Annotated in this window: 60 protein-coding genes and 6 pseudogenes (2 of these 66 only partly in view); 32 read left to right on the top strand and 34 right to left on the bottom strand. The window is 59.9% G+C overall.

The window, feature by feature from the left end:
* From BS630_RS00995 to BS630_RS00975, 5 genes are all read right to left on the bottom strand, one after another.
* Nucleotides 1-381, bottom strand: the 5' portion of a protein-coding gene (locus BS630_RS00995; protein ID WP_077975883.1) for a helix-turn-helix domain-containing protein. Its footprint begins 27 nt before the window's first position; 381 of the gene's 408 nt are visible here — the first part of the coding sequence; it begins with the start codon at nucleotides 379-381; its stop codon lies beyond the left edge, outside the window.
* A 4-nt stretch (nucleotides 382-385) separates the two neighbouring features.
* Nucleotides 386-673, bottom strand: coding sequence for a type II toxin-antitoxin system HigB family toxin (locus tag BS630_RS00990; protein WP_077975882.1), 288 nt, complete (start codon nucleotides 671-673; stop codon nucleotides 386-388).
* 109 nt (nucleotides 674-782) lie between these two features.
* A complete protein-coding gene (locus tag BS630_RS00985; protein WP_077975881.1) occupies nucleotides 783-1,256 on the bottom strand; it encodes a DUF6644 family protein in 474 nt (157 codons plus the stop codon).
* 22 nt (nucleotides 1,257-1,278) lie between these two features.
* Nucleotides 1,279-1,665 carry a DUF6152 family protein gene (locus BS630_RS00980; RefSeq protein WP_077975880.1) on the bottom strand — a complete coding sequence of 129 codons (387 nt, stop codon included), beginning with the start codon at nucleotides 1,663-1,665 and terminating at the stop codon, nucleotides 1,279-1,281.
* Nucleotides 1,666-1,796: 131 nt separating this feature from the next.
* Nucleotides 1,797-2,672 (bottom strand): LysR family transcriptional regulator, encoded by an 876-nt coding sequence (locus BS630_RS00975; RefSeq protein WP_260692841.1) that lies wholly within the window; start codon nucleotides 2,670-2,672, stop codon nucleotides 1,797-1,799.
* 119 nt (nucleotides 2,673-2,791) lie between these two features.
* Between BS630_RS00975 and BS630_RS00970 the strand changes: the two genes are divergently transcribed.
* A complete protein-coding gene (locus BS630_RS00970; RefSeq protein WP_077975878.1) occupies nucleotides 2,792-3,553 on the top strand; it encodes an SDR family NAD(P)-dependent oxidoreductase in 762 nt (253 codons plus the stop codon).
* 43 nt (nucleotides 3,554-3,596) lie between these two features.
* Here the strand turns inward: BS630_RS00970 and BS630_RS00965 are convergent, their stop codons facing one another.
* Entirely contained in the window at nucleotides 3,597-4,043 is a 447-nt protein-coding gene (locus BS630_RS00965; RefSeq protein WP_077975876.1) for an RrF2 family transcriptional regulator, read from the bottom strand.
* A gap of 420 nt (nucleotides 4,044-4,463) precedes the next feature.
* Between BS630_RS00965 and BS630_RS00960 the strand changes: the two genes are divergently transcribed.
* From BS630_RS00960 to cysN, 3 genes are all read left to right on the top strand, one after another.
* Nucleotides 4,464-5,222 (top strand): phosphoadenylyl-sulfate reductase, encoded by a 759-nt coding sequence (locus BS630_RS00960; RefSeq protein WP_018068798.1) that lies wholly within the window; start codon nucleotides 4,464-4,466, stop codon nucleotides 5,220-5,222.
* Between the two features lie 113 nt (nucleotides 5,223-5,335).
* Nucleotides 5,336-6,289 (top strand): sulfate adenylyltransferase subunit CysD, encoded by a 954-nt coding sequence (gene cysD, locus BS630_RS00955; protein ID WP_003546395.1) that lies wholly within the window; start codon nucleotides 5,336-5,338, stop codon nucleotides 6,287-6,289.
* Nucleotide 6,290: 1 nt separating this feature from the next.
* Nucleotides 6,291-7,787: a sulfate adenylyltransferase subunit CysN gene (cysN, locus tag BS630_RS00950; protein WP_077975874.1), complete on the top strand. Its 1,497-nt coding sequence runs from the start codon at nucleotides 6,291-6,293 to the stop codon at nucleotides 7,785-7,787.
* 230 nt (nucleotides 7,788-8,017) lie between these two features.
* On the opposite strand, the gene BS630_RS00945 is transcribed toward cysN, so the two are convergent.
* Nucleotides 8,018-8,356: a hypothetical protein gene (locus BS630_RS00945; RefSeq protein ID WP_077976274.1), complete on the bottom strand. Its 339-nt coding sequence runs from the start codon at nucleotides 8,354-8,356 to the stop codon at nucleotides 8,018-8,020.
* Nucleotides 8,357-8,880: 524 nt separating this feature from the next.
* Here BS630_RS00945 and BS630_RS00940 point away from each other — a divergent pair.
* From BS630_RS00940 to BS630_RS36250, 3 genes and pseudogenes are all read left to right on the top strand, one after another.
* Nucleotides 8,881-9,522 carry a peroxiredoxin-like family protein gene (locus BS630_RS00940; protein ID WP_077975872.1) on the top strand — a complete coding sequence of 214 codons (642 nt, stop codon included), beginning with the start codon at nucleotides 8,881-8,883 and terminating at the stop codon, nucleotides 9,520-9,522.
* A gap of 184 nt (nucleotides 9,523-9,706) precedes the next feature.
* A complete protein-coding gene (locus BS630_RS00935; protein WP_077975870.1) occupies nucleotides 9,707-11,992 on the top strand; it encodes a PBP1A family penicillin-binding protein in 2,286 nt (761 codons plus the stop codon).
* 46 nt (nucleotides 11,993-12,038) lie between these two features.
* Nucleotides 12,039-12,140, top strand: a pseudogene (locus tag BS630_RS36250) (quinone oxidoreductase); the annotation flags it as partial.
* Between the two features lie 14 nt (nucleotides 12,141-12,154).
* Here the strand turns inward: BS630_RS36250 and BS630_RS00930 are convergent.
* From BS630_RS00930 to BS630_RS36965, 11 genes are all read right to left on the bottom strand, one after another.
* Entirely contained in the window at nucleotides 12,155-12,655 is a 501-nt protein-coding gene (locus BS630_RS00930; protein ID WP_077975868.1) for a hypothetical protein, read from the bottom strand.
* Between the two features lie 456 nt (nucleotides 12,656-13,111).
* Nucleotides 13,112-14,296 carry a glycoside hydrolase 5 family protein gene (locus tag BS630_RS00925; RefSeq protein ID WP_077975866.1) on the bottom strand — a complete coding sequence of 395 codons (1,185 nt, stop codon included), beginning with the start codon at nucleotides 14,294-14,296 and terminating at the stop codon, nucleotides 13,112-13,114.
* A 16-nt stretch (nucleotides 14,297-14,312) separates the two neighbouring features.
* Nucleotides 14,313-15,692 (bottom strand): polysaccharide biosynthesis protein, encoded by a 1,380-nt coding sequence (locus BS630_RS00920; protein WP_077975864.1) that lies wholly within the window; start codon nucleotides 15,690-15,692, stop codon nucleotides 14,313-14,315.
* 2 nt (nucleotides 15,693-15,694) lie between these two features.
* Nucleotides 15,695-16,696, bottom strand: coding sequence for a glycosyltransferase family 2 protein (locus BS630_RS00915; RefSeq protein ID WP_077975862.1), 1,002 nt, complete (start codon nucleotides 16,694-16,696; stop codon nucleotides 15,695-15,697).
* Complete coding sequence (locus BS630_RS00910) at nucleotides 16,689-17,516, bottom strand: hypothetical protein (RefSeq protein ID WP_077975860.1); 828 nt, start codon at nucleotides 17,514-17,516, stop codon at nucleotides 16,689-16,691. Before BS630_RS00910 ends, BS630_RS00915 begins: the two co-directional genes overlap by 8 nt.
* Entirely contained in the window at nucleotides 17,513-18,400 is an 888-nt protein-coding gene (locus BS630_RS00905; protein ID WP_077975858.1) for a DUF6492 family protein, read from the bottom strand. Before BS630_RS00905 ends, BS630_RS00910 begins: the two co-directional genes overlap by 4 nt.
* Nucleotides 18,397-20,496 carry a hypothetical protein gene (locus BS630_RS00900; protein WP_077975856.1) on the bottom strand — a complete coding sequence of 700 codons (2,100 nt, stop codon included), beginning with the start codon at nucleotides 20,494-20,496 and terminating at the stop codon, nucleotides 18,397-18,399. The genes BS630_RS00905 and BS630_RS00900 overlap by 4 nt, the downstream gene beginning before the upstream one ends.
* Nucleotides 20,483-21,643 carry a glycosyltransferase family 4 protein gene (locus BS630_RS00895; RefSeq protein WP_077975855.1) on the bottom strand — a complete coding sequence of 387 codons (1,161 nt, stop codon included), beginning with the start codon at nucleotides 21,641-21,643 and terminating at the stop codon, nucleotides 20,483-20,485. Before BS630_RS00895 ends, BS630_RS00900 begins: the two co-directional genes overlap by 14 nt.
* A 26-nt stretch (nucleotides 21,644-21,669) precedes the next feature.
* Nucleotides 21,670-22,443 carry a glycosyltransferase family 2 protein gene (locus BS630_RS00890; protein WP_077975853.1) on the bottom strand — a complete coding sequence of 258 codons (774 nt, stop codon included), beginning with the start codon at nucleotides 22,441-22,443 and terminating at the stop codon, nucleotides 21,670-21,672.
* A 117-nt stretch (nucleotides 22,444-22,560) separates the two neighbouring features.
* On the bottom strand, nucleotides 22,561-23,901 hold the full coding sequence (locus BS630_RS00885; protein ID WP_231285179.1) for a polysaccharide biosynthesis/export family protein: 1,341 nt from the start codon (nucleotides 23,899-23,901) through the stop codon (nucleotides 22,561-22,563).
* A 198-nt stretch (nucleotides 23,902-24,099) separates the two neighbouring features.
* A complete protein-coding gene (locus tag BS630_RS36965; protein WP_158081395.1) occupies nucleotides 24,100-24,255 on the bottom strand; it encodes a hypothetical protein in 156 nt (51 codons plus the stop codon).
* Nucleotides 24,256-24,496: 241 nt separating this feature from the next.
* Here BS630_RS36965 and BS630_RS00880 point away from each other — a divergent pair, with 241 nt between their 5' ends.
* Nucleotides 24,497-25,450, top strand: a complete 954-nt coding sequence (locus BS630_RS00880; RefSeq protein WP_077975849.1) for an NmrA/HSCARG family protein — start codon at nucleotides 24,497-24,499, stop codon at nucleotides 25,448-25,450.
* Nucleotides 25,451-25,503: 53 nt separating this feature from the next.
* Here the strand turns inward: BS630_RS00880 and BS630_RS00875 are convergent, their stop codons facing one another.
* Nucleotides 25,504-26,424 (bottom strand): LysR family transcriptional regulator, encoded by a 921-nt coding sequence (locus BS630_RS00875; RefSeq protein WP_077975847.1) that lies wholly within the window; start codon nucleotides 26,422-26,424, stop codon nucleotides 25,504-25,506.
* A gap of 108 nt (nucleotides 26,425-26,532) precedes the next feature.
* The gene (locus BS630_RS00870) at nucleotides 26,533-27,522 is read right to left on the bottom strand and encodes a LacI family DNA-binding transcriptional regulator (protein ID WP_077975845.1); all 990 of its coding nucleotides are present in this window, start codon (nucleotides 27,520-27,522) and stop codon (nucleotides 26,533-26,535) included.
* 600 nt (nucleotides 27,523-28,122) lie between these two features.
* Here BS630_RS00870 and BS630_RS00865 point away from each other — a divergent pair.
* Nucleotides 28,123-29,628 (top strand): DegQ family serine endoprotease, encoded by a 1,506-nt coding sequence (locus BS630_RS00865; RefSeq protein ID WP_077975844.1) that lies wholly within the window; start codon nucleotides 28,123-28,125, stop codon nucleotides 29,626-29,628.
* A 139-nt stretch (nucleotides 29,629-29,767) separates the two neighbouring features.
* Here the strand turns inward: BS630_RS00865 and BS630_RS00860 are convergent, their stop codons facing one another.
* Both BS630_RS00860 and BS630_RS00855 read right to left on the bottom strand, forming a co-directional pair.
* Nucleotides 29,768-30,133, bottom strand: a complete 366-nt coding sequence (locus tag BS630_RS00860; protein ID WP_077975837.1) for a hypothetical protein — start codon at nucleotides 30,131-30,133, stop codon at nucleotides 29,768-29,770.
* A 70-nt stretch (nucleotides 30,134-30,203) separates the two neighbouring features.
* Nucleotides 30,204-30,608 carry a hypothetical protein gene (locus BS630_RS00855; protein WP_077975836.1) on the bottom strand — a complete coding sequence of 135 codons (405 nt, stop codon included), beginning with the start codon at nucleotides 30,606-30,608 and terminating at the stop codon, nucleotides 30,204-30,206.
* A 174-nt stretch (nucleotides 30,609-30,782) separates the two neighbouring features.
* On the opposite strand from BS630_RS00855, the gene BS630_RS00850 reads away from it, so the two are divergent.
* From BS630_RS00850 to BS630_RS00820, 8 genes are all read left to right on the top strand, one after another.
* The gene (locus BS630_RS00850; protein ID WP_077975835.1) at nucleotides 30,783-31,082 is read left to right on the top strand and encodes a hypothetical protein; all 300 of its coding nucleotides are present in this window, start codon (nucleotides 30,783-30,785) and stop codon (nucleotides 31,080-31,082) included.
* Nucleotides 31,083-31,222: 140 nt separating this feature from the next.
* On the top strand, nucleotides 31,223-31,486 hold the full coding sequence (locus tag BS630_RS00845; protein ID WP_012756525.1) for a DUF1488 family protein: 264 nt from the start codon (nucleotides 31,223-31,225) through the stop codon (nucleotides 31,484-31,486).
* 78 nt (nucleotides 31,487-31,564) lie between these two features.
* Nucleotides 31,565-31,927: a hypothetical protein gene (locus BS630_RS00840; protein WP_077975834.1), complete on the top strand. Its 363-nt coding sequence runs from the start codon at nucleotides 31,565-31,567 to the stop codon at nucleotides 31,925-31,927.
* A 71-nt stretch (nucleotides 31,928-31,998) separates the two neighbouring features.
* Nucleotides 31,999-32,145 carry a hypothetical protein gene (locus BS630_RS37185; RefSeq protein ID WP_017959492.1) on the top strand — a complete coding sequence of 49 codons (147 nt, stop codon included), beginning with the start codon at nucleotides 31,999-32,001 and terminating at the stop codon, nucleotides 32,143-32,145.
* 84 nt (nucleotides 32,146-32,229) lie between these two features.
* On the top strand, nucleotides 32,230-32,673 hold the full coding sequence (locus tag BS630_RS00835; RefSeq protein WP_025393686.1) for a pyridoxamine 5'-phosphate oxidase family protein: 444 nt from the start codon (nucleotides 32,230-32,232) through the stop codon (nucleotides 32,671-32,673).
* 214 nt (nucleotides 32,674-32,887) lie between these two features.
* Complete coding sequence (locus BS630_RS00830) at nucleotides 32,888-33,124, top strand: hypothetical protein (RefSeq protein ID WP_077975833.1); 237 nt, start codon at nucleotides 32,888-32,890, stop codon at nucleotides 33,122-33,124.
* 171 nt (nucleotides 33,125-33,295) lie between these two features.
* On the top strand, nucleotides 33,296-33,478 hold the full coding sequence (locus BS630_RS00825; RefSeq protein WP_077975832.1) for a DUF3606 domain-containing protein: 183 nt from the start codon (nucleotides 33,296-33,298) through the stop codon (nucleotides 33,476-33,478).
* 314 nt (nucleotides 33,479-33,792) lie between these two features.
* Nucleotides 33,793-33,993: a hypothetical protein gene (locus BS630_RS00820; protein WP_017993327.1), complete on the top strand. Its 201-nt coding sequence runs from the start codon at nucleotides 33,793-33,795 to the stop codon at nucleotides 33,991-33,993.
* Nucleotides 33,994-34,630: 637 nt separating this feature from the next.
* On the opposite strand, the gene BS630_RS00815 is transcribed toward BS630_RS00820, so the two are convergent.
* Nucleotides 34,631-34,816 (bottom strand): hypothetical protein, encoded by a 186-nt coding sequence (locus tag BS630_RS00815; RefSeq protein WP_077976273.1) that lies wholly within the window; start codon nucleotides 34,814-34,816, stop codon nucleotides 34,631-34,633.
* A 433-nt stretch (nucleotides 34,817-35,249) separates the two neighbouring features.
* Between BS630_RS00815 and BS630_RS00810 the strand changes: the two genes are divergently transcribed.
* Nucleotides 35,250-35,486: a DUF6894 family protein gene (locus tag BS630_RS00810; RefSeq protein ID WP_025393683.1), complete on the top strand. Its 237-nt coding sequence runs from the start codon at nucleotides 35,250-35,252 to the stop codon at nucleotides 35,484-35,486.
* Between the two features lie 124 nt (nucleotides 35,487-35,610).
* Nucleotides 35,611-36,036: pseudogene (locus BS630_RS00805) on the top strand (Crp/Fnr family transcriptional regulator); the annotation flags it as partial.
* Between the two features lie 68 nt (nucleotides 36,037-36,104).
* Here the strand turns inward: BS630_RS00805 and BS630_RS00800 are convergent.
* Nucleotides 36,105-36,533, bottom strand: a complete 429-nt coding sequence (locus tag BS630_RS00800) for a DUF1515 domain-containing protein (protein ID WP_077975831.1) — start codon at nucleotides 36,531-36,533, stop codon at nucleotides 36,105-36,107.
* 120 nt (nucleotides 36,534-36,653) lie between these two features.
* On the opposite strand from BS630_RS00800, the gene BS630_RS36960 reads away from it, so the two are divergent.
* The gene (locus tag BS630_RS36960) at nucleotides 36,654-36,791 is read left to right on the top strand and encodes a hypothetical protein (protein WP_155247477.1); all 138 of its coding nucleotides are present in this window, start codon (nucleotides 36,654-36,656) and stop codon (nucleotides 36,789-36,791) included.
* 30 nt (nucleotides 36,792-36,821) lie between these two features.
* On the opposite strand, the pseudogene BS630_RS00795 reads toward BS630_RS36960, so the two are convergent.
* From BS630_RS00795 to BS630_RS00785, 4 genes and pseudogenes are all read right to left on the bottom strand, one after another.
* Nucleotides 36,822-37,447: pseudogene (locus BS630_RS00795) on the bottom strand (hypothetical protein); the annotation flags it as partial.
* 418 nt (nucleotides 37,448-37,865) lie between these two features.
* Nucleotides 37,866-39,351, bottom strand: a pseudogene (locus BS630_RS00790) (terminase); the annotation flags it as partial.
* Nucleotides 39,328-39,784: pseudogene (locus BS630_RS37175) on the bottom strand (terminase small subunit-like protein); the annotation flags it as partial. The pseudogenes BS630_RS37175 and BS630_RS00790, both read right to left, overlap by 24 nt.
* Nucleotides 39,785-39,806: 22 nt before the next feature.
* Nucleotides 39,807-40,043, bottom strand: a complete 237-nt coding sequence (locus BS630_RS00785; protein WP_077975830.1) for a spike base protein, RCAP_Rcc01079 family — start codon at nucleotides 40,041-40,043, stop codon at nucleotides 39,807-39,809.
* 480 nt (nucleotides 40,044-40,523) lie between these two features.
* On the opposite strand from BS630_RS00785, the gene BS630_RS00780 reads away from it, so the two are divergent.
* Nucleotides 40,524-41,405, top strand: coding sequence for a dienelactone hydrolase family protein (locus BS630_RS00780; RefSeq protein ID WP_077975828.1), 882 nt, complete (start codon nucleotides 40,524-40,526; stop codon nucleotides 41,403-41,405).
* Between the two features lie 105 nt (nucleotides 41,406-41,510).
* Here the strand turns inward: BS630_RS00780 and BS630_RS00775 are convergent, their stop codons facing one another.
* Entirely contained in the window at nucleotides 41,511-42,008 is a 498-nt protein-coding gene (locus BS630_RS00775) for a hypothetical protein (protein WP_077975827.1), read from the bottom strand.
* Nucleotides 42,009-42,306: 298 nt separating this feature from the next.
* Here BS630_RS00775 and BS630_RS00770 point away from each other — a divergent pair, with 298 nt between their 5' ends.
* The 4 genes from BS630_RS00770 to BS630_RS00750 all read left to right on the top strand — a co-directional run bounded on the left by BS630_RS00770 (nucleotide 42,307) and on the right by BS630_RS00750 (nucleotide 44,559).
* Entirely contained in the window at nucleotides 42,307-42,636 is a 330-nt protein-coding gene (locus BS630_RS00770) for an ArsR/SmtB family transcription factor (RefSeq protein ID WP_077975825.1), read from the top strand.
* Nucleotides 42,633-43,097 (top strand): SRPBCC family protein, encoded by a 465-nt coding sequence (locus BS630_RS00765; RefSeq protein ID WP_077975824.1) that lies wholly within the window; start codon nucleotides 42,633-42,635, stop codon nucleotides 43,095-43,097. Before BS630_RS00770 ends, BS630_RS00765 begins: the two co-directional genes overlap by 4 nt.
* 43 nt (nucleotides 43,098-43,140) lie before the next feature.
* Nucleotides 43,141-43,557, top strand: coding sequence for a GFA family protein (locus BS630_RS00760; RefSeq protein WP_077975822.1), 417 nt, complete (start codon nucleotides 43,141-43,143; stop codon nucleotides 43,555-43,557).
* A gap of 210 nt (nucleotides 43,558-43,767) precedes the next feature.
* A complete protein-coding gene (locus BS630_RS00750; RefSeq protein WP_077975820.1) occupies nucleotides 43,768-44,559 on the top strand; it encodes an aldolase in 792 nt (263 codons plus the stop codon).
* A gap of 107 nt (nucleotides 44,560-44,666) precedes the next feature.
* Here BS630_RS00750 and BS630_RS00745 read toward each other — a convergent pair whose 3' ends face one another.
* From BS630_RS00745 to BS630_RS00735, 3 genes are read right to left on the bottom strand one after another with little or no spacing between them, the layout of a single operon-like run.
* Entirely contained in the window at nucleotides 44,667-45,140 is a 474-nt protein-coding gene (locus BS630_RS00745; RefSeq protein ID WP_077975818.1) for a nucleoside deaminase, read from the bottom strand.
* Nucleotides 45,141-45,153: 13 nt separating this feature from the next.
* Complete coding sequence (locus BS630_RS00740) at nucleotides 45,154-45,573, bottom strand: nuclear transport factor 2 family protein (RefSeq protein WP_077975816.1); 420 nt, start codon at nucleotides 45,571-45,573, stop codon at nucleotides 45,154-45,156.
* Nucleotides 45,570-46,019: a VOC family protein gene (locus BS630_RS00735; protein WP_077975814.1), complete on the bottom strand. Its 450-nt coding sequence runs from the start codon at nucleotides 46,017-46,019 to the stop codon at nucleotides 45,570-45,572. Before BS630_RS00735 ends, BS630_RS00740 begins: the two co-directional genes overlap by 4 nt.
* Nucleotides 46,020-46,070: 51 nt before the next feature.
* Between BS630_RS00735 and BS630_RS00730 the strand changes: the two genes are divergently transcribed.
* Nucleotides 46,071-46,673: a TetR/AcrR family transcriptional regulator gene (locus BS630_RS00730; protein ID WP_011650957.1), complete on the top strand. Its 603-nt coding sequence runs from the start codon at nucleotides 46,071-46,073 to the stop codon at nucleotides 46,671-46,673.
* 53 nt (nucleotides 46,674-46,726) lie between these two features.
* Here the strand turns inward: BS630_RS00730 and BS630_RS37770 are convergent.
* Both BS630_RS37770 and BS630_RS00720 read right to left on the bottom strand, forming a co-directional pair.
* Nucleotides 46,727-47,047: pseudogene (locus BS630_RS37770) on the bottom strand (hypothetical protein).
* A 75-nt stretch (nucleotides 47,048-47,122) separates the two neighbouring features.
* Nucleotides 47,123-47,839 (bottom strand): SOS response-associated peptidase, encoded by a 717-nt coding sequence (locus BS630_RS00720; protein WP_077975812.1) that lies wholly within the window; start codon nucleotides 47,837-47,839, stop codon nucleotides 47,123-47,125.
* 173 nt (nucleotides 47,840-48,012) lie between these two features.
* Here BS630_RS00720 and BS630_RS00715 point away from each other — a divergent pair, with 173 nt between their 5' ends.
* From BS630_RS00715 to BS630_RS00695, 6 genes are all read left to right on the top strand, one after another.
* Nucleotides 48,013-48,603: a TetR/AcrR family transcriptional regulator gene (locus tag BS630_RS00715; RefSeq protein ID WP_077975811.1), complete on the top strand. Its 591-nt coding sequence runs from the start codon at nucleotides 48,013-48,015 to the stop codon at nucleotides 48,601-48,603.
* 71 nt (nucleotides 48,604-48,674) lie between these two features.
* Nucleotides 48,675-49,304 (top strand): hypothetical protein, encoded by a 630-nt coding sequence (locus tag BS630_RS00710; protein ID WP_077975810.1) that lies wholly within the window; start codon nucleotides 48,675-48,677, stop codon nucleotides 49,302-49,304.
* Nucleotides 49,305-49,519: 215 nt separating this feature from the next.
* The gene (locus BS630_RS00705) at nucleotides 49,520-50,098 is read left to right on the top strand and encodes a DUF308 domain-containing protein (RefSeq protein WP_131666548.1); all 579 of its coding nucleotides are present in this window, start codon (nucleotides 49,520-49,522) and stop codon (nucleotides 50,096-50,098) included.
* Nucleotides 50,099-50,539: 441 nt separating this feature from the next.
* Entirely contained in the window at nucleotides 50,540-52,462 is a 1,923-nt protein-coding gene (locus tag BS630_RS00700) for an adenylate/guanylate cyclase domain-containing protein (RefSeq protein ID WP_077975808.1), read from the top strand.
* 2 nt (nucleotides 52,463-52,464) lie between these two features.
* Nucleotides 52,465-52,593, top strand: a complete 129-nt coding sequence (locus tag BS630_RS38375; RefSeq protein WP_260685302.1) for a hypothetical protein — start codon at nucleotides 52,465-52,467, stop codon at nucleotides 52,591-52,593.
* A gap of 206 nt (nucleotides 52,594-52,799) precedes the next feature.
* Nucleotides 52,800-53,999: the 5' portion of an adenylate/guanylate cyclase domain-containing protein gene (locus BS630_RS00695; RefSeq protein ID WP_077975807.1), read on the top strand. Its footprint extends 507 nt past the window's final position; only the first 1,200 of its 1,707 coding nucleotides appear in the window; the start codon lies at nucleotides 52,800-52,802; its stop codon lies beyond the right edge, outside the window.

The raw sequence follows: 53,999 nt of genomic DNA, 5'->3' as shown, positions 1-53,999 counted from the left end.
TATCAGAAATCGCTCACTCAGCGCGCGGGCTTGTCGAACATTGATTTGTCGCTTCCCGCTCAAAATCTCAGACACGACGGACTGAGCGCCCACTTCCGGCAGCTCGGACTGGCCAAGGCTGCGCTCCTCCATGACATAACGGAGTGCATCGGCGCCAGTCACCGGAGGCATTGGGCGGTTTTGCTCGTCATAGGCCTCAACAAGGTCCGCCATGCGAGACGCAAGCAACGCCAAAGGATGATCCTCATCGTCGCCCACTTCAGCGAGAATCTCGTCAAGTTGCTTCACGAGATGATCATACTCAGCTTCGTTGGCCGGCATGGCAAGAAGAGGAGCCACATGCGTCCAGTGCTCGCTTACCAGTTTTACAAGTGCGCTCATCGGCCTAACCCTTCCATGCTCCTTTGTCGTACTCGGCATGATCCATAATCCGCTGAATATAGACCTTCCTAAATTTGTAGTGCACCATCGCGATCAAGCGCAGCTTGTTGCTGCCAATGTCGAACACGTGATGCTGCCCGACTTTGTCCGTTGCCGGAAACAGTGATTTCATGTCGGCGAAGTCTGTCGGCTCCGACGACTTCATCAGTCGATACCAAGTATCCAGGGCATTGGCTGTTTGAGGCCATCGGTCTTTCGCCTCCCAGATTTTTTTCTGCGTGACGATGTGCATAAATCCGGAATCGCGTATCGCATTTTGCTATAGCTGCAATCTAGCGCAACTATCTAATTATAGCAAGTTGCTATGGATGAGATCGAAGACCGGCAAGCGGGTCTTTGCCTTAGAGAAATCCGATCCACCGTCCGGCGATCACAGCGGCGATCCAGATCGCGGCCGACAGGGTGGCGGAGAAGCGCAGGCCGGGCCGGACGATGCCTGTCGATACCGCCGTTTTCCAGCCTCGCCCGAAATGAACGATCGACAGGTTGAGAAGGCCGATGGCGATCAGGCAAAGCTTGGCAAGGAAGGCGGGATTGGCGGCATATTCCACCGCCCGGACGCTGAAGAGGCAAAAGCCGGTGACAACGGCCGCGGCAAGGCCGACGGCGGCGGCGCGTGATAGAAACGGCGCGACAATCTCAACCGGCACCTTGCGGAAGAAGCCGGCGAGCCTCAGATCGAGCGGCAGGATGGCGCCGATGAGAAGGCCGATCGCCAGGATATGGGCGGCGTTGACCAACATGTAGAGCGTTCCGGAGCGCCGGAGCGCGAGCGCAGGCATGGTAGCCGACAGCCATTCGAGCGTGTCCATCACGACAGGTCAGTTCGCCCAGAGGTCAGTTCGTCTTGATGCGGTCGGGATAGATATCGTAGCGCTTCTCTCCGATAGTGAGACGCACCGCCTTCATTCGCTTCTCCTTTGGATCCTGCGAACGGTTTCCAAGGGCCACAACCTGGTCGCCGGGCTTGGCCACGCCTTCGACGAAGCCGGAGCGTTCCGTCTGGCGCGGATTGCCGAGTTCGATAAGCCAGACGCCGTCATCGGCGGTGGCGACATCGAGCGTCGGATGCGGTCCGCCCATGGAGATCTTCTCGATGGTGCCGCGCAGTTCGATCTGATCCGCCTCAGCCCAGGACCAGCCGTGATGAGCGGCCGCCCCTGTCGCGAGGGCCGCCGAGAATATGGCCGCAGCCACGATCCGCTGTGCTGAAATTCCAAACATGACATTCTCCCTACCAGCATGGTCAGGCAGGTGGAGCATCCCGACTGGAAGAAAAGGGATTTCACCGAATCTTGAAGTCAAGAGCGTCTCTGCCTGCAAATGATTTCAGGTCAATCGGCGGGACGATATACCTAGTCCTCAGGTTCCCTGCCGAATTCTGCAATGGCAAAGGCGATGATGCTGCGCAAGCGCGGGGTCATGCGTCGATCACGGTGGTAGATGAGCGACATGGGCCGTTCACGCAGTTTCCAATCCGGGAAGAGCCGGACGAGAAGGCCAGCCTGTATATCCGACGTCAGGAGAATGGCTGGCTGCATGATGACACCCAGCCCAGCCCGAGCAGCCATGCGGACAGCCTGACCGCTGTTGACGGTGATTGCCGTTTTAGGGACGACTTCGACCTCATCCTTGCCTTTCGACAGCTTCCATGGCGACCGTGCTGCCGGGGTAAAGCCGATGGTTTCGTGGCCGGAAAGTTCGCTTGGATGGCCGGGATTCCCGTGACGCTCGAGGTAATCGGGTGAAGCACAGATCATCATTCGATAGGGAGCGAGATGACGCGCGATGAGGCGGCTATCGGGCAACTCTCCAATGCGGATAGCAATGTCGAAACCTTCTTCGACGATATCGACGTTGCGATCCGTCAAGGTGATATCCAGCGTCACGTCAGGAGCAAGCTCCCGATAATGATGCAAAGCCGGCATTAAAACCTCTGCCCCAAAAGTCGTCGGCGCCGTGATCCTCAATAGCCCGCGCGGTTTCGTCTGTGATGCCTCTGCGTCCTGATCCGCAATTGCTACGCGCTCCAGGATGTCCCTGCACTGCTCGACATAGCTCATGCCGAAATCCGTCAAGCTCTGGCGACGCGTGGTTCTGTTCAGAAGGCGCGTACCGAGCCGCTCCTCCAGTGCGGCCACATGTTGCCCGACCATCGCCGGCGATATGCCGAGCTTTACCGATGCTGCGCTCATCGAGCCTTCCTGCACCGTCGTGACAAACACCTGCATGGAGCGAAAAAGATCCATTCGATAATTCTGCTTTCAAATGAATACGCAATTTCTCCAATTATCGTGAAATGCCGCTGGAATTACAACGGCCATGACGCAATTCATTCAAGGAGCAAGACATGACGCAAACTCGATTCATCGGCAAAACGGTCCTCATTACAGGTGCTGGAACGGGTATGGGGCGGGCCGCTGCCCTTCGCCTGGTGGCCGAAGGTGCACAGGTAGCCCTTGTCGGCCGCCGCCTGGATCCACTCCGTCAACTGCTGTCGGAGATCGAGGTATCGGGCGGTGCGGCAATCGCGATTGCTTGCGATATTGCAGACAATGAAGCCGTCGCGGCGACTGTCGAGAAGACGATCGAACGCTTCGGACGCCTGGACGCCGTCTTTGCCAATGCAGGGGTTCTCGGCGAATTCAAGCCACTGGCAGTGACCGATGCGGATGATTTCGACGCGCTGATCGCCACCAACCTTCGAGGCACCTTCTTCACGCTCAAGCACTGCCTGCCCTTTCTGAAGGGAGGCAGCATTCTCATCAACGCCTCGTGGACGGCAGGCGGCGTGATGCCGGGTGCGGGAGCCTACGCAAGCACGAAAGGGGCCTTGCTTGCCATGATGCGGACCTTCGCGGTGGAGCAAGGTCCTCGAAACATCCGGATCAATGCCATCAATCCCGGCATCATTCTGACTCCGATGGCAGATGATGTTATCGATCCGGCTTTTGCCGCACGCCTCGCCGCACACACGCCTCTTGGGCGAAACGGGACATCGGAGGATGTTGCGGGAACCGTCGCCTGGCTGCTTTCCGAAGACGCCAACTTCGTCACCGGGCAAGAGATCACCGTTGATGGCGGCTATACGATAGGAGGTCTGCGGCCGTAGGGTCGATACAACCGTCGTTCATTCCTGACGTAATGCTAAAAGCTCAAGCCAGCAGCCGGGTGACTTCGGCGTTGTGCTTTGGGGCGACGGCGTCGGCGATAGTGGTGGAGAACAGCACCTTGCGGGTGGCGTCTGCGACCTTGGCGAAGATATGGCGGATCTGGCAGTTCTGTTCGCCGTCGCAATCGTCGCACCGGCGGTAGGCGGTGATCGACAGGCACGGAAGCGGCGCGATCGGGCCGTCGATGATGCGCAGGATCTCGCCGAAGGTGATGGCGTGGGCCGGCTTCAGCAGGAGATAACCGCCCTGCTTACCGCGACGGCTGACGACGATGCCGTGATGCTTGAGGTCGAGCAGGATCTGTTCGAGGAACTTCTTCGGGATCTTCTGCTGCGCCGCGATATCGGAAATCATCACCGGTTCGTCGGTATCGGCATCAGCCAAGACCGTGAGCGCCCGCAGCGCATATTTCGCCTTTTGCGTAATCATTTTTGACCATCGACACACACAGACGGCACGAATCTTCGCACCGCTACAGAAGTTCTTTTGTCTCTATGGCACAACCAGCATGAACGGAATTTGAACGCGCCGGAGAAAGCCTTGAGAGACAAGCGTTTTGGCCTTGTTTTTCGCCCTCGGCCAAGCGCGCTTAATTTATGCCAAAACCGCGCCTTCTGCACCATTTTCGGCATCACTTCAGATTTCGGATTGACAGGCTGCGTGTAACTCTACTATTTCTATAGACATTCGAGCTGCCGATGTGGATTTTCATCCGCAGGCGGCTGCTTTTCTGCATCGCGGCAGCTTCGGAGAGATATTTGCTCCTCCGCCCGCAGCTTTCGAAATCCCTTTTTCTGTCCGATCCATGCGTGAACTGCGATACTCACGTCAACAAAGGACAGGATTCTCATGACTGCTATCAATACGATTGCGGAAGAAGGGCCGATTGCGGAAGCCGAGGCGCTGAACGACAGACTGGCAGGTCTCGACCTTGCCGGACGTCTGTCGCTGGTCTCCGGCCTTGGCGGCCGCGTGGTGTTCACGACGTCACTCGGCATCGAGGACCAGGTGATCACCGCCGAGATCGGCACGCACCGCCTGCCGATCGATATCGCGACGCTGCAGACCGGCCGGTTGTTTGCCGAGACGCTGTCGCTGATCGACGAGACCGAAAGCCAGTACGACATCCATATCCATCGCTTCGAGCCAGAAAAGGCCGATATCGATGCCTATGCGGCGCAATACGGCCTCAACGGTTTCTACGAGAGCGTCGAAGCCCGGCATGCCTGTTGCGGCGTGCGCAAGCTGAAGCCGCTTGCACGTGCCCTCGAAGGTGCTGCGATCTGGGTCACCGGCCTGCGCCGCGGCCAATCGGCCAACCGCGCCGAAACGCCCTTTGCCGAATACGACGCCGAACGTCACCTCTTGAAGGTCAATCCGCTCGCCGATTGGGACCTGGAGGCGATCAAAGCCTTCGTTTCCGCAAATGGCGTGCCAGTCAATCCGCTGCACGCCCGCGGTTATCCCTCGATCGGCTGCGAACCCTGCACGCGGGCGATCAAGCCCGGCGAGCCGGAACGCGCCGGCCGCTGGTGGTGGGAGCAGGACGAGACGCGCGAATGCGGCCTGCATGTCGCCGAAGAGGCCGCAGCGATCGCCGCACAATAATCACCCCACGGCTTTCCCAATCAGGGCGCGGCGACCGCCGCAGCCTTGGGGAAGCCAACGCCAAGGAATTGCTTTGCGGGCACCCGCAAAGGATCGACAGTCTGGAGTAACACATGCCCGATAGCCGTCCGGATACGGAACTCAGCAATCCGCAGAGCGCCAAGGCGCCGCTCGACCCGCATCTGAAAGCGCTGGAAAACGAGTCCATCCACATCTTCCGCGAGGTTGCGGCCGAATTCGAGCGTCCCGTCATGCTCTATTCGATCGGCAAGGATTCCTCGGTGCTGCTGCACCTGGCGCGCAAGGCCTTCTATCCCGGCCGCGTGCCCTTCCCGCTGCTGCATGTGAACACCGGCTGGAAATTTTCCGAGATGATCGCCTTCCGCGACGAGACCGCGAAGAAGTATGATCTCGATCTGATCGAACACATCAATCCGCGCGGCAAGGCTGAAAACATCACGCCGTTTACGCATGGATCGGCCGCCTTCACCGACATCATGAAGACCGAGGGGCTCCGCCAGGCGCTCGATGCCGGCCAGTTCGACGCGGCTTTCGGCGGTGCGCGGCGCGACGAGGAAGCAAGCCGCGCCAAGGAGCGCATCTATTCTTTCCGCACGCCCGATCATCGCTGGGATCCGCGCAACCAGCGGCCGGAACTCTGGAACATCTATAACGGCATGATCCGCAAGGGCGAGAGCGTGCGCGCCTTCCCGCTGTCGAACTGGACGGAGGTCGATATCTGGCGCTACATCCAGGCCGAGGACATTCCGCTGGTGCCGCTCTATTACGCCAAGAAGCGGCCATTCGTCGAGCGTGACGGCATGATGATCCTGGCCGAGGATCCGCGCCTGGAACTGCTACCCGGCGAAGTCCGCCAGGAAGGCATGATCCGCTTCCGCACCCTCGGCGACTTCCCGCTGACCGGCGCCATCCGCTCACAGGCCACCACCCTCGAAGAGGTGATTGCCGAACTCGAAATTGCAACGGTGTCCGAACGCCAGGGCCGCGCCATCGATCGCGACCAGTCCGGCTCCATGGAAAAGAAGAAGCGTGAAGGATATTTCTGAGATGACCGCAGCCCAAACCGCCGTCTCGGCCGCAACCGTCGTCAACCTGCCCGCCGCCGAGCCGCTCAAGGCCCAGCGCGATACCAGGCCACTGCGGCTCATCACCTGCGGCAGCGTCGATGACGGCAAGTCGACCCTGATCGGCCGCCTGCTCTGGGACACCAAGGCGGTCAAGGAAGACCAGGCCGCCACCCTGCAGCGCGATTCCACCGGCAAGCAGAACGACCTCGGCCTGCCCGACTTCGCTCTGCTGCTCGACGGCCTGCAGGCCGAGCGCGAACAGGGCATCACCATCGATGTCGCCTATCGCTATTTCTCGACCGACAAGCGCTCCTTCATCGTCGCCGACACGCCCGGCCATGAGCAATATACCCGTAACATGGCAACCGGCGCCTCGACTGCCGATCTCGCCATCCTGCTCGTCGATGCGCGCCTCGGCATTCTGGAACAAACGCGCCGCCACGCCACGATCGCCTCGCTGCTCGGGATCAAGCAGTTCGTGCTCGCCGTCAACAAGATCGATCTGACGGGCTACGACCGCGCCGGCTTCGACAAGATCAGCCATGAATTCCGCGAGTTTGCCCTGTCGCTCGGCGTCACGCAGATCACCGCCATTCCGATGTCGGCGCTGAAGGGCGAAAACGTCGTCTATTCCGGCCAGGCCGCCATGCCCTGGTACACCGGCCCGTCGCTGGTGGAGACGCTGGAGCTTGCCACCGTGCGCTCGTCGCAGACGGTCGGCTTCCGCCTTTCCGTCCAGCGCGTCTCGCGTCCGGGCGAAAGCTTCCGCGGCTATCAGGGCACGGTTGCCGGCGGCTCGGTCAAGCCGGGCGACAGCGTCATGATCCTGCCGTCGGGCATGGTCGCCAATGTCTCCAAGATCGTTACCTTCGATCTCGTCCGCAACGCCGCCGTTGCCGGCGACGCGATCACCCTGGTGCTCGACCGCCAGGTGGACGTGGCGCGCGGCGACATGATCGTCTCGATCGACGCCCAGCCGCAGGTCGGCCTTGCCTTCGACGCGCAGATCGTAGCACTGCAGCCCGAGGGCATCGAGCCCGGCAAACGCTACTGGCTGAAGAGCGGCAGCCGCCGTCAGCGCGTGCAGGTGCAGCCGCTCAGCCAGCTGGAGCTGAAAACCGGCGCCTGGAACGCCGCCCAGCGGCTCTACATGAACGCCATCGGCAAAGTCCGGCTCGTCTTCGACGAAGCGGCGATCTTCGACCCCTATGAGCAGAACCGGCTTTCCGGCTCCTTCATCCTGATCGATCCGGAGACCAACAACACGGTCGCCGGCGGCATGGTGACCGGCAAGCGCACCGAACTTGGCGGCCTGCACAACGGCGAAGCCCGCGTCATCCTCTCGCTTCCGGCCGACCTTGCCGAGCAGATCATGGCAAGCGAACTCTTCGCCAGCCGCAGCCATGAGGCCGAGGTACGGCGCATGACGGCAGCCGAAGCGGCCGACCTCTGGTCGAGCGCTGCAAGCGATATCTGAAATAGGTAAGGGGCCAGCAAGGCTGGCCCCTTATGCAGGGCCGGATCCGCTTGCTGCGCCCGGCGGAGTCTTCGCGAACGGCGCTGTCGCAAATTTCAGCGATGAAATTGATCAGATCCTCGGACGGTGCGGCAAGCTCTTCACGCCGGTTATTGGCCCTTAGCGGACTTCCGCCGCCTCCAACAGGCAGGTGAGAGAAGCGGAAGTCGGTGATGTTCGCCAGACCGTCTTCAAGTCAGAAACGGCATGATATCTACACCGTCACCAGGAAACACATTGAAGTGCGGATGGTCCCGGAATAGGCGAGCGGCGGCATCAGCGGTTTCCGCCTCCACGACCAGGTAGCCACAGAACTGGTTCTCAGCTTTTTGCACCCCGTCCTTCGTCACGCGTGTCGTTTTGCCCACCATGCCACCGCGATCAAGAATGCATGCAGCATTATGTTCCTCCCAGGCTGACCACTGGGGTATGCCGGCAGCATCGACGGCATCCTGCTCGGCTTTAGGCAAGCTTCGGAACGACGCGAGGGCTTCTGGTTTCATGGTGTAGACCGCAAGAAATCTGGGCACCGGCGTTACCTCCATCGGTTTCATCGTCATCAGCTAACATGCCGCGCGTGGTAAATCACTTCTTACAGTACAACTGGTGGTGCGGCGTAGGATGGCGACTGGCACGAATCCGCCGAAAACTGGACGTGCTGTGACTCGCAGGGCGAGAAACTCAAAGCGACTGGCCAAACCGCCGCAGTGATCAACAGCAATGACTTTCCCTTATCGATGTGATCGAGCCGCTCTGTGTGCCACTTCCGCTACGCGGCCCCACGCTGCTTGAACGCAAAATTGGCAGGTCCCCCGCTCAATTTTGTGTGTCGGCGTCTACGGCCGCTAAAAAATCAGAGTTTGCAGAAAACGGACTTTTTCAATTCACGATTCGCCGTTTTCCGCTTGCCCGCGGGCCGATGTGGGGCCATTCTTAGGTCGGATCCTGGCGGTGCGGTAAAACGAGAGGTCAGGCCTTGCAACGCTCAATCTCGACCTCGAAGCACTTAACGTGGCGCCTTTTCTCGACTGATCCCCGAGCGAGGAGGTTGTCCATGTCCACGCTCTATGTCGACCATCCGCTACAACCGGGCGACCGGGTCCCGAACGTTGTGTTTGATGCGATCTCGCGCGAGGGGAAGATCGCACTTGATGATTTTCGTGGCCGCAGCCCATTGTTGATAGGTTTGTTTCGGGGCCTGCATTGTCCGTTCTGCCGGCGCCATGTCGCGGCCATGGCATATCTCAACCCGATGCTGCGCGAGAAAGGCGTTCAATCCCTGGCGGTGGTAAACACCCCAGTCGAACGCGCGCGGCTCTATTTCCGTTACCATCCGATGCCCGATCTTCTTGCTGCTTCCGACCCGGTACGGGCTTCGCACCAAGCCTTCGGCTTACGCGAGGTCGGGATCGACACCGTCATGGCGATACGGTTCGATCTTCCGGGCGAGTTGCCCAAGCCTGTGGGCGTGATGGCGATGAATGAATTTCTCAACAAGAAGGAAGGATATCAGATTACCGAAGCCGATAGGCAGATGATGACTGCCGACCACGGGCAGCTTGTCGGTCAGTTCCTAATCGACCGGGAGGGCATTGTACGCTGGAGCTTCACAGAAGTTCTGGAGGCTGGGCTTCAGACATTCAAAGCACCGAATTCCCAGGAATTGATGTCGGTCGCTTCCCAAGTCGCACATTAACAAACAAAAACTCGCCCGACGCCCAGCCGAAAGTCGGCCTTCCTTCGACGCGCAGATCGTTGCCTTGCAGCCCGAGGGCATCGAGCCCGGAAATTCCTTGGAACCGTTGGGGCCTTTTGCGGTGGAACACTCTGCATCACCCGGCTATAAAGGACATTGTGCGTTGGCTTTGTCGCGGTAATCGATGCCCAATTCTCCCGAATCCTCAGATGAAAGCGTTAGCAGCTCGAGCTCGGGTCGCAATCAGACACCAAATTCGCCAGCGCAAGTGGCTGCCTCGGATTTAGCAGGAAACATCCAAGCCGACGACCCGCAACTTCCACACGGATCGTTCGGCCAAACTCGACGGGCCGCCTGGACTCTGTTGCGTGCGCTGCGCCAAGATTTGCAGGCAAGTTCTGCTTTGGCAAAGATCAAGACGGCCGCATTGTTTTGGAGGACGAAACTGAGGTCGACGCGACCCGGAATCGCGTCAGCTTCCCACAAGTGGATGACGAGTGCTTTGGTGAAAGTGGGACGCGGTCAGCAATCAAAGCCGCGTGAGAGTCGACGAAGCGCTCCGTTCATTGCGGGCTGGCGCAAATTCGCTATCGGGTCGGCCCTGCTTGTCTGCCTCCTTGTAGGAAGCGTCCTGGTGTGGGCACTGAAAGACGTGCCCTGGAGCGAAATCCGGGATGGAACGTTAAAGCCGGTGGTCGTGCTGGAAACCGCTGACGGTGCGCCGCTGGTAAGACAGGGACCTTATCAAGGGCCATATGCTCGATACGACCAGTTTCCAACCCATCTGATCGCCGCCGTCCTTTCGATCGAGGATCGCCGGTTCATGGATCATTTCGGCGTCGACCCCAGGGGCATCGGGAGGGCGCTTCTGCGCAACTTGGAGGCTGGCTCGGTGGTGGAGGGTGGCAGCACGATTACCCAGCAACTTATCAAGCTGCAATACCTCGACAGCGACCGAACCATAAAACGAAAGATACAGGAAGTCGTCATCGCATTTTGGCTGGAGTGGAAGCTCGGCAAGGCGGAAATCCTGACGCGCTATCTCAACAGCGTCTATCTTGGCGCGGGCGCCACCGGCATGCCTGCCGCTGCGCGCATCTATTTCAACAAGGACATCGGCGCCCTCAACCTGCCGGAGTCGGCGATGCTGGCGGGGTTGCTGCGGGCGCCGAGCCAATGGAATCCCATCGACAATTTCGAACGTGCCCGGCAGCGCACCTTGGTCGTTCTCGACGCGATGGCAGCCAATGGCAAGATCACCGAGCCACAGGCGGCGGAAGCCAAGACCAGCTTTGCCAGGCTGCACCCAACGACGCCCACGCCGCGCTCCGGAAGCTGGTTTGCCGACTGGATTTCGCCGCAAGCAAGCGAAATCGCCGGTTCCTCGCCAGGTTCGACGACGGTGCGCACCACGTTGGTGCCGCGGTTGCAGCAGATCGCCGAAAGGCTCGTGAATAGAGCCCTGGACAGTGAAGGAAAGACCGTCGTTGCGTCGCAAGCCGCCTTGGTCGCGATGACGCCCGACGGCGCGGTCGTAGCGATGGTTGGAGGGCGCGACTACAAGGCAAGCCAGTTCAACCGCGCCGTCACTGCGATGCGCCAGCCGGGTTCCACCTTCAAGCTATTCGTCTATTACGCAGCATTGAAGGCTGGGCTCACCTTGTCTGACCAAGTTCCGGACGCGCCAATTGACATCAATGGCTGGTCGCCAGAAAATTCCGGTGGCAATTATCGCGGCTGGGTAACGCTTGCCGAGGCATTCGCGCGATCGCTCAATGCCGCGTCAGTGGCGCTTGCCGAAGAGGTAGGACTGGACAATGTGATTGCCGCAGCGCGTGAACTCGGCATCGATGCGCCACTGGCAAACACGCCGTCTTTGGCGCTTGGCACATCGGAAGTAAATCTGCTTAACCTCACCAGCGCCTATGCGTCCGTCCAACTCGGCAGGGCACCTGTCAGGCCGTGGGGCATCATCGACTTTCAGGCGGCAGGACAGCCCACGACGTTTCGAGTTGGCTCACAAGCAAAGCCGAATGTCGATCTTTCGCCCTACCAGTCCGACCTCCTCGGCCTGCTGCAGTTGGTGGTCGAGCGCGGCACTGGACGTGGGGCAGATCCTGGCACGTTTGCGGCCGGTAAGACCGGCACGAGCCAGAACAATCGTGATGCCTGGTTCGTCGGATTCACGGAAGCGCTCGTCGTCGGTGTCTGGGTTGGCAATGATGATGACGCGCCGATGAAGGGGGTGACGGGCGGCGACCTGCCAGCGCATATCTGGCGGGACTTCATGCGTGAGGCAACGACCGAACCGACTCTGAACGGAATGCGATCGGCCGAAGCAGTAGTCGATGGTCAAGGCGCACCCCTGTCCTGTAACATCACCGCCTGTTCGCGCAGTTACCGCTCATTTCGGCCGTCCGATTGTACTTATCAGCCATATTCCGGCGGCCGACGGCTTTGTGAAAAGTGATGTGATGCGGCAGAGATCGAGCACCGGCCATCCTTGCCTCACGCCCGTTTCGCAGATCGGTGCCGAATATCGTTTGGCCGATGTTGCGAAGGCGCACGAAGAGATCGAATCCGGACGCTCGGCGGGCAGTATCCTGCTGATACCTTGATTGCTCAGAGCCCGTTATTTTGGCTTACGCTGGAGAGATCCAGTCGGAATAGGAACCACACTGGCAAGTCGTTGGCCTACCACCGTGCCGATTGTGGCAACCCCGGACGTGTTCCTGGATGCGGGCTCGATCTGGCGGAGAAACAGTCCGCTATTATCGGCGAGCGATCCGATGGTAATCATCGGCTCGTCGTCGACGAAAAGCATCAATCCAATGCCGGATCCAAGCTTATCCTCCACCCTGCATGGGACGGCTCGCAGTACGGTCTCCGCCTTTGTCGAAAACAGGGATTTCACAAGCCCGCCAAGTGCCTCGATACTATTGACAACCGGCCGGACGACAAGCGTGACTGCTTGTTGTTCAGATAGGGTGAGTTCGACGGAAAACTGAGCCGGCGCAGAACCGGTCGGCAGGCAAGCACTATACAGCTGAAAAATCGCGGCGCGCGCGAAATTTAAGCGTGTATCATGGGATTCGGCTTCGGCGACTGATTGAAGAAAGCGTGAAGAGTTCACTGCCGCAATCCCTATCTCGAATCGGGTTAGCCCGATGATGTTTCATTATACGATACCGCTTCTGCGGGCGAGCCGTCCGCATTATTCATATTAACAAATGCTGACCTTCGAAAATTCTCTGGTTTTCCCCTGGTATACTGGAGAGCGCAAACATCCGGCGAAGCCGGAGGCCCAGTTTATATCGCAAGAAAATGTGGAAGCATTTTGGTCAATAGTCTGGCGTGCTAGGATCGCTATCACTCGTCTAGCCGACCCGGCGTAAAATCATCCTGGTCCGGGGGAAAGGACGCGCAACCCATCCGGGTTCGTGTCACCTATATTTTCTTCTTGAAATCGGTTTTCGCCATCGAGCTGTATGCTCGGTTGTTGGCAGCCATCAAGTCGAATGGCAGCCCCGTGGCATACCCGACCTACCGCTCTAGACGACGAATGCTGACCGGCGGAAGACTCATAGCCTCAATCGTTGAGCTTGAGGGCGGCGGCGCGCAGAGCCTGCCAAGCAGGGCTTCCATCGTTATGGATGTCGAATTTGTCGTAGTCGTCCTCAGGATAGAGGCCCGAATCCTGCGTGCTGGTAAGCCGCCAGACCACCCAGCCTCCGCAATCCGAGGTGGCGATCGTGTTCAGCCAAGTTTCATAGGCATTTGCCTGATCGGCATCGGATCGGGGAATTCCAAATTCCTCCAGGATCACCGGTTTTCCGATATTTCGTGCGATCGCGCAGTATTCGCGAATGCGGGCGTCGAAATCGGAATGGCTCATTTTGACGTAGGATGGGTAGCCATGCCACGTGCCGAAATCGACGCTGGGAATGTTCATATCCGCCAGCTTCTGTTCCATGTTCCCATGGCCCGTCGTGACGAGCTGTTTCGGTGCCAGGGATTTGACATAGGCTGACATTTCCGACACCCAGTCATGAAGGAGCGGTTTGGGATGGATGTCAGGTTCATTGGCCAGATCCCAGGCAAATATGGTGGGGTCATCGGAATAGCGGACGCCAGTAATCGTGTTGACGCGCGACAGAACATGCCGAACCCATGCCTTGTAATCGCGGCGAGTTCGCGGATCAGCGGCAAAAAAAGTGTATTTGTCCGAACTCCCGTACCAGGCGTTCATCTGCTGGGCACCGCCCGTATAGGCCCAGAAATCGACGAATGCGAGGATCAGCTTAAGCTTGCGTTTCGCCGCTTCCGCGATGAGGTAGTCGACCTTTTGCAGGCCGTCGGGTCCGTCGTTGGGAACCATCTTGTTGGTTATCGGATCCCAACTCATCATATAGATGCCCTTGGTGCCCAGATTGCTGGAATCGGCCGTGCTCTTTGAATTCCAGATCGTTGGCACCTGGCCGTCCAGCGACCCTATAACCGGTTGCAGGAAGGTGCGCACCACATTGGCACTCATTGCCGTGGCATCGTCCAACACGCGGGTGACTTCGCCTGGCGAGCCAAATGTCAGATAATGGTTGTTGACGCCGGCCACGCGAAATGGCTTTCCGTCCAGCAGGAAGCCCCCCTCTTTCGTCGTGACGAAAGATGGATGCGCAGATGACTGCGCGTCCGCAGATCCGACTTGAGCAGACAAAAAAAGCGCCACCGCCGCAGCGCCGACAGCGAAATTCCGGAAACGGTGAATAGGCCTCATGCGAAGAAACTCCCTTTCAAGCCCGTGACGCAATTCCGATTTGGTCTGCCTTGTCGAGGACATTGCCGTATGTCGAGACGCCGTCTGCCGCTGATGGCGCGGTGGCGGACGGCGTCCCAGTGCGCCGTGCGGCCCAATACAATGCCGGGCACAGAAGGAGGCATTCCAGAAAAACAGCAATGACCCAGAAGTTGGCAGTGCCTGCAATCCCGAATTGCGCGCCACCGACGGCGGCCGCGATCTCCAGCACCGCACCGCCGGTCAGAACGAGCGTAGCAAAACCCAGGCGCCGCCGGACACGTTGAACCGCGAGATAATGATACTTCAACGCCATTCCGAAAGCGGCAAAGCCCAGAAACTGGAGACTATTTCCTGCAATCACAGCATAGGCCGGATTGAATATCCAGAGCATGAAGCGCGACAGGAAGAGGAACGCCAAGGCAGCCGCCGCGCAAACCAGCATCGACAGGCCGAGCGACAGGCGCAGGCGCGCGGGAAACAGCTCCGGCTCCCGAAAAGCGATGGCAAACAACACCGAGGCGAGTGACGCAGGGACGAGAAGCGCGACGTTCAGCACCGTCCAGGCGGCATAGAATGCGGCGTTGATCTCGGCCGACAGCATCACCGTGACGACGAAGGGCAGCAGCAGCGCCGGCGCCTGAACAGCGATGCTGAGTGTATGATGGCCGAAAACCTGTCCGAGCGCCGGGCGGAAGGCGTGGATCTCCGGCCGGTGAAAAACGCGCCTGCCGGCATAAACAAGAAGCCCGGCCACGACGACCAGCGAGGCGAGCTGCCCGGTAAACCAGGTGGTGAAGATCGCCAGTTCGCTGCTCGCCCGGCCGAGTGTCAGACCGAGAGCGACCAGCAGAAGAAGCTTGCTGGCGGCGAAGACGACATTTCGGGCCAGTTGAAGGCCGCTCTGCAACAGGCCGACCAGGGCCTGGTCGAGCACGAGGGTCACGGCCGTCAGAGCGCAAGCACCGACGAAGAAGAGATCGGTCGCGGAGGAGCCGACGATGGAGCCAAGCTGCGTCGATGTGAAGGCGGCGACAGCAAGATAGATCAGCCCCACCATGATGGAGGCGCTGAACGCGGCCAGGAGGGCGCCCGTCAAAAAGGGACCTGCTCTCTTCTGACGGCCTATCTCGCCCATCAGGAAGGGTCCGAGACCGACTTCACCGAGATTCGCGAGGAGATTCATCAACGATATGGCGGCGGCGGCGAGGCCAACAGCCTCGGTCGAGAAGGAACGCGCCGCGAACCACCAGTAGACGAAGCCGAGAACGGCCGTCATCAACGTTCCAAGCCCCAGCAAGCCTGCATTGAGGAGCAAAACCGCCTGATCGATCAGGAGGTTGCGGGCCTTGGTCATGGCGGCGCTGACGGTCATCATGCCTATTCCACGGGTTCGAGAGCGCGAGCAGGAACGGAGGTGAAAGGTCGCCTAAGGGCAGCGCGGGTCCGGCCGAGAGCAAAGCCGGCCGCAGTGGCCGCCAGGCCGGCGCCCAGCGCGACGGCGCGAAGAAGGCCGCTCGGCTGGCCAAGCAGCACATCAGCGAATCCCCGCATAACCCCTTGGGGCAATGTCCTCGTCATATAGGTCTTTTCCGACGCCAGCGCCTCACCGGAGCCTGCCATCAACGATAGGCTGGCCTTTGAAAGCCCTTCGGCCCAGCATCGATGAAGGAAATATTTCCACGTCGCGCGATCGGCGGGTATGGCGTGATCGCTGCCGCTCGACGGCTCGAAGACGAAACGGCCATATGGCAAGGCCTTGGTTGCACGGATGCAGAGTTCGGTTTCCTCGCATCCGAGCGGCAAAGCCTTGGCCGTTCGGCCCAAGCCGGAATCGAAGCCGCCCGTATGATCGAAGACGTCGCGGCGGATGCACATGGACGCGCCGATGAGGTTGCGCACCGGCCCTGGATGAAGGCCGCGATAGGTGCAGCCGAGGGTCCACAGGAATTCGTCGGGAAACCAGGACGGACGGTCTGTTTCCCACAAGGGGCGGATGGCGGACACGGCGCCCAGAACCGAGGGATCATCGAGTTGCCGCACCAAGGTCGCCAGCAAATCCTGATCCGACACAGCGTCGTCGTCGAGAAACAGGATGACCTCGCCGCGGCTGACAGAAATCCCGGTGTTGCGGGCACCTGAGAGGCCGGGCGGATGAATGTTCTCGACGATCCTGACCGGGCTTTCGAAGCGCTTGGCGCGCAGACGCAGTGCGAGTGCCGGATTGTGATCGACGATGACGACGATCTCGCCCGCGGCCGGGACCTGGCGCGCTGCCGCCTCGATTGCTTTGTTGAGAATGTCCCAGCGCTTGTCGGAATAGCAGCAGATGACGATTGCCGTCGTGAGCTTGCCGGACGCGAGGTGCTGGAAATTATCCATTTTTCGGCTCCGGGGTTAATTGAAGGGTAATTCCGGTCGGTACCGGCGACTGGAGCGTGTCGATGGTCATCCAGACCTTGCGGTAGATCGTTCCCCTGTCGCCGTCCTTGTAGAGCCAGGCTTCCAGCCGTACGGGTGGGCGTGTTTTTGTCGGTACGGAGAATTCGAAGGTTTGACTGGAGGAAGGCGCCAGTTCGAAGGCCGGCATCTTTCCAATCAATGTGCCGCCCAGAACAAGGTCAAGACTGTAAAGCGTCCTGGCGTCTTCCGAGTTGCGCACGCCGACCGTTACCACATTGTTCGTCCAGGTCCATTTGGGCACCATCCAAAGCTCAGTGAACTGAAACGGCTTGTGTTCAAGCGCGACTGGGCGCGCCACGAGGACGGAACTCGTCGCCAAGATCATGGAAGCAGCGAAGGCCCAAAAACGACGGCCGGGCCAAGCCCACGGAATGGCTGGATCCGGCCTTGCGAGCCGCAAAACGACATTCAGCCACCGAACGGCGATAGTCGTCAGGCCCAGCGCGTAGACCCAGCCTCGCGCATCGAGATGCCCGATGACATGCAGCAGAAGCCCCAAAAAAATGCAGGTCGCGAAGCTCAGGAACACCGCGAGCGTCCCCCTCGTGACCATATCGCCCTCGATGCGCAGGGTGTCCACCAGCATGCGGCCCGGGAGATACAGTATCAGCGGCGCGCAGAGCGCCAGGCGGACCGCCTTCTCCCAGGTCGAAAAGGTTTCGGGCAGCCACGTTACGGCCAAGGCAGCTGCAAGAACCCACAGCGGAATGATTCCCGGAAAGACACGGCGGGCCATCATCGGGGACGAGCTCCTGCATCCGCCCATGCCGTCGCGCCGATGATCTGAGCGGCGCCCGGGTTCACCTTCATGAGCTTCTGGCGGATCACGTTCGGGTCGAAGGATTTCTGGACGAGATGAACGATCTTGCTGTCCAGCCGGCTCAGAGTGAGGCCGAGACGGCTATGGATCTGCGTCAAATAGGCCCCGCGCGCATCGCGCATCGTCGGCGACTGGTGCATCACATCGAGCAGAAAGACGGAATAGAGCGTCCATTCTCCGAACCGTGTCTGGTCCTTTGACGCGCTCAGACCCTTGAGCAGCTCGATGTAGGCTTTTGAGCCGTATTTCGACGCGATGTAGTCATTCAGCGCGATGAGCCATTCGCGCTTGAAGCAGAAGAAATCGTTGATGAAATCGATATAGCGAAAAGACCGGGCCGGCTCGACGCCGAGGATCTTTGCAACATTGCGCAACCGTTGCTTCTCGAAACGGTAATGCAGATCGGGAAGCCTGTGGCTGGAATAATAGAGAACCGGTTCGCCCCGGTCGATCAGATCGGTCGTCGCGATGGGCCGCAACAGCAGTGTATCCGCACCGAGATTACAGAAATGCTCGGTCCGGCAGAATTCGAAGGCGCGCAGCTTGACGATCTGCTGCCGAAACCAGCCGGGAAGTTCCAGTTCTCTGGCCGAAAGCCAGTCGTTGTCGCCGGTGACGGCTGCGCCAGGCACGAGACCCTTGGCGTCGAGGAAGGCTCTTAAAGCGGCCGGGTTGTCGGTGACCATGGTCAGGTTTCCCTTGTCGGGGAAATGCTGCTGGTAGGCGCGAAGGGACGCTTCGAGCAAGTATTCGATGTCCCGCGAATGGACGCACATGAAAGCGTCGATACGGCTATCGATCATTGTAAATCTCCGTCTGGTCGTCCTACGGATTGCACCGGCTCTCCGGTCCGCCTAGGAGGGGCCGCGGGCTGCCGTGTTTTCCCGAGCCGCCCGACATCGAAAATGACCATGAAACCGTTGTCGAAGGTGCGGTCGACATCGGGCTCGGAATTGAACTTGAGCAGCGACGACGACTGGAGGGGGACCGTGTGGTTTCGGTCCTGCGTGCCGCCGTCGAAATAGACGCCGACGCCGGGCAGGCCAGTGGTCGTGCGTAGATCGACCATGACGAACCCGACGCTCGAGTCGATCAGCAGCCTGCGTTCCATCGAGCCGAGATCGGCAGCGGTGATGGCCATGCCTGTATCCTGCCCGCTCTCAAGCGTGGTCGAGACCTTTTGCCGGCCGTAAGTGGACAGGAGCAGGCGATTGATCCGATCGGTTGCGAAATGCTGGTCGCCGCCCAGCCATTCCCTGGTCCACTTTGCGGCGCTGATCCCCATAGGTTCTATCGACGAGGAGTCGGCCGACACCTCATAGCCGGCCGGAACCAGGATACGTGGCCCCTCGGAGCTGATGACGCCACCAATCAGCACCGTTGTTGCGGCGGCGGCAAGCGCCGTTGCGCGCAGCCAGCCACGCGACGTGCCGTGCCAGAACGCCGCGACAGCCACCGCGACGACAATTGCGACGCCGAGGAAGGATAACGAGCCGATGCGGTTGCCGATCTCCCACCCACTGCGCGTCAGGCGGAAGATGATGCTGACAGGATAGGCGAGCGTCACCAAAACGAAGACGACGAGAAGGCTTGACCGCCATAGGCGCCATCTGGTTGGCGGCCAGAGCATGCTGGCATTCCGGAGCTGCCCATTGAAAACGAGCGAGCGGAGAAAGCCGGTGAGAAGTCCCAGGCAGATTAGCGCGACGCCCGCCATCGTCAGATAACGTTGCCAAGCAGGCGCCAAGGCTCCCGTGTCCGACACGAAAAGCTTACGTGTCGCGGTCGAGTTCGATACGAGTTGCACTACCTCGTGTATGCCGCCTGCCAGTACGGGAAGGATGTAGCTGCCGGTGGGATTCCCGACGATCTTCGACCAGGCGACAGGAGCAATCACGGCGATCGAGGCCAGCAGGATCGCCCGCTGCCTCTGCATAGAGGACGCGCCCTGCCTCAGGCATTCCATCACCGCCGTGCCGCACAAAAGGGCCATGCAAAAATAGGAGGTGAGATGATGCGTAACTGCGAGTGCCACGATGAGGACGATGGTGGCGACGATCTTCGGCCAGCCTGCCGTGCCGCCCCGCTCCATGCGTCGGCTTTCCGAAGCCAACAGTACCGCCGCAAGCATGGGGATCGCCAGGCTTTCATAGGAGTAGTGGACGTCAAACAGCAAAAACGCGGACGAGCCCATGTAGATCAGGCAGGCAATGGAGGCGATCCGTGGCGAGCCCGTGATCTTCTCAAAGAGCAGGAAGAGCGCGAGCATCAGCATCATCCGTGCCGCCGCCAACACGATGAGGCCTGCAGCGAAGACGGACAGTCCGGACAGGTTGACCAAGGCGGACGTTATGAGCTCCAGCCCAGGATAGAGGGGGCTGACCGGCAACAGGGGATTGGGCAGGAACAATCGCCCCGCCTCCAGAATGTCGTTCACCGTCGCCCAGTGCAGGAATTCGTCATGGTCTATGAAGGCGACGGGCGCGCGGATGAGGCGTACCACGAAGAGGGCTGAGGTTACGATCACTATAAGCGCCAACCGCTCCAGGCGGCTGGCCCCCGGATGGATGATCCGCGCCGCCGCGGGGAGAAAGATCGCGGCGATGGCGCAATAGAACGCCGGAACCGCCCAACCCTCTCCCAGCCGACTGGCATTTGCAGCAAGAGCGGCCACAACAAGGGCGCAGCTGCATAGGAATGCGAAGACCGGCGACATCCCCAGCGACGAAGGATCGGCACTACCCCCGACCGCGCTGTCCTGCCTGCGCAGGCCCAGAAATGCGGCGATCCACAGATCGACGCGTGGAAGGGAAACCCTTCCCGTATAGCCATGCCGATAAGCTCCGTCCTGGTAGGACTTCTGCTGATCTGGAGAAGTCCGCCCCTTAACAACGGTCATCGTGCTTCAAATCTCCAAGCAGTGCCGGACCGGTTCGCAGTTCAGGCTGCGGATGCGAAAGGACGCGTCTGTACACCATCAGCAGCCGGTCCGTGCAATCGTCCCAGTCCGGCAACCTCGTCTCGATTGAGATCGGCCCCGCGTCCATGGCGGCGAGCATTTCACGCGCGGTGAAGTCTGGCGAAGCGTTGAGCGGAATGGATCGCACGAGCCCCTCCTCAGCCAGCTCCCGAAAGCCGGATGTGTCGGTGGTCAGTACGGGAGCCTTGACCGAAAGCGCCTCCATAACCGCCACGGGATGAGCTTCATAATCGCTGAGGAGCACGACAAGAGCGGCCGAAGACAAAAGATCGGCCATTGCGGACCGATCGGTCGGCGGAATTGCCCCGATCTCGACACGGTTGCCGAGCCCGAGTTCGGCCACCTGCTGACGCAGCTTCGCCTCATAGGGCCCCTCTCCTAGGATCCGAAGGCGCAGATCCGGGAATTTCGTTGCCAGCACATGAAATGCAGCAAGCGCCCGATGATGACCTTTATAACGCTCCAGCCTGCCGAGCGAGACAATCAGCGGCCTGTCGTGAGGTGAAGGGGGTCGCCGCCCGGACTTTTCCGGCAGGCGCGCGCCATTGGGGACAACGATGAACCGGTCTCTCGCGATTGCCATATTGTGGCTGAACAGATCCGCTTCGAACCGCGACACGCCAATGAGTTGCGCTGCTCTGGTGGCCAGAGGCGCAAGCATTCTGTGTTGGAAGCGCCGGATCGAAGACCGAAGTCGCGACGAATGGCCACCGCTGTGAAAGGTGACCACGAAAGGAAGCCCCTTGCGCGATGCGGCAGCCATTCCGAGCGGTGCCAGGAAAGTGTGGTAGCCCTGAACATGCATCAGGTCCCAATCACCTTCGGCGACGGCCTTAAAGACGCTGGGGGCGAAGCACCAATCCCGCCCACGGGGAAACGTCTTCAGCCTGACAATCCGCACGCCGTCTCGGCTTTCCGCTGCAGGAAGAAGTCCGTCAGGATTGCCCGTCAAGACCGTTACCGCATGCCCGTTGCGCACGAGCCGGGTTGCGACCTCGCTTACATGGGTTTCCGTCCCTCCGGCAAAAGGCAGGTATCTCGCGCTGAGCATCAAAATGCGCATCATGCGGCCTCGCCAATTACATCCAGACCTCAGGAAATACTCTGCTCGAGGACCTGGACGCCCGTCGGCGTACTGACGCGTTCTCTAAAGATCGTCTTCAGCACGCGCCAGCCATCCGGGAGGGCACGCAGGTTGCTGACGCCGTAGATACGTTCCGATTCAAAGCTCGCGACTTCCATGATTTTGAGCTTGTTCTTCAGGGCCCGCAAATTGATCAGCGTCTCAATTTCGAAGCCGTCGCAATCGGCACGCAGCAAGGGAACATGCCGTCGCCAAAAGCCCATGTAGCCGTAGCACAGATCGCTAAAAGAGCTGCCATAGAGCATGCGGACCAGGAGGGTCAGGCCGAGATTGCCGAAACGGCGGATGACTGTCATGTCGCTGGTGCCGCCACCCTGCATAAAGCGCGAACCCTTGACGAAATCCGCACCTGCAACAAGAGCCGCGACGAACAAGATGATTTCGTAAGGATCCATCGACCCGTCAGCATCGAGCATGACGATCATATCACCAGACGCGGCTTCGAAGCCGGTCCGCAATGCGATGCCTTTGCCCTTCTTGGGCTGGAGTACGATCTTGACATCGTCGCGCATGCTTCGCGCTATGTCAGGCGTTCCGTCTGTCGATCGCCCATCGACGATAATGATTTCATGCACCCACGTCGGTATGCGGGGCAAGAGCAGCTTAATGTTTTCCGCTTCGTTCAAGGTTGGAATGACGAGTGAGGTCTTTGGCAATTTGAACATCGGGCCTTGGACAGGCACTGAGGAATGCGAGGATTCTAAAGCTTCGATTGTAGACATAAGCTCTCCTTGGCGTTTTGGACCGCGCGACAAATCGCAAATCGACGATGCCCCTGAGCTCTTTGGCCGAGAGGAGGACTAAACTCTCCCCAGTCGGGAAGAGTATGCGGCTAAGCCTCAATGTACTTTGATCAAATCGCCTGGCTGTAAGACCGTTTCTTCGGTCGCAGGTTCGACGATGACACCATTCGGTCCAGGCCGAACGATTTCAAATTCAACACCGGCGCTATCATTCGACGATACCATCGACCGGAAAATTTCAAGATCGCTCTCGGTCGTCTTCAACGCCGTGGATAGGCCTCTTTCGGCATCCGCTGCCGACTTTTCGATCTCGATCTTGCGTTCGATACGATCGCGCTCAACGTCCTGTTTCGCTGCCGCCAGCCGTTGCTTTGCGCTCTCGACATCGATGACGGCCTGCTGCTTTCGATCTTCCGACTCGGTCAGTTCGCTTTGTGCCCGGGTCAACTCAATGCTGGTGACAAGTTTGTTTTTGGCCAACTTCTCGATACTTGCCAGCCGATCCTGACGGACCCGAATGGTGGCATCATAATTGCCGACGCGTGCCTGACGCAGGTCGAGATCGGCCTGAGCGTTGGCCACAGATCTTGCGTAAGCACTGCTCTGCGCATCCTTGCTCGTCGTTACCAATTGGCGCTGCCATGTCTCATCATCCAGCAACCGTTGAGCATCGGGATCGGGACCAAGAACAAGTGTGCCAATGCTGGCAATTTGTACGGAATCGCGCTTTGCCCTGAGCACCTCGGTTCGCGACGCAAGCCGCTTCAGATCGGCCAGCCCAGCCTTCAACCGCTCGATCTGGCGTGTAAGGTCCACGCTCTGCCACGGCTCGATACTCTTCGCCGCCATGCCACCCGCTTGCGCAACGGCATGCAGAACCGTCATGCCATCGACATATCGAAACGAGCCAGGATTGCGAACCGGGCCGGTAATATAAATTGGCTGGTGCTCAATCTTGACGATATTCACGAACCCCTTTCTGCCGACCAAACTTTCGTACGACGGAAGAATTATCGCCTCCACATCCGCCGGAGGAAGCCCTCGAACCGGAAAGCGTCCCAAAAGCGGAAGCGCAATCGTTCCGTCCGCTTCAACGACGTATTCGCCAGTGAGCTCGGGCCGCTGGTAAAAGTTCCAGGGAACCGTGCCCCGTGAGCCCGTCCAGCGATCTTCGACGGAGGCCAAGCTTTCATAAAATGCGAGATTCAATTTATCGCCCGAGCGAAGACCGTCACGCAACGATTGAGGCTGCCGGGCCGAAGTCTCACCAGGTGTCACAACCGAGACCGCTTCCGTAGGCGAAGGTAACTCTTCCGCTGCTGGCGTCATTGGAACAATTGCTGCAAACACCACGCACAGTATTGTTTGATGTAGGCGAGAACCGATTCTCGACCTATATTTAGGCATCGCTGGAGATATTATCTTCGAAAGCTTCATGTTTCGAATTTCCGCTTTGAAAGCGCTGAACGCCCCCTGATCTCTTTAAGGTTAGCATAATATTAACCATATTCAACAGTACTTAACAAAGATTAATACATCTGCCAGACAGGCTAAGATCCTGAGTCGAAAAGAAATCAATAAAAGTAATATCTTGCGGCGACCGGGCAGCACTTCGAAAACCTTGGCCTTATCGGTTTATTTAGCGATCTGCAGGGTGAAGTTTGCGATCTTTGCAATGCAGCTCTGAGCCAAGGCCAGCGTTTGAGAAATGGCTTCAAGAACGACACTTGCGCCGTCGCGATCCTGAATATCGGCAGTGTCCAGGGGATGGCTTTCGGCGCTTCCGAGCATCCGGGCGCGGGTTTCGGCGTTCTGATCCAGGATGGCGAACCGAGTTGTATGCGCGCTAACTGGCAGCCATTTATCCGAAAAATGGCATTATGTTATGTATTTCAGATATCTACAGCCATAGAACCTGTTGCGATACGGTGCCCGCCATCGAGGTGGGCTCTCGGCACAGGCCGAGCGCTCTCCGCAAAACGACGCCTGGCACCGTAGCCGGCGTCAATGACAGGGAAAGGTTTAAAGCTCTATGTCTGCACATGAAAAGCCACTGATCGCGATCGCCGGCGCAACGAGCAAACAAGGGCGCAGCGTCGCCGCGGCACTCCTTCAGAGCCAACGTTTCCGGGTGCGAGCTTTCACCCGGAAAAAGGATTCGCCTGAAGCATTACGCCTGGAGAAACTCGGCGCTGAGATCGTCACCGTCCCTCTGGAACTTGGCCTTCGGAAGGACCTCGTTGCTGCATTCAAAGGCGCGGACGGCGCATTTCTGATGACGCCGCCGATCGCCCCGCCGGAGACAATCGAGGCTCCTCTCGGGCAGCAACTGGCGGATGCCGCCGTGGAGGCCGGCGTCGGGCATATTGTTTTCAGCACGCTCGAGAATGTCGACAAGATCACCGGCGGGACGAAGTATGCGCCGCATTTTACCGACAAGGCGCGCGTTGCAGGCCATATTCGCGGCCTGCCTATTTCTCATTCCTTCGTCATGCTGGCGTTCTTCTACACCAATCTTCTCGAATATTATGTGCCGCGCATGGAGGGCGATACGCTCCTGCTGCCGATTTATCTTCCCGAAGATTTCCGAGCGCCTTTTGTCGATCCGCTGACGGCGACCGGGCCGGTCGTCCTCGAAATTTTCTCAAACCCCGAGCGCTACAACGGCAAAACGCTGCCGATCGTCGGGGATATCATTTCTCCGCGGGAGATGGTCGAAACCTTTCAGCGTGCGACCGGGCTCAAGGCCGAGTATCGAAACGCTTTCACCAGGGATGGCCTGCTGCGCTATTTTCCAGAGTTTGCCGCCAATGAACTTCTCGTTCGAGAGATTCTCGGGATGGTCGAATATGCTGTCGAATATGGATATTTCGGCAAGGAGCATGACCTCGAATGGAGCCGTGGCGTGAAACCCGACACGCTCAACTGGGAGCAGTATCTGCGGAAGACGGGTTGGCGTGGCGATAAACAATCTTTTGGATTCTAAAGCGCGTCGCGATCTTTCGAACCGCTGCACAGTTTTGCGCGACGAGCTTTAAATCACGATGGCCGGATTCCCGGCAATTTGGAAACCTCGGCGACAAGAAAGTCGACCAGAAGCCGAACGCGGGCAATGGCGGCACGCTCTGGAACGATCAGCAAACTCACCGGAACCGGTAAAGGACGATAGTCGCCAAGCAAGACCTCGAGCTGCCCGTCGTCCAGAAGATCGTGAACCAACCAGAGGTGTGCGGGACCAATGCCGCGTCCGGCGGCAAGGGCTCTGCGCGCCGCAAGCCCGTGATCGACACGCAGCTTGCCGCTCACCGGGATCATCAGGCTTGTGCCATCGGGAGAGGAAAGAACAAGCTGATCGCTGCCTGCCACATTGGACATTATGACGGTTTCGTAGCGTGACAGATCGGCGGGGCGCTCCGGCCGTCCGTGGGCGGACAAATAGGCCGGAGCGCCCACCAACAGCCGATGGCTTTCTCCGAGCGCATGAAGTCTCATCGCACTGTCGGCGAGAGGCCCAAGACGGAGTGCGACATCGACGCCTTCGCGAACCAGGTCGATCCGCTCGTCCGTCAGGTTGAGGTCGACCCGGATGTCCGGATGCTTGTCCTGGAAATCAAAGATCAGGCGCGTGATGTGCATCACACCGAGCGCTGCCGTACAGGAAAGCCGAACAGCGCCCGCGGGGGCCTGACGGGCATTTCTGGCTTCTTCAGCAGCCTGTTCAACCAGGCGCAATATCTGCAGGCAGTTGGTATAATAGCGGCTGCCCTCGTCGGTGAGGGTGACGCGACGCGTGGTTCGGCTGAGAAGCGGTACGCCGACAGCCTCCTCAAGCTCATTGAGGTGCCGTGTCACTGTGGATTGACCGACACCCAACTCTCTGGCGACCATCGACAGATTGCCGCGTTCGGCGACGCGAATAAAGGTGCGCATTCTGTCGAGAGACAGCCCTGCACTATCCATTTTTCAGCACAGTGATCGTCATTCATTCCATATAGGCAATAAACTGGAACGTGCCTAGTTCGAGCATACGACAGGCCGGTCCAATTTCATTCGGCAGATCATGCCAGCCTACCGCGTCGAGCCGCGTGAGATGATGGAGAATCCGCAATCGACCTTGTCTTCGCCGGGCGACTCGTCGCGGACGGCGCGCAGCAGCATGTCGGCGACGCGGTAGCCGATATCGTAGCGCGGTATGTGGACCGTCGTCAGCGAAGGCTCGGTGAAGGCCGAGAATTCCAGATCGTTGAAGCCGCAGATGCCGAAGTCCTCCGGCACGCGGATGCCGCGCACGCCGCATTCGATGAGCACACCGAGCGCCAGTTCGTCGTTCTGGGCAAAGACGGCATCGACATCAGGCACGCGCTGCAACAGGCGGGTCAACAATTCCCTTCCGAGACCGGTGGTGCCTGCCGCATCCGCGCCGATGGCAAGTTCGGGATCGAAACGGCCGGCTTCGCGCATCGCGGCTTCATAGCCCTCCCTGCGGCGGCGCGAGCGAAGATCCGTGCTGCCGCCGATGAAGGCGATCCTCTCATAGCCCCTCGACAGCAGGAAACGGGTGGGTTCGGCGCCTGCCGCATGATGATCAAGGCCGACGACCAGCCTTACCGGCTCCTGGCTGAGATCGGTGATATGGGCGATCGGACAGGCGGCGTTCTCGATCAGCGGCAGAAGATCATCATAGGATTCGGCACCGGCAATGATGACGCCGGCCGGCTTCTGCATCAGGAAGGATTTCAGCTGGCCGGCCTCCCGATCCGCATGGTGGAGCGTGTTGGAATATTGCACACCGAATTCGGTGGCGCGCAATCGATCCTCGATGCCGATCATCAGGCCTGCAAAGGCGGGCCGGTGCAAAGCGGGCGTGATGACGCCGACGGTGCCGTTGTGGCGGCCGGCCAGCGCCCGGGCGGCAAGATTGGGGATATACCCCATCTCGTCTACCGTGCGCAGAATAACCTCGCGCAAATCCTCCGAGACGATTTCAGGATTGCGAAGCGCGCGCGAAATGGTGATGGGGCTGACCCCAACCTTTTTCGCCACATCGCTCAACTTCACATGCGCGCCGCGCCTGGCCTTCCGCCCCCGCTCCACTGTCGTCCTCACCGCCCCATTGTATGTCGCCCGCGAGACTCGCTAGCTCTCGATTCGCGATCTTTACTTTCTGAAGAAGAAATAATTTAGAGTCTACTAACATTTTATATTCGCAACAAGACTACAATTTCCGGAAACAGCAGCAGGATCGTCTTTCGGCAAATTACGGGCGCATGCGGCAATCGGATCACTGCCTTCGGGAATAAGTCCATTTACTTTCGAATGAAAACATCGCGAAGGACGCGAAACGAGGCAAGACCAGGCCGGAATTTCTGAAGCGGGGCGGTCGGCCGGAACACATCGGGAGTGAAGATTAAATTCCAGTCATATCTTACAAATCGGCAATATAAACATGATCAAACTTTAATTTGTAAATCCGCTTGGTGGGATCATATGAATCCCGAGCGCCAATTCTTCTCTTCCCCCGGCCACCGCCCTCGACGACTGCGTGTTCCCAGGAGGAATTGGCGCCAAACGCCATCCGACGCCAGGTCCCAGGACATGGAACCACGACGCCATCCAAGCCAACGCTCTCGCAAGGGACCCGCCCAAGGGATCACCACCATGTCACACATCCTCCGCAACCATCGCACCACAGCCCTTGTCGGGGCCGCCATCATCGCCGGCGCAGCCTGCCTGCCCTTCGCCATCAACGCCTCCAACGCCGTTGCCGCGCCCTCTGATACCGGCGGCATTCTCGCGCCGAGCGGCTCCTTCGCGTCCATCGTCGATGCCGACAAGCCTGCCGTCGTCACCATCACCACGACAATGAAGGCGAGCGATGTCAGCGCCGGAGAGCAGGAGTCGCCGATGGACGAGCAGTTCCGCCAGTTCTTCGAGGATCAGGGCATCCCGCTGCCGCGCCAGGCACCGCAAAAGCGGCCTTCGCAGCAGGCGATGGCGCTCGGCTCCGGCTTCATCATCAGCCCCGACGGGGTGATCGTCACCAACAACCATGTCATCGACAATGCCGTCGACATCAAGGTGACGCTGGATGACGGCACGGAACTGCCGGCCAAGCTGATCGGCACCGATCCGAAATCCGATGTCGCCGTGCTGAAGATAGAGGCGGGCAAGCCGCTGCAGACCATTGCCTGGGGCGATTCCGACAGGCTGAAGCTCGGCGACCAGATTCTGGCGATCGGCAACCCCTTCGGCATCGGCACCACGGTGACGGCAGGCATCGTCTCGGCGCGCGGCCGCGACCTGCACAGCGGGCCCTATGACGATTTCATCCAGATCGACGCGCCGATCAACCACGGCAATTCCGGCGGTCCGCTGGTCGACCGCAACGGCAATGTCGTCGGCATCAACACCGCCATCTATTCGCCGAACGGCGGCAGCGTCGGTGTCGGTTTCGCCATTCCCTCCGACGAGGCCAAGGCGATCGTCGCCAAGCTGCAGAAGGATGGCTCGATCGATCACGGCTATCTCGGCGTACAGATCCAGCCGGTCACGAGGGATGTCGCCGATGCCGTCGGCCTCGACAAGACCGGCGGCGCGCTGGTTGCCGCCGTCACCGCCGATACGCCGGCCGCCCATGCCGGCCTGAAGCCCGGCGATATCGTCACCTCAGTCGGCGGTGAGAGCGTCAAGACGCCGAAGGACCTGTCGCGCCTGGTCGCCGACCTTTCGCCCGGCGCCAAAAAATCCCTCAGCGTCTGGCGCGACGGCAAGACGATCGATCTCAACGTCACCGTCGGCACCAATGAGGAAAGCCAGAAGCAGGCCGCGGCCGAAAGCCCGGACACCCAAGGCCAGAGCACCGGCCAGCCGAGCCTCGGCATCGGCCTTGCCGATCTGACGCCCGACGTGCGCCAAGAGCTCAACCTGCCGCGCTCGATCAGCGGCGCTGTGGTCGCCAAGGTCGCCCCGGACAAGTCGGCGGCTGCCGCCGGTATCCAGTCGGGCGACGTCATCGTCTCGGTGAATGACAGACCGGTCCACAACGCCCGCGACGTCAAGGGCGCGATTACTGAGGCCGGCAAGGCCGGCCGCAAGTCGGTGCTGCTGCTCGTCGAACGCGACGGCAACAAGACCTTCGTCGCCGTGCCGTTTGGGGCTGCCTGACGGCGGCCTGAGCTTTGCCGCAAAACAGGAAAGCCTGCCTGAGGCTGGCTTTTCGACGGACGGAGCGGAGACACCAGAAGCCAAGCACCGCTCAGGCGGCAAAAATCTACAGGGCGCCGTCCGTCTCTCTATTTCCTGCTCAGGGAGATTTCAGCTTCGTCCGCTTTGCACGCCTACGAAATTTGCCTGTTTGGCGGTTTGCCTCTTGCTGCTTTACCGCATCGGAGTGGCTGCGTTGCGCCGCCTCCAATTGCTGCTGCGTCGGGAGATCATGGTCGTAGGTGGAAGCACTGAATGCCGTCGCGTTATCGAACGGACCTTTGTGTGGACGCGCCAGACCATAGGCGGCGCTATCGATCCCCTCCTCCGCTGACGACAACCGCGCTTGACGCGCCTGCGCTATGAGATCGTCTGCAGTCGGGCTTAAGGTTACGATTTTCCGCAAGAAGGCGATGATCTTGCTTTTCCTGGCCCTGTCCTTTTGAACTGCGTGAATCCCAGACATGTCTTCTTCCGTGTTCGTCATGTCATCGCGACGATCGATCGGGGGTGCCGGCGACATCGTAGCAGGACGTTCACGGGATCTCGGACAATCGTTCAGGCAGCCTGGTTTTGGGAAAGCGGTAGGCTGGCGGCCGCAGCGGTGCGTCCGCACGCCCGGACGCCGTATACCGCGCGATCCGATAGGCTTTCACCGGGGCGCCGCCGTCATCCTGCCATCGGGCAAAGGAGGCGTCTTCCATTGCCTGCGGCAGCGGGCCTGATTTCAACTGTGTCGCGAGATACATTTTCAGCGCCGATTTCAACGCGGCCTCATCGACGATCCCCATCTGGAAGCAATCAATCAGGAAACTTGTGGCGGTGATCTCACCCTCATCGGCCGCGTGGGTTTCGCCGCCGCGAAAGCCGGCCTTTCGCAGAATACGATCGAGCATTCTCAAATTGTCGACACCGAAAAACTGATCTGATGTGGAAGACATGGCGTCCTCCTTCGTTGGGGCTAGGGTTCACTGGCGCGCCCCAAGCAGCGGTGCCCGTATCGTGCCCGCCGATAAATTAGCTTGCGCTTATTGCCGGCTGACCGCAACCTCATTCGCGGCGGCCATTGATAATGGCGTGGCGGAACCCATTTTAGCTATAGGAGGATTCGCATCATGCAGTTCAACGATGAAGCGACCCTCACAAAGCCGTCGGCACTGCCGGTGGAAAGGCGTGCGCTGGTCGATCACCTGCGAGAGGCGATCGCGCGCCTGACGCACGGGCTGGCAGCCGCCGGATTGGTGGAATTCGTGCCGCCTCTGCTGGAGATCAACAAAGTTCTCCGCGATATGACGGACGAAATTTCCGGTGCGGATTCGCTCTATTCCGATCAGGTTATCACGGGTACGATGCGCTTGATCAAGACATCGGAAGCCTTGCTTGAAAACCGGGTTATCGTGCAGACCATCCACTGAGATCTGCCGACGCCCCAACATGCAGGCAGGCTGATCGCTGGACATCCGGCGTCAAGCTACTCGCTCCCTCGTGCATCCATCATCACAACCGGTGCCCGAGTTCCGCAGATCGGCAGCGCCCACTTCCAAGGATAACCGCAATGGCACTTATTTTCCCCAACAGAAGCCGCAGCTTCGACGAAGCGAGAAAAGGCGTCCGCTTCACCGGCTATGACGGCATGTTCGAAGTCCGGTTTCTGGTCGAAGAAGCAGCCCTCGGCAGCGCGATCACCCAGAACTCCTCCGAGGCCGCCTATCTCAATGCCTTTGATGCGGCGCGCTCTGCCATTCAGGAGGCCGCATCGAGAGCCTATCAGCATCGACGCGGAAACAACTTCACGCTCACGGCTGCAGATTTTCGCTGATCGCTGGAAGGCATGCGGCCGGTGAACTGAAATGGCCACCATCCTGCTACTGCCGGATGAGACAGGGAGAGCAAACATATGGTTTCCACACGATACCGCCCCAAGGACCTGAAGCTGGCGCGTCGCCATATCGTGAAGGCGGCGCATCGCGTTGCCGATCAGGAAATGGTGATCAGGAAACTATTGCGCAAAGGCAGACCCTCCGGGCCGGCCTATGCGCTGCTCAGCAGGCTCTACGACGATCAACGGCGGAAGCTCGATCGGCTGAAACTGATCGAAGCGATGGTTGAGGTAGAAGCGCAATCCTCTATGGACGTGCCCAGTAATCCTGGCACCTCCGCGCCGCCCTTTGCGATCGTACACAACAGCGGGATCTCTCGGCCGGACCGGCAATCCGCCACGCCTTGTAGCGCAGATGTTTGGCGCCCATATTTGGTGTAGTGGCAGCTTGTGAACGGGTGCTGCTTCCCGGGGTAATCAGAGTTACCCGGCCCCAACCAAAGGAGGGCATCATGTCTTCCACGGTAAACATCCATTCGTGGAAACGCCTGGCTCAGCATATCGGCAGGTTCCGGTATATCGACTTCCTGGTGAAATCGACACCAGCAATCTGTCTGGCCTTTATCGTCTATATCATTCTCAACGATGTGTTCTGGTAGGCGCTGCAAGACTGTCGCGGCGAGCTAAGACACTCTGCTGCCTATCAAACAAAGGGCTGAACGCTGACGGAATTGGATAACGCGATGCAACTGCGAGAAATGGGTGAACAAGATTGCCTCGCCTTTCTGGCAAGCCACACCCGTGGCCACTTGGCATGCCTCGGCGAAAAATATCCCTACATCGTTCCCATTCAGTATGCTTTTGACAAAGACCGGCTTTTCGTATTTTCCATGCCGGGGCTGAAGATTGATCTATTGCGGGCCCATTCACCCGCCTGTGTTCAGGTTGAGGAATTCGGCGAAAACCGAACATGGAAGAGCGTGCTTGTTCAGGGCACCTATGATGAGCTGACCGATACGCCGGCTCGGCATGACGAACGCCTCCACGCGTGGTCTCTCCTGCAGAAGCAACCGTTTTGGTGGGAACCCGGATCGCTTGCCTTAAACTCGGAAAGCGAAGACAGCCCTGCTCCCTCCATATTCTTCGGCATTTCGATTGAGGTGGTATCGGGGAGGCAAGTAGTTTAACATGCGAGCGTTCAGACTCGCCGCGCCTTAATCCTTGATTGGCAAGGGTGCGCTGCTGCATGATATATGGAACTCCAGACAGACACCTCCAGCTAAACGCTGTCCGATACCAGCCTTTCCCATAGGGGCGCGGATTGCTTGATGCATCCACCAACGTGGCCAGCTGAACCGCAGCACTGCGTTCAATGCCACGCGACCACTCATAGGGAAAACGATGACAGACGCACCTGAGAATGAAGCACTTTTCAACATCACCGGACACTATGTGCAGGAGTTGAAGGCCGTTCTTCAAAGTGAGAGCATTGTCGAAGGCACCGACTACGAAAACAGCGCCTTTAACGAAAAACGACGGAACGAAGGACTGCACCTGCTGCGATTCCACAAGACCGGCACGGCAGCGCAGGCAACGCAGATCTGGGAAAAACACAAGACGGCCCGGGCCCATCGATAAGACGGCACGAAGCCCATTCTTCAGCCGACCGAACGACATCATGCTCTAACTCTTTAATTGAGAACAGGATTCCGATTCGAAGCGACCCGGCCAAAAATCATCCTGTTCCAGAGCTGACGCGCGGCGACATCAGCTGATGTCCGGCGCAACTTTGCCCTGAAAGGAAAAATCATGACCAATGATACAAGCAAAAAGGTCCAGCCCGCCAAAGCGGCCGTGGCTGACGGACCCTACGACGTCATCTATTTCGCGAAGAAACACCGTATTTCCAACGAAGATGCCCGGGACATCATCGAAAAACACGGCGCCAATCGCAAAGAGGCGGACAAGGCCGGCCGGCGCATCAGCGCCTGAGGCAGAACATGGTCTGGCAGGCGCTCATGCATGTCGTCATCCTAATACCGCTGCAACGTTCGGATGACATTGTATTCGCGACTGCCGGCTTTCCCTCTGCCGGCGATGCCACGATGCAACATCGGTGGACGAATTAACCCTACTGGCTTACCTTAATATCAGCATGCGCTTGAATACATCCGCTCCTATGCCATCGTAGCTTCACGATAACGCTTCTGGTTCCTGAAGCAGCTCGCCGGAACCGTGGCCCGCCTTTCTGGGAGAGGCCGGCTTGCCTTCACAGGGCTCGAGCTCAATCAAATGGAGGGTGTGCCATGAATAACGTCTTGGAATTTCGTCCAAAATGCCCGCATGTCGAAAGCCTGTCCGATTGCCGCGAAGCGCTTGAACCTGCCGTGATGAAGATCGTCAGCGACGCCATCGGCAGGGGATACACGGCCGCGGAAGCCGCCATGGTGGTTGCCGATATCGCAGACGATTACATCCTGATGCTGTCGCGGCAACCACGGCATTGATAGGCTGTGCGGGCGCGCAACAGTGCCTTCTTGAGCGTTGCAGGTGACGGACGACAAGCGTGGCTTCGCCCGCTGTCAAGAGCCGCGAGTAAGCCTTCCGTGAGTCGTTTGCAACAGTGGACCGCGCAGCAACTGCAGGGGTAGCAGTGGTACAGGAGACGAGACCTGCCGCGCGATCCGCCGGCAAAACCCCTCATATTGCCTGAAGTTCCAGGCAGTGCGACAGCACCGCGATTCCGAAAAACCCGCCTAGGGCTCATTGACGCCTGCCCGGCACGACTGCGGCCGTCACGCCGATCGGCTTGTGAAGATCGACAGCCAGATCGGAACGCCGCGAAAACCCCGCCGGAGCGGGGCTTTCAGCGGATCGAAGCGGAGCCAGCCGAGCAGTTGGCCCACATCTTAAACTCCATCGATATTCAGAAATCCAGGCAATAAGGGCCATTTCTTACGCCTTGCCGACGCTTCATCGCCTCGCTCAATCTTTGAATCAATGCCGTAATGCGGCGTGAAACGCTCCTATGCGCCGCTTTTCGCGACCTCTTCACGAATGAGAGCGATTCAGCTTTCATGACTGAATCGCTCTCATCTTTTGGATTATGCAATTCCCGAGGAAACCGCTTCGAACGTCTCCCGACTAACGCCACCTTGGCTGGCGCGGCGGCGCATTGGCCTGGATCTCATGCAGCGGCGCCTTGGATCCGAGCAGTTTCTTCAGCTTCTTCTCCTCCGCCGGGCCGATGCCGAACTTGCGGCAGTGCTCCGCAACATCGTGCTCTCGCGGACCGGGAATGCGAACCTGGCGACTGTTCATGCTCTTCATGTCGATCTCCTTTCGAAAGGAGAACCTGAATGCCGCCGATTTGTTCATTAGCGAGCCCTAAAATTTAGCGGTGACATGTTCCGAAATTAACCCACTATCAGGTTTGCCGCGCGGCAAGGATGGAGGAAAGAATACTCCTTTCGACGATGGGGAACCCGCGCTCAGCGCAACGATTGATGAGAATATTCCATCGGCCAGGGAACAAGAGCATCCCGCAAGCGTAAGGGGCGCCGGGTCGTGTGGAGGGCAGGTTTCACAACCATGCACTTCGATACCTCCGTGCGGCCCACCATTCCTCCCAAGAACCCCAACTCGCCCCGCCTCGGTGGGGCTTTTTTCTGCACTCGGCACTTTGGCATGGAGTTCAATCGAAGATCGGGGGAACAACTGGCCTTGCGCGCGGTTTGGGGGAATCTCTTTGACGGAGGAAATCATGCCAAAGTATTTTTTCCATGTCCGCCGGAACGATGTCTTCGAGGAAGATCCGGAAGGCATTGACCTGGCCTCACCTGAGCTTGCATGCGAGGAAGCAACCGCTGCCGCCCGCGAAATCGTGGCGGAGAGGATCCGTACCGGCGATCCGGCGAACGGCGGCGCCTTCGAGATCATGACGGAAGACGGCGCGTTGGTTGCGACAGTCCCCTTCCGGTCGGCTATTCACTTGGACTAATGCATGTCGCGCGAAGATGTGCGCCCCTTTTGCGACCGACGTAATCCAAATGAAGAGCTGAAGCGCGAGGATGCGAATCCGAACGATCGAGCGTGCTTTGGCGCCTCCGGCGCAGACGCCTGACGTCCTCGAGCACCCCTGCGTGCGGCAATTGCTGCTGCGTTATGTGCATACCTGCGAGCTGCAGCTTGCCCACAGCGCGCTGGCTGCGGCAAAGTTCAACATGCATCAGCGGCTGGCCCGCTGGCTGCTCATGTGTCACGACCGCATAGACGGCAATGATCTGCCACTGACCCACGAATTCCTGGCGCTGATGCTGGGCGTCAGGCGGGCGGGCGTCACCGATGAACTGCACATTCTCGAAGGCATGCACGCCATTAAATCGACACGCGGCAACGTCCGCATTACGGATCGCAACAAGCTGATCGAGATTGCAGGCGGCTGCTACGGCGTGCCGGAGCAGGAGTACGAGCGGCTGATCGAGGGACCGGAACCGCAGGTGGTTCATCCTGCCAGCCTAAACGGGAATCGGCTTGGGAATATGCTCTGAGGAGTTCACCGCTGATTGGCAGGCCCGCCACTGCTGTTGCACCAGGACGTTCACCGGCAATACCGAGTTCAATTGATCTTCAACCAATGCCGAAGCGCCGCCACCGCGCCATCGCTCGCATAGGCAATGATGCCCCCGATCGTCAGCCCGGCGAACGCAATCAACCCCGATATCCCGTAGCCGATCGTCTTCATCCGTTTCCACTCCTCAAGCGCCGGCCCCACCGCCTCCTGGTTCTTCTCGACGGTCTCCTTGAGGCTCTTGATCTCCTCGCGGATATGCTCATCCGCACCGCCGCTGATCGCCACCCTGGTATCGAGATAGTTGATCTGCCTGGCCTGTTCGTCGAGACGCTTGTGGATTACGGCGCTGAAGTCGTGGGCATTGGCCTTTTCTTCACCGACCTCGTTGCGCAGAAGTGCCACGTTTTCCTCGATGCCGGTCAGCCTGCCCTCGACGCGCCCGAGGGCGCGCAGGATATCGTCATTGGATGTCATCTCTATTGGTGCTCTGTTGTGGGATGGAACGTTTTCAGCCTAGGGATGTTGAACCTTCGGATTCCCGAAGAGGCGTATGCATGCCGCAAGACAGCTCAATCGATCTGAAGCGAGGCGCCCATGAGAATGTTATTGATGATCATCATCGGGGTCATGGTCGCGTCGATCCTGAGCATCCCGGTGATCAAGCCGTTCATTCAAGGCAGCGGCAAGAGCGAAACGCCGCCGCCGGTCATCCAGCAGCCGGAGCCGAAGTGACGACGTCGAAGGCCTCTTCGTTCGCTCTGCCTATGGATTGAATTTCACCTTCTCGGATTGGGGAATGCCGCCCACGACACGGTCGATCACTGCGCCGTAGGGGTGGACGCCATCCGGCGTGACGCTCGGGCGGACGATAGAGCCGACCGGCAGCACCGTGGAGCGCGGGATCGAGATGGTGATCGTATTGCCGGAGATGCTGCCGATCGATGTGGTCGACAGGCGGGCAAGGCCATCCGGCCCGGTATAGGTGCTGATCTCCTGCTCCGGCCCAAAGATGCTGGCATCCGCAACCTCGATCGTCGTGTAGGTCGCGACGCCATCCGTGCCCGACTGCACGGTCACCGCCGTGCTCGGTAGCTCCAGTATGCCGGGCCAGACGCCGTCCCTTTCACCGGAAACCCAGGCCGCATAGGTATCGATCGCGTCGTCGCAGCAGGCCGAGATCTTCGCCAGGATATCGGCGCGCAGCCGCCATTTGCCCGAGGCATCCGTGCCGTCCGCCGGCCAGGTGTTGTTGGCCGAGAAGCTCTGGTAGGAGGCCCTGAGATAGAGGTCGTTGGCGGTAATCGTGCCGGTCGCGGCGATGTAGCCGATCCGGCGAAATTATCGGCAAAACTGTTCGACCCGGTGACCGTCAGGGTATAGGTGCCATTTTCGTTGTCTGCGATTTCGCGAACGATGACGTCGATGGCGTCCGGCTTCATCGGGCGCCCTGTCCTTCAGAGAAAAACGCGCCCGAGACGCGGGTTAAATCTCATCATTAGAAGATTGGGCGGTGGGTCATTCGTCGAGGAAACGAGTTAGATCAGTAGTGCCCCGGTTGAATGGCGTTAGCCTGGCCCTTAGCTCTATCCACTGTTTCAATATGGCAGGCCCGTGATCAATATGCTCTTCCATTAGAGTTGTGATCTCTTCGACACCAAAGGAGGGACGGCCTAGAACTAGCGCCCACGTCGCTTCGCCCGCGCCGATGACGTCAACATCGAAATGCTCCCCTAGTGTATCCATACCCAGCGGCGCAGCTAGCCTCGGGATTTTTTCGATTAGAAACATAATTCGCAAAACCGGATGCGGCTTCAGCGGTTCGGGCGCCAAGCCGGTGAAGATGATGGCGAGGCCGCCGAAAGCGTCCGCACCGTGCGAAGCCCAATTGTGCAGCGGCGCGTCGCGGAAGACGCTCAAATCCTCGTCCCAGTCCTTGCGGTAGTTCCTGAGGCACTTGATGCCCTGGATGCAGCCGGCCTGGTCGAACTCGATCTTTGCCAGAATGCGCCTAGTGCCGTTGATCCGGTCGTGGACATAGGCGCGCTCGATCTTGCGGACGGTGCCGAGGCCGCGGGCCTTGACTTCTCTCAGCATCACTTCGATGCGGGTCATGCCGCCGCGCGTCCATTCCCGAACCTTGATATCGTGCGGCATGTTGTGGACGCCGTAGACATAGCCGTGCTCGGCGCCGCGCCGCTCCAGCTCGTCGAGCATGCCGTCCATGCCGGTGCCGGTATGCTCGAAATAGCCGATCATCCGCACACGGCCGGGCAGCACCTGAAACAGCCAGACGCTGTTGGTGTCATCCATGCCGATGTCGGAAATGGTGTGGACGGGATAACCTTCGACATGCGGGAAGACCCCGATCCGCTCTTCGGCATCGGCCACCGCCATCTGGTCGGCGTAATAGGCCCCCTCGACGCTCGCCTCGAAAGCTTCTGCCGGTGTCGAGGGATATTCGCGCTTCATGTCGCCGAGCTGGGTTTCGGCCTTCTTGACATACCAGGCCTTCTGCCGGTCCGTTAGCGCGATGCCCTGGTCGGCCAGGTTGCGGAAATACTTTGCGAAAGCGTCGGTGACGATGACGCCTTCAGGCGCGATCGCATACTGCGGCTCCTTCCACCAGGGGAAGAAATGGAACTTGAAGTCCAGTTCGGTCAGTTTCGCCGCCTGGCGCTGCTTGACCTGGCCATCTTCGCAGAGCGTGTAGAAATGCCCTTCCTGCCCTTCCCTCGTGCTTTCGACGAAGACCAGCTGGCCGGCCTGCACCGTATTCAAAGCGCCGGTGCGGACTTCCCTCGCCTTCTGCGGATACTTCGCGCAAAGCTTCCCATATTCGGAGATGTGCAGATATTGCAGCGTACCCGAGCGCAGCGATGTTCCGACACGGATGCTCGAATTGTTGCCAAGCAGCAGTTCGGTCTGGTTGGCCCTGACGACAGGCACGGCGTTGCGGATACCGTCGGGCAGATTGTCATAAGGGTACTTGATCTTGTCCCTGAAGATCGTCTGCACGTCGCCCAGCGGCGATCGTGCCGGCGCGGATATCCCTGTTGAAGACACAGGCATCGAGCATGAAGATCTGAATGAAGGTCGTCAGACCCAGCTGGCGGGCCTTGAGCAGCACGTTGAGGTAATGCATCTCTTCGAAAAAGGTCATCTGCGTCCAGTTCATCTCGAACCTGACGCGTCTGCCCGATTTGTCGGTGATCCAATAGAGGTTGTTCAGACGCGAGCGCCAGTCGGAAAACTGGTCAACCGCCGTTTGGAGTCCGCGCGTCTTGCCATTGATATCTTCCAGCAGTTGAAACTTCGCTCGCGACAACGCCACGGTCGGGCTCGACCTTGGAACCGTATTTCTTCGGCTTCAGCTTCTCGGCGACCCATTGGCGGGTGGCGATGCGGAGCTGCGAACGCCTTATGGCCTCGCCATTCTCCTGCCAGCCCGTGGTCTCGCCGCTCGCATTCTTCTTTTCGATCCAGTCGCCTGCGCGGTCATCGGCAATCTCGACCATCTCGTCGACAAAGCCGTCGGCCTGGATCTCGCGCGCCAGGGCGTATTTGACCCGAAAACCGGCCTTGTCCTCATCGGCGAGCCATGACAGCACGCTCGACATCGCCGGCATCGCTTCATCCCGGCAGATCGACCGCAGGCTTTCCCTGTCGGCGATGCGCTCGCAAATCCTGTCGGCAATCGCCTGGGTGAACTTGATGGGTCTGCCCATGAGGCGCTGCTTCTGGAGGGGTCTAGAACAGCGCGACGATGTTGGATGCCGTGGTCCCGGTCAGCGCCACCAGGGCGGCATGAACCGGCAGAATCGTCCCGGCCGGCACGTGTCTGAAGATGACCGGATCCATGTCCCGGCGCGGCGCAATGGCAACATCGCCAGCCGTGCCGATATAAAGCGCGCGCGCACCGACGATGGCGCTGTCATTCGGCGTCACCACTGCGGCCCGCGAGGCCGGAGCAATCGAAGGGTCCATTATAGTCCTCCTTGGAAGAGGCGCGCGCTACCCGGCCCCGATCCCCATGTGATCGAAGATGGGAGGTCAGGCGGAAGAGGATAGGGGATCAATGATGATCTGGGGAAGCTGGCCGGACGGTGATAGACACATCTATCGAAGGGCGGCGGCGCCTTGATCGACGTCACCTTCTGGATTCAAATTTCGCAGCTTGGATTTACGGTAGTCTTAACTGATTTGCCGGGGGGTGATCAACGGCTAAACGTGGGTCGCGGATTATTTCATGCGCCGGCGGCAAGTCTGCCAAAAACGCATTCCCACCCGACATCACCTCTGAATTCAAATCTCGCAGCTTGGATTTACGGCAGTGATAACGGATGTGCCAGGGGGTGATCAAGCACTTTTGAGCGCAGATCATGCTGCTGTTGGAAATCGACCCAACCGGAGCCAATCGGCGGCAAAACCCCTCACCGCTTTGCGAGCCTTCAGCTCCGGCGTACAATGAGCAGCCTGTTGATCAAACGGTGGAGAAGTTCGGTGAAAACCACGAGACTTTTTCTTTGCCTCGTCGCTTTTCTCAGCGCCACGTTCGCTGAAAACCCGGCTGACGCCGAGGAACTGGTTCACTTCGAAAGCGCGCCCGTCAAGCTCAGCCCGTTTCGAATAAGCAAGGCTAGGGAACAGGGAGAAATTCTTTCTCAACCGCAAGGCACACCACTGCTCGGGTATCTATCCCGCCCCCGGGGTGATGGCCCCTTCCCGGCGGTCGTCGTCCTGCATGGATGCGAGGGCATGCGTTTGAGCGTCAAGGAGCTTTGGCCGAAACGACTGATCTCATGGGGCTACGTCGTGCTCGTCGTCGATAGCTTCACCACCCGCGATATCAAGGACACGTGTCAAGGCCACCTCCCCGATCGCGTCTTCGACGCCTATGGCGCTTTGAGTTTCTTGTCGAAACAAAGCTTCGTCGATATCAGGCGCGTTGCCTTGATGGGCTTTTCGACGGGCGGCACGGCGACGCTGGAGGGAACAAAAATCGAAGGCAACGAACAGCTGATGGACCAAAAATTCCGGGCGGCGGTTGCCTACTATCCCCTCTGCGCAGCAACCCAGGGCGATGCGACGGTGCCGATCCTGATTTTGACTGGCGATCGAGACAATTGGAGCCCGGCCGACCGATGCCGGAAGAGGCTTTCCAATCTGAGTGACGATAGCCCCCCGATCGAGCTCAATGTCTACAAGGGTACTTACCACGATTTCGATGCCCCAGAGTTCAAGGTGGGAAGGAAGGTGTTGGGTCACATCGAAAAATACAATCCGGACGCCGCCGCAAAGTCCATCCGCAGCGTTCGCACATTCCTTCAAAGCTATCTCTCGAACTAAGGCCGATCTCTCAGCCTGTCGCCGGCAATTTGGCGGAAACGCGCCCCTGCCCTCCGTCATCCCAGGCCTCGAGCCTGGGATCCATGCCCGCCGCTCGCGGAGACACTAGCGCAAGAGCATCGCCTTCAGTCGCTGTTGCAAGACAGGAGATTCGACAGCCATTCGAACCTGACTGAGCGCATGGCGCATGGCCGGTGTGAAGGGCAGCCAATGTTGCAGACGATCCAGTAACTCCTCCGACATCAGGTCTTCGAGCGGACCGGCGCCCAGTTGGCCGAGCGCCTTTTCGTGGCCGGGCAATTGGGCTTGTTCGATAATGGCGAGCACTCGCTTCAAGACGATCTCGCTCGGGTCGTGCAGCAAAAGCGTCGACCAATACCATTCGCCGGGATCTGCGAGATAGGCCTCTACATAGGCTTCAGCGGTAAGCGGTGGCTTTCCAACAGCCGTCATATCCGGCAGCCACGTCAGATCCGATGCAAGCGCGCTGCGTGTGAACACGTCGACCGCTGGAGCGACGGCGATGTGTTTTCCCGAGCGCGGCTTGCTACGGTTTTTCTTGGTCACTTGGCTTTCCCTTTCGGCGTCACTCTGTATCAGCATATGGTTGTCCGCAACTCAACTCCGCTATCCCCGGCTACTCGACGCGCCATCCGCTGCGCCGGCGGCGAGTTTGGCGGAGACGCGCCCCGCCCCTCCGTCATCCCAGGCCTCGAGCCGGAGGCCGACGTGGATCCTCGGGTCAAGCCCGAGGAAGACGGAGTAAGGGGCGAACTCTGCTGAAAATACAGCGACGTACGCGGGAATTGTGCGAACGCGCCACCGGCGGAGTGACTATCGGCTAACCCCACCAAACAAATTAGTATTGACTCATCAATTAGCCTACGCTATTGATTTCCCCATGACCGAAACCGCCTCCATCACCGCCGTCATGCGCGCCCTTGCCGATCCCACACGGCGGGCCGTCTTCGAACAGATCGTCGATGCCGACGAGATCACCGTCGTCGAACTGACGCGGGCAAGCAGCGTCACGCAGGGCGCCATTTCGCAGCATCTCAAGGCGCTGAAACAGGCGGGCCTCGTCACTGAGCGCCCCGAAGGCCGGAAGGTCTATTACCGCGCCGAGCCGGAAGGCCTGGAGCCGCTTGTCGACTGGATGAGCCATTACGGCACCTTCTGGCGCGAACGCTTTGCAAATCTCAGAACATTGCTGAAGGAAATCGATCCATGAACGACGCCGCATTGAAACATGACACGCAAGAGATCGTGGTCGACGAGGTCTTCCCGCATCGACCGGAGACGCTCTGGAAAACGCTGACGACGGCCGATCTGATGGGCCGCTGGCTGATGATTCCTACCGGATTCGAGCCCATCGAAGGAAAACACTTTACCTACCAGACGACGCCGGCCGGCGACTGGGACGGCACGATCCACTGCCGGGTGCTGGAGGTGACGCCAAATGAGCGTCTCACCTACGCCTGGAAGGGCGGGCATGAGGGCAATGTCGGCTACGGCTCGCCGCTCGACACCGTCGTCACCTTCATCCTGTCCAAGGTCGAGAACGGCACGCGGCTGCGCCTCATCCATTCCGGCTTCGTGCTGCCGAAAAACGAGACCGCCTTCGAGAAGATGGGCGAAGGCTGGAGGAAGGTCGTGAAGAAGATCGGCGCCATCGCCGACGAAAAGAACTGAGGCGACCGCCGTCGCCAATACGGCGTTTTATCAGGAGAGAGACATGAGCAAGCCTTACACCGGCGGATGCGCCTGCGGTGCGATCCACTATGAAATCTCGGCAGAACCGATTGCGATGAACGACTGCCAATGCCGCGACTGCCAGGCAAGCAGCGGCACCGGGCACGGATCCTATCTGACCTTCCCGAGCCGGCAGGCGGTGAAGCTGGAAGGGCAGGCGACGCATTGGCAGATGGTCGCCGACAACGGCAACGTCAAGACCCGCGGCTTCTGCCCCGCCTGCGGCTCGCCGGTCTATATGACCTTCTCCTACATGCCTGACTTCTTCACCATCCACGCCGCAAGCCTCGACGAGCCCGGCCGATACCAACCGCAGATGGTGACCTACACCGCGCGCGGCCTTGCCTGGGACAAGACCGATCGGGCTGTGCAAAAATTCGAGGGAATGCCGCCAATGTGAGGCGGGGCAGCGGCCTGTCAGATTGTGCAATCGACGGTCAGACTGTCGCGAGCCGGTCGCAGGCCGCGTCTCACGCGTGCGCCGAGCGCCAATGCGGATTTGCAAATGAAGCGAACCATGTTTGTCTCCAGCCGGCTTGATGCGAGGCTGATCCGGGGGTAATCCAGAACATAGCCACCCTCTCCTTCGACACCAATCTGAAACGAACCCATGGCGCACTCCCTCAATACAGCCCCCTCGCCCGCCGGCGGCCCCAACCAGCCGAAACTTGATACGGACGATATCTGGCAGGCCCGCGTCGATCTTGCGGCCTGCTTCCGGATGGCGGCAAGGCTCGGCATGGAGGAAGGGATCTGCAACCACTTCTCGGCCGTCGTTCCCGGCTATGACGACCTGTTCATCGTCAATCCTTACGGCTACGCTTTCGCCGAACTGACGGCCTCGATGTTGTTGATCTGCGACTTTCACGGCAACGTGGTGTCGGGCAGCGGACAGCCTGAGGCCACCGCCTTTTACATCCACGCCAGGATTCACAAGAACATTCCCCGCGCCAAGGCGGCATTCCACACCCATATGCCTTATGCCACCGCCCTTTCGATGACGGAGGGCGATCCCCTGATCTTTGCCGGGCAGACCGCCTTGAAATTCTATGGACGCACGGCCGTCGACCGCAACTATAACGGCCTGGCGCTCGACGCGCGCGAGGGCGATCGCATCGCGGCCGCAATCGGCGATGCCGACATCGTCTTCATGAAGCACCACGGCGTCATGGTCTGCGCACCCAATATCGCAGAGGCCTGGGACGACCTCTATTACCTCGAGCGCGCCTGCGAAGTGCAGACGCTCGCGCTGTCGACCGGACGTGACGTCCTTGCCGTCGCGCCTGAGATCGCCGAAGCGGCCTACCGGCAAATGCGCGAAGGAGACCCGGAATCGGCCCGGCTCCATCTGGAATCGGTGAAGCGCGCGCTCGATCGCAGCGAGCCCGAATACAGGCGCTGAGCCGCAAACCGCGTCTTACGCGTGCGCGGCCGCCAGACATCCGTGCAGCGATCCCGTGATAGCGGGCGTTGCGGGAGATAGCTGCCTCGGCTTATCGCCGGCAACCTCTAAGCCTTGCCCAGATGCTTCGGCCAGAATTCTTGATGGACTTTGGCGGCTTCGTCTTCGAGGTTCGTCGGGCCAACCACGGTGACGTTGCGCGCGCCGGTTTGCAACACCGCCCGGCTTGGCACGTTCAACCCGATCCCGGCAATCTCGCCAAGCCGTGTTTCGGAACACGCAAACACCATGCGCCCGATGCCCGACCAGTAAATCGCCCCGGAGCACATCGCGCAGGGCTCCGTGCTGGTGTAGAGCGTGCAGTCGGCGAAAAAAGCAGTGTCGTAATGCTGCGCCGCCAGTTTCACCAGGTTCATCTCTGCGTGGTTGGTCATATCGCGGCCGCTGAAGACGCTGTTTTCGGCGCGCAGGATGACTTCGCCCTCCTTCACCAGCACAGAGCCAAACGGTTCGTCGCCGTTTGCCACCGCGGATTTCGAGAGTGCAATCGCCTCGCGTAAAAACGGCTCGTGGTTTTCCATCGGAGTCCCCCAGCTAGAGCGGGATGATCTTGTCTTGAATCGGAGGGATTTCCAAGGGGCTGCAAACAGGGGTGAGGTGGGTCAGTACGCACCGCCACCTGTTACCCTGCCGGTGATAGACGTCGGTGATCCATTCGTCGGCCGATATCGGTTCGCCACGGAACATGCCGGTGTTCTGTCCGCGACCGGTAACCGTGGCGACATTGCCGAGCAGATGGACGTGATGCGTCGTCTTGGTCATCGTGTCATGGCTCAAGACACCGGATCCGATCGCCGAAAGAATAGCCTGTGCAGGGATCGGGCCACGCTCAGGCGTCACCAGCACCCAGTCCTGGGTGATGCAGGCGGCGATCTGGATGGGATCGTTGGACACCATCGCCGCGTTGAAGGCGCGCTCAGCCTCCTCGAGCGCTTCAAGGGCTGCGGCACTCACGCCGACATACCCTCGTTCCAGCGGCGTTGCATCTCCTCAGGCGTGACCTGCTCGATGGTTTGCGACAACATCCAGCGATGACCGAAGGGATCAAGCACCTGCGCCACCCGCTCGCCGAAACTCTGGTCGGTCGCCGGGCGCAGCATCGTCGCCCCGGCCGACAGCGCCTGCGCCAGTGCTTCGTCGGTCGACACCGTGTCCATGTGGAAGGTCACCGGCGAGCCTCCGATGGTATCGGGAGAGAGGGCGCCGAAGTCCGGATATTCGTCTGCCAACATCATCAGCGTCTCTCCGAAACGCAACTCGGCATGGCCGATCCGCCCGTCCGAAGGATCGGTCATGCGGAAGACTTCCGTGGCGCCGAAAGCCTCCTTGTAGAAGTCGATAGCCCGTGCCGCATCCTTGACGATGAAGTAGGCGCTCACTTTTCGGGCAAAACTCGGCATGGGTGATCCTCCTTGACTGGGTCTTATATTAACGTTACGTATCGTAAAGATATGAGTCAAGAGAGTAACGCAACACCGAAGAAACGCGGGCGGCCGCCAAGCGCTGCCGCGCAGAGGCGTGCCTTGGAGGCCGCCCACGAAATTCTGATGGCCGAAGGTTTTGGCCGCATGACGATCGAAGCCGTGGCGGCGCGGTCCGGTGTCGGCAAGCCGACGATCTACCGCTCCTGGGCCAACGCGCAGGAACTGGCGATGGCCGCTCTTCTGGTCAACCGGCTACCGGAAGCGGAGGTGGGAGGGGGCACGGCGCAGGCGGCTCTCGGCGCGCAGATGAGCGGACTGGTGACTGCCTTTGCGAGCACGCGCGGGCGGCAGATCACCATGGCACTTGCGGCCGCCGACCCGGAAAGCGAATTCACCAAGGCCTTCCGCAATCAGGTGATCCTGTCGAGCCGCAACGCGGGTCGTGTCATCCTGGAGGAGGCTCTGGCTCGGGGAGAAATCGTTCCGCCGCTTGATATGGAGGCGCTGCTCGACATGATCTACGGACCGGTCTTCTTCCGGCTGCTGGTCGGCCATCGCCCGGTCTCGCCGGAGTTCGGCGATGCGATCGTCAGGACCGCGTTGCGGGCCGTTGCACCGTCGGGCGCGTGAGACCCTCACGTCGCGATCGGCGAAGCCGACATCACGCCTGCCTGCTTCAATGCTCATGGGTGCGCCGTCCTCCGTTTCCCGCTCTTGATGCTCTCGTAGATCATTTCGAGCCGCCTCGAGGCGACATAGGCACTGTCCTCGTATCCGGCTGACGGCCAATCCAGTCGAGGGCTGCCGTCCGTCGCCACGATCCAGAACCATCGATTATCGATCCCTCCGCCTGCCTATGGCCGGAATATCCTTCCGATCTGGGTATCGCCGTCAAAAGCGACGTAATCGTCACCGGGTTTCTCCTTCCAGGCGTGCCGCCATTTGTATTTGATTTCTCGGCCGCTGACATGTTCCCACGATTTCCAGGTGATTTGTTCTGGCATGCGTCGTCCTGTCCTCTCGCGAGGTATCGCTTTGACCGCATGGTTGATGGATGGCTCCCGCCCGAGCCGGTGAATTCAGATCAGCGTCGGCTCCGGATCGGGGTCGATCGGATCGATAATGTCAGCCGTGTCATTCTTGGGCGAACCCACTTTGCGGCCGATCGGCCACATGGTCATCAGCTCGGCCGGGAATGGCTTCATCAGGTCGTTTGGATCGGGTTCCGGCGATAGCCAGCGTTCATAATCCTCACGATGCAGGATGACCGGCATCCGATCATGGATCTGCGCCATCATCTCATTCGGCTCGCAGGTGATAATTGCGAAGCTCCGGATCTCTATGTCATTGTCGCGCCGCGTCTCCCAGATGCCGGCGAGCGCAAAGGGCGAGCCGTCGGCCATGGCGATCGCATAGGGCTGCTTGTTCTTGCCCGTGCCGAAGATATCCTTCCACTCGAAGAAGCCGTTGATCGGCACCAGGCAACGGCGCGACCTGTAGGCCGAGCGGAACAGGCCGTTGGTACCGATGCCCTCGCAGCGCGCATTGATCGGCGGCGGACGCCCTCCCGGCTTCATCCATGCCGGCATCAGACCCCAGCGCGCCGAGGCGAAGATCGGCCCCATGATGTCAGGCTCGCGGACCATATCGCGAATAATGATGGGATAATCCAGCGTCGGCGCGCCGTTGTAGAGTGGGAATCGGTTTCCGAGCGCATCGATCGCGCCTCGCTCTGCGAAGGCGAAATTGCGCACCAGTTCCTCAAGCGAGGTCTTGATGTAGACGCGGCCGCACATCCAGAACTCCATCCCCACATATTAGGTGTTCTGATTATGTTCTGGTGGTTCGAGGCGAGTCAAGGCTGGTCGCTACAACCGATGCCGCCATCACGGTAACCGCCTCGACGACGGCCGACAGCAGAAAATTGCATTTTGCTTGACAGCCTTCCTACTGGAAGGTAGATGGCTTTATGAGCAATCTTTTGACGACGTCCGACGAGATCCTGGCCTCCGCCCGAACCCTGATCATGAACGGAGGCTATAACGGCTTCAGCTATGCCGACATTGCTGCCGTCGTCGGGATCCGCAAGGCCAGCATCCATCACCATTTCCCCAGCAAGACCGATCTGGTGCGCACGCTTGTGGTGCGATATCGCGAAGATGCCGAGGCGGGTATCGCGGGCCTGGAGCAGCGGGTGCAGGATCCCTTGGCGCTTCTCCAATCCTATGCAGGCCACTGGGCCCAGTGCATCGAGGATGCAAGCCGGCCGTTTTGCGTCTGCGCCCTGCTTGCGAGCGAACTGCCGGCACTGCCGCCGGAGGTCGCAGCCGAGGTCAAGGCTTTCTTCCGCTTTGCCTCGGCATGGCTGACCTCGGCGATGGAACGAGGCGCTCAGGACGGGAGTTTGAAACTGTCGAGCGAACCGCGCGTCGAGGCTGAAGCCTTCATGGCCTCCGTCCATGGCGCCATGCTCTCAGCCCGGGCCTACGGGACTCCGGAGGTCTTCGCCACCATTCTGGCTCCCACCTTGCAGCGGCTCACGCCAACCGCTGCTCGATAGAGCTCCGGACGGAATATACGCCCGAAGCAACAACCACGACCAGAAAGCTACCAACTAGTAGGAAGACAAGCATGTTCAAGACCATTCTTCCCGCTCTCGCGTTTGGGCTCAGCGCAATCGCGTCGGCGGCCCTTCCAGCGGCGCCCGCCCATGCCGAAGACCAGAAGGCCGAGCAGGTCCACGTCAGGGGCAGCATCGTCGCCTATAGCGGCTCCGCTCTCAAGGTGAAGACCCGCGAAGGAGAGACCATCGATGTCACGCTTGCCGACTGCTGGAAGCTGGCGAGCGTTGCAAATGCTGCGGTCACCGACATCAAGCCGGGCGACTTCGTCGGCATCGCATCCCTGCCGAGTGAAGGCGGCGGCGACGGCGCGCTTGAGGTGCTGATCTTCCCGCCGGCGATGAAAGGTGCCGGTGAAGGCAGCTACGGCTGGGACCTCAAGCCCAACAGCAGCATGACCAATGCGACCGTGGCCGACGCCGTCAAGGGCGTCGACGGCCGCACCGTCACCGTCTCCTATCACGGCAAGGATAAGAAGATCGCCATTCCGGACGGTACGCCGGTCGTGACCATCGCTCCGGCCACCAAGGACGATCTCGTTCCCGGCGCCGTCGTCTTCATCCCCGCCGAAAAGGCTGCCTCGGGTCCCCTCGCCCATCAGGTCCTTGTCGGAAAGAATGGCGTGGTCCCGCCCATATGACCACGTCGTCGCCGGTCGGCCGGGCCGCCCCCGGTTCGACCGGCGATTTACCAGGGAATGCCGCCTGACCGGCAGCCGATGGACCCGAACGACGGAGAACTTCGGCTCGCCAGCGGCCCGGCGGAGCTGAAAACCAGTCTCGATGACGGACGCCGCCGCTGATGACGGTGAGCCGCCCCTATCAGACCAACACCATCACACACAGGAAAGAGATCATGATGACCACCGATCAAACCACCATCGCGTCTGGCGACAGGGAAGAGTGGCTGACGCGCTATTACTTCACCCGCGCAGCCTTTTCCGCCATCTGGGTCGCCGCCGCCTTGACGGCCGGGCTCCAGTCGCTTGCCGTCGCGGCGGGTTTGCTGATCCTCTACCCGGCCTGGGATGCCGCCGCCAACCTCATCGATGCAGCTCGGAACGGCGGCCTGCCAAACAACCGCAGCCAGGCGATCAACGTCGCCGTCAGCGCGGTGACTACAGCTGCCGTGATCGTCGCCCTGACGATGAGCATGAACTGGGTTCTCGGCGTCTTCGGCCTCTGGGCGATCTTTTCCGGCCTGCTGCAGCTTGGAACCGCCGTCCGGCGATGGAAGACCGATGGCGGCCAGTGGGCGATGATCCTCAGCGGCGGCCAATCCGCGGTGGCAGGCGCCTTCTTCATCGCCCAGGCGCAAATGCCGGAAGCGCCGTCCATCGCCAACATCGCCGGCTATGCCGGCCTCGGCGCCTTCTATTTCCTGGTCTCGGCCGTCTGGCGAAGCGTCACGCAGATGCGGCGGAAGCGGGCCTGAGGCGAACGGGAGATCTCCCGTTCGGTTACGCATAGATTGGCGCGGGCGAAATTTCGAATACTCAATGCCATCCCCTGCGCCAGCGGGGGCTTCGCAAAACCCGCCTGCTGCGCCGGCGGGGGTACGGCGTACGCGCCCTCCACCCTCCGTCATCCCAGGCCTTGAGCCTGGGATCCATGCCCGCTGCCGATCGAGGCAAGAGTGGATCCTCGGGTCGAGCCCGAGGAAGCCGGAGCGTGGGGTGGCGGCTGGAGCAAGGGCAGCGGCGCATGCGAACATGATCGGCGACAGCTCACACGGTCGGCGATCTCGTTCTGCCGAGACGTGCAGCGGCGGTGTAACCGCACGCACCGCCTTGTGTAAGTTTTCAAAAAGCAGTTAGCTGCCATCGTTGGCTATGCCTCGTGTGCTGAGACGTGTCCGCATTTCGGGGGAAATCTCGTGCACTGGTCCAAACCCCTAAGACTGCATCTCGGCGTCTTGGTCGTCGCCTCGCTACTTTGCACCTCGACGCCAATCATCTGGCTGGCGTTCAGGCAAGGAAGCGATGCTGCCGTCAGTGCGGGCGTGCAGCAGATGCGCGAGATGAGCCTGCGGCTGATCGAGGGCTACCGCAATACGCTGCAGGGCGGCACCGAGGCGGTGGCACTGGCATCGACCCTGCCGCAGCTCACCTCCCCGCCGCCCCAGGATATCACGGCGAAACAGCAATTCTTTCTGGAGGTTCTCAGAAACGTCCCCAACGCGACAAGCGTCTACACCGGCTATCCTGACGGCTCGTATCTGCAGCTCATCAACACGCAAAGGCAGAATGTCCGCCGGATCCTCGCAGCACCCGATGGCACGGCTTTCGCGATCCGCACGATAGCACGCAGACAGGGCCCGGACGTCATATCGACGTTTCGCTTCCTCGACCGCCAGGCAAGCCCGATCGCCGAGCGTGACGTCGACTATGCATCATTCGATCCGCGGCAACGCCCCTGGTACCAATTCGTCATCCAGCACAGCGAGGAAGTATCCGTCGGACCGTATGTTGCGGGAACGCTGCAGCTTCCAACGCTGACGATCGCAGCACCGATGAGAGACGACGATCAGGTTGTCGTCGGCATCAACATCCACCTGATGACTGTCAGCCGGCTGCTGGATGCGCAGGAGATTTCGCCGCGGGCGCGCGCCTACATCATCGATGACGCCGATGATCTGATCGCCCATTCCGACCCGGCAATCATGAACAGGCTTCTCGACGTATGGTCGAAAAATGCCGATGGCGCCGTTGCCGTCGATACGACGAAAGACAGTTACGACACGAGCCTCGAAACGGTGGCGAGGCTCAGGCGGGATCCGGCCTTTGCAAGCGGCGGCGTGGTGCGGATCGATCTCGATGGCGAACGCCAGATCCTGCAGATCGCCCCCGTCGGTGTGTCCGGTCTGTTCAAGGGAAGCGTCGCCGCAATCGTCGTGCCCCTGGAAGATCTGGTGGCGGAGGCCAATCGGCTGCTGATGCACAATCTCCTGATTGCGGCCGCCTTCCTGATCGCGGGTGTCGCCGCCTCGGTGATGCTGTCCCGCATGGTCAGCCGCTCCCTTTATCGGCTGGCCGACGAGGCGCGCAGGATCGGCGATCTCGATGTCGGCGAGAAAGGTGCCTCCCATTCCTTCATATCGGAGATCAACACGCTGGCGAGCGCGCTGGCGGCAAGCCGCCATGCCATCAGCCAGTTTGCCCTCTATGTTCCGCGTGAAGTCGTCAGACGGATCGTCAATCCCGAAGGGCGAGCGGTCGCCAAGGCGCAGCGTCAGGATGTGACGGTGCTCTTCACCGACATCAGAGACTTCACCACCATATCCGAGCAGCATTCGCCCGAGGACGTGGTCGATATGCTGTCAGCCTATTTCGAACTGTTGAACACCATTGCCGAACGCAATGGCGGCACTGTCGTGCAATATCTCGGCGATTCCATTTTCGTCATGTGGAACGCCCCTGTTCCAGATGTCAGACATGCCGAAAACGGCTGCCGATGCGCGCTTGCCATGAAAGCGGCGATCGACGAGTTGAATGAAGCCAACCGCCAGAATGGCCGTCCCGCGCTCATCACCCGATTTGGATTACACACCGGCCCGGCGGTCGTCGGCAGTTTTGGCGCGATCTCGCGGCAGCAATACACAGCCATGGGCGACACGATCAATGTCGCCTCACGGCTGGAAGGATTGAACAAGGAATTCAACACCTCGATCCTGGTGAGTGCCGCCATATACGAGGCTGTCGGCACCCGCTTCGACCTCCGCCCGCTGGGCCTGGTGCCGGTCAAGGGACGCGCCGAGAAGGTCGATTTATGGGAGTTGTTTAGGGGAAGCGGCGACTAGCGATGGGCGATCCCGAAGCGGAGCCTTCGGATTGCTACAAACGGCAGCTTTGCGCCAAAAGCGGCCATATCGAAGGGTTGGCGATGACCAAAATGGGGCCGGAAGGAGACTGGCCGCATCTGGAGAGTTAGCCAGAAATGCAGTGCAGTTGCAGTTCGGGTCTCCCCGGACAGAACTGGGCACTTCCGCCGAAGCCCCGCTCGCAGCCAGACGTTCACAAAGGAGTATGACTGCTCGATCGAGGTGGAGACCGCCTAGGACATTACCTCTTACGATTTGTTGACTCACCCGCGCTTGAAAATTAACTTGCTAATTTGGTCGTTGGGCTTGTCCTCAGATGACGGATCAATCTCTTCAGCGTCGCCTTGCCGCCATCGTCGTTGCCGATGTGGTGGGATATTCACGCCTGATGGAGGCAGATGAAATCGCAACGCTTGAAAACCTCAGGGAACTTCGTTCCGGCACTATCGAGCCGGCTGTGATGCGTCACAAAGGTCGCATCTTCAAGGTCGTCGGCGACGGATTCCTGATCGAATTCGGCAGCGCGGTGGAAGCGGTCGCGGCAGCGTTGGAAATGCAACGGGCCACCACTGCCGTTCAGGCTTCCGGAGACCGGCGCCTGCTTTTACGTGTGGGCATCAACCTGGGAGATGTCATTGACGAGGGTTCAGACGTCCTCGGCGACGGGGTCAATGTCGCAGCGCGCCTCCAGACGCAGGCCGCGCCGGGAGGCATCTGCATTTCAGCCGGCGTTCACGGCGAGATCGTCGGCGAGATCGGCGACCGGTTCTTCGATGCAGGCGAACGCTACCTGAAGAACCTGACCCGCCCGGTCCACGTGTGGCATTGGCCGGATGCGCTGCAGAGCACATTGCCGCTGCCGGAAAATCCCTCGATCGCTGTTTTGCCGTTCACGAATATGAGCGGGGATGAAGCGGACGCGCCTTTCGTCGACGGCTTGACTGAAGACCTGATCACCGACCTTTCCCGGACGGCTGGCCTGTTCGTCATCGCGCGCAATTCCGTCTACGGCTACAAGGGCAAGCCGGTCAACGTAAAGCTGGTCGCCCAGGAACTCGGCGTCCGCTACGTCCTGGAGGGGAGTGCCAGACGCGCAATGGGCCGTGTCCGCATCAATGCCCAACTGGTCGACGCGCTTGGCGGCGGGCACTTGTGGGCCGAAAGATTTGACCGGACGGTGGAAGATGTTTTCGAATTACAGGACGAGGTTAACGCCAAGATCGTCGAAGCCCTCGTCGGCCGGCTGACCATCCCGCCACCGCGCAATCGGCCGAAGAACTTTGAAGCCTACGACCTGTGTGTGCGCGCCCGCCTGCTGACCGAAGAGTCGCCGCAAACCGAGCGTGAGGCCTATATGCTGCTCCAACGCGCGGTCAAGCTCGAGCCATCCTATGCCGAGGCGCTTGGCCTGCTCGCCTATAACCGCTGGCTGGCCTGGACTCATTTCGGCGAACCCGAAGATCCCAACCGTCAGATGGCGGTGACATCAGCGCAGAAGGCGGTCGACCTAGATCCC

Source organism: Rhizobium laguerreae (assembly GCF_002008165.1).
Lineage (GTDB): Bacteria > Pseudomonadota > Alphaproteobacteria > Rhizobiales > Rhizobiaceae > Rhizobium > Rhizobium laguerreae.
Note: the sequence above shows the minus strand (reverse complement) of the source record. Positions and strands in the feature narration are given on the sequence as shown.

Bases quoted from the DNA above. Each gene is read 5' to 3' on its own strand.
- BS630_RS00905 (WP_077975858.1), bottom strand. From the start codon at position 18,400: ATGATCGATAGCCGTATCGACGCTTTCATGTGCGTCCATTCGCGGGAC.
- BS630_RS00765 (WP_077975824.1), top strand. From the start codon at position 42,633: ATGAACGACGCCGCATTGAAACATGACACGCAAGAGATCGTGGTCGAC.
- BS630_RS00975 (WP_260692841.1), bottom strand. From the start codon at position 2,672: ATGCAGGTGTTTGTCACGACGGTGCAGGAAGGCTCGATGAGCGCAGCA.
- BS630_RS00850 (WP_077975835.1), top strand. From the start codon at position 30,783: ATGCAGTTCAACGATGAAGCGACCCTCACAAAGCCGTCGGCACTGCCG.
- BS630_RS36965 (WP_158081395.1), bottom strand. From the start codon at position 24,255: ATGCTCGGAAGCGCCGAAAGCCATCCCCTGGACACTGCCGATATTCAG.
- cysD (WP_003546395.1), top strand. From the start codon at position 5,336: ATGCCCGATAGCCGTCCGGATACGGAACTCAGCAATCCGCAGAGCGCC.
- BS630_RS00940 (WP_077975872.1), top strand. From the start codon at position 8,881: ATGTCCACGCTCTATGTCGACCATCCGCTACAACCGGGCGACCGGGTC.
- BS630_RS36960 (WP_155247477.1), top strand. From the start codon at position 36,654: ATGAGAATGTTATTGATGATCATCATCGGGGTCATGGTCGCGTCGATC.
- BS630_RS00715 (WP_077975811.1), top strand. From the start codon at position 48,013: ATGAGCAATCTTTTGACGACGTCCGACGAGATCCTGGCCTCCGCCCGA.
- BS630_RS00910 (WP_077975860.1), bottom strand. From the start codon at position 17,516: ATGATGGCCCGCCGTGTCTTTCCGGGAATCATTCCGCTGTGGGTTCTT.
- BS630_RS00820 (WP_017993327.1), top strand. From the start codon at position 33,793: ATGAATAACGTCTTGGAATTTCGTCCAAAATGCCCGCATGTCGAAAGC.
- BS630_RS00965 (WP_077975876.1), bottom strand. From the start codon at position 4,043: ATGATTACGCAAAAGGCGAAATATGCGCTGCGGGCGCTCACGGTCTTG.
- BS630_RS00770 (WP_077975825.1), top strand. From the start codon at position 42,307: ATGACCGAAACCGCCTCCATCACCGCCGTCATGCGCGCCCTTGCCGAT.
- BS630_RS00895 (WP_077975855.1), bottom strand. From the start codon at position 21,643: ATGATGCGCATTTTGATGCTCAGCGCGAGATACCTGCCTTTTGCCGGA.
- BS630_RS00970 (WP_077975878.1), top strand. From the start codon at position 2,792: ATGACGCAAACTCGATTCATCGGCAAAACGGTCCTCATTACAGGTGCT.
- BS630_RS00710 (WP_077975810.1), top strand. From the start codon at position 48,675: ATGTTCAAGACCATTCTTCCCGCTCTCGCGTTTGGGCTCAGCGCAATC.
- BS630_RS00900 (WP_077975856.1), bottom strand. From the start codon at position 20,496: ATGACCGTTGTTAAGGGGCGGACTTCTCCAGATCAGCAGAAGTCCTAC.
- BS630_RS00845 (WP_012756525.1), top strand. From the start codon at position 31,223: ATGGCACTTATTTTCCCCAACAGAAGCCGCAGCTTCGACGAAGCGAGA.
- BS630_RS00860 (WP_077975837.1), bottom strand. From the start codon at position 30,133: ATGTCTGGGATTCACGCAGTTCAAAAGGACAGGGCCAGGAAAAGCAAG.
- BS630_RS00875 (WP_077975847.1), bottom strand. From the start codon at position 26,424: ATGGATAGTGCAGGGCTGTCTCTCGACAGAATGCGCACCTTTATTCGC.
- BS630_RS00925 (WP_077975866.1), bottom strand. From the start codon at position 14,296: ATGAGGCCTATTCACCGTTTCCGGAATTTCGCTGTCGGCGCTGCGGCG.
- BS630_RS00920 (WP_077975864.1), bottom strand. From the start codon at position 15,692: ATGATGACCGTCAGCGCCGCCATGACCAAGGCCCGCAACCTCCTGATC.
- BS630_RS00915 (WP_077975862.1), bottom strand. From the start codon at position 16,696: ATGGATAATTTCCAGCACCTCGCGTCCGGCAAGCTCACGACGGCAATC.
- BS630_RS00720 (WP_077975812.1), bottom strand. From the start codon at position 47,839: ATGTGCGGCCGCGTCTACATCAAGACCTCGCTTGAGGAACTGGTGCGC.
- BS630_RS00865 (WP_077975844.1), top strand. From the start codon at position 28,123: ATGTCACACATCCTCCGCAACCATCGCACCACAGCCCTTGTCGGGGCC.
- BS630_RS00935 (WP_077975870.1), top strand. From the start codon at position 9,707: ATGCCCAATTCTCCCGAATCCTCAGATGAAAGCGTTAGCAGCTCGAGC.
- cysN (WP_077975874.1), top strand. From the start codon at position 6,291: ATGACCGCAGCCCAAACCGCCGTCTCGGCCGCAACCGTCGTCAACCTG.
- BS630_RS00705 (WP_131666548.1), top strand. From the start codon at position 49,520: ATGATGACCACCGATCAAACCACCATCGCGTCTGGCGACAGGGAAGAG.
- BS630_RS00980 (WP_077975880.1), bottom strand. From the start codon at position 1,665: ATGTTTGGAATTTCAGCACAGCGGATCGTGGCTGCGGCCATATTCTCG.
- BS630_RS00855 (WP_077975836.1), bottom strand. From the start codon at position 30,608: ATGTCTTCCACATCAGATCAGTTTTTCGGTGTCGACAATTTGAGAATG.
- BS630_RS00780 (WP_077975828.1), top strand. From the start codon at position 40,524: ATGAGCAGCCTGTTGATCAAACGGTGGAGAAGTTCGGTGAAAACCACG.
- BS630_RS00840 (WP_077975834.1), top strand. From the start codon at position 31,565: ATGGTTTCCACACGATACCGCCCCAAGGACCTGAAGCTGGCGCGTCGC.
- BS630_RS00735 (WP_077975814.1), bottom strand. From the start codon at position 46,019: ATGCCGAGTTTTGCCCGAAAAGTGAGCGCCTACTTCATCGTCAAGGAT.
- BS630_RS00990 (WP_077975882.1), bottom strand. From the start codon at position 673: ATGCACATCGTCACGCAGAAAAAAATCTGGGAGGCGAAAGACCGATGG.
- BS630_RS00825 (WP_077975832.1), top strand. From the start codon at position 33,296: ATGACCAATGATACAAGCAAAAAGGTCCAGCCCGCCAAAGCGGCCGTG.
- BS630_RS00880 (WP_077975849.1), top strand. From the start codon at position 24,497: ATGTCTGCACATGAAAAGCCACTGATCGCGATCGCCGGCGCAACGAGC.
- BS630_RS00750 (WP_077975820.1), top strand. From the start codon at position 43,768: ATGGCGCACTCCCTCAATACAGCCCCCTCGCCCGCCGGCGGCCCCAAC.
- BS630_RS00775 (WP_077975827.1), bottom strand. From the start codon at position 42,008: ATGCTGATACAGAGTGACGCCGAAAGGGAAAGCCAAGTGACCAAGAAA.
- BS630_RS00830 (WP_077975833.1), top strand. From the start codon at position 32,888: ATGACAGACGCACCTGAGAATGAAGCACTTTTCAACATCACCGGACAC.
- BS630_RS00785 (WP_077975830.1), bottom strand. From the start codon at position 40,043: ATGGACCCTTCGATTGCTCCGGCCTCGCGGGCCGCAGTGGTGACGCCG.
- BS630_RS00815 (WP_077976273.1), bottom strand. From the start codon at position 34,816: ATGAAGAGCATGAACAGTCGCCAGGTTCGCATTCCCGGTCCGCGAGAG.
- BS630_RS00760 (WP_077975822.1), top strand. From the start codon at position 43,141: ATGAGCAAGCCTTACACCGGCGGATGCGCCTGCGGTGCGATCCACTAT.
- BS630_RS00730 (WP_011650957.1), top strand. From the start codon at position 46,071: ATGAGTCAAGAGAGTAACGCAACACCGAAGAAACGCGGGCGGCCGCCA.
- BS630_RS00800 (WP_077975831.1), bottom strand. From the start codon at position 36,533: ATGACATCCAATGACGATATCCTGCGCGCCCTCGGGCGCGTCGAGGGC.
- BS630_RS00745 (WP_077975818.1), bottom strand. From the start codon at position 45,140: ATGGAAAACCACGAGCCGTTTTTACGCGAGGCGATTGCACTCTCGAAA.
- BS630_RS00835 (WP_025393686.1), top strand. From the start codon at position 32,230: ATGCAACTGCGAGAAATGGGTGAACAAGATTGCCTCGCCTTTCTGGCA.
- BS630_RS00810 (WP_025393683.1), top strand. From the start codon at position 35,250: ATGCCAAAGTATTTTTTCCATGTCCGCCGGAACGATGTCTTCGAGGAA.
- BS630_RS37185 (WP_017959492.1), top strand. From the start codon at position 31,999: ATGTCTTCCACGGTAAACATCCATTCGTGGAAACGCCTGGCTCAGCAT.
- BS630_RS00960 (WP_018068798.1), top strand. From the start codon at position 4,464: ATGACTGCTATCAATACGATTGCGGAAGAAGGGCCGATTGCGGAAGCC.
- BS630_RS00890 (WP_077975853.1), bottom strand. From the start codon at position 22,443: ATGTCTACAATCGAAGCTTTAGAATCCTCGCATTCCTCAGTGCCTGTC.
- BS630_RS38375 (WP_260685302.1), top strand. From the start codon at position 52,465: ATGGGCGATCCCGAAGCGGAGCCTTCGGATTGCTACAAACGGCAGCTT.
- BS630_RS00885 (WP_231285179.1), bottom strand. From the start codon at position 23,901: ATGAAGCTTTCGAAGATAATATCTCCAGCGATGCCTAAATATAGGTCG.